This window comes from Acidiluteibacter sp., assembly GCF_055129545.1.
This window is the reverse complement of record NZ_JBSRUB010000014.1, coordinates 1-57,671: the sequence shown is the minus strand read 5'-3', so window position 1 is coordinate 57,671 and position 57,671 is coordinate 1. Positions and strand designations below refer to the sequence as shown.

The window sequence follows — 57,671 nt, the reverse complement described above, 5'->3', positions numbered from 1 at the left end:
TTATCATCAATTGCTTTTACTACTATTTTGATGTTTTTTTCTTTTGCCTTAAATTCCAATGCGTCTATGACTTCATTCAATAGATCATAGATGTCAATTGTAGAGAATTGCATGATCAATTGAGAAGTTTCTAATTTTGCAATCTCATCAAGGTCGCTTACCATGTCAATCATTCGATCAACCGATTTTTCTGCTCTTTGTAAATAGGGGATATTTATTTTAGGGTCTTCTATTCCTCCTTCTAGTAGTGTTAGGATATATCCTTGAATACTAAAAAGGGGTGTTTTTAATTCGTGAGAAACGTTACCAATAAATTCTCTTCTGAATTTCTCTTGATCTGTAAGACGTTCAATTTCTTGTCGATTCCTCAAATCCCATTCTATCACATCTTTTCTAACTTCTGTCAAAATATCTTTATCGACATCAATCACTTCAAAGACTCCTTTTTTGCGATCTACTTTTAAATTGTGAATGGTTTTGTAAATAATTTTAATCTTTCGGTCGATGAAATTAGTTATCGCCCAAAGAAAAATAAAGTAACAAGAAACAAAGGTTAGAATAAACACTAAAAATGGAAGCCACCATTGAAAGCCATTTGTAGCTGACCATAAAATGGTGACCAGTAGGCATATTATAGCTGAAAGAAGAAGCGAAATGCGTTGTGAAAGCGCTCTAGGTGTGATGTTATTCATTCAGGAAAGGTAAGGATAATCTGGTGTTTAGACATCAAACTTGTAACCAACCCCTTTCACCGTTTTAATAAATTGGTCCCCAAGTTTTTCTCTCAATTTTCGAATGTGCACGTCAATAGTTCTATCTCCTACAACTACTTCTCCACCCCAAACACTATCTAGAATTACTTCTCGAGTGAACACTTTTCCAGGTTTGGACATCAGTAGTGCAAGTAACTCGAATTCTTTCTTTGGTAAATTGAAATCAACTCCATCTTTTGTCATCAAATAGCGTTCTCTATCTATGGAAACACCGTTGGCTTCAAATTCTACCGTATCTTCTTGATTGATTCCTTTTCTTCTAAGTAGAGCACGTATTTTACTTACTAAAACTCTTGGCTTAATTGGCTTAGTAATGTAGTCATCGGCTCCAGCATCAAAGCCTGCAATTTGAGAATAGTCCTCTCCTCTTGCAGTTAAAAAGATGATAAGCGTGTCCTTAAGAGTTGGCATATTTCTCATCTGATGACAAGTTTCCATTCCATCCATCTCTGGCATCATCACATCTAAGATGATTAAGTCCGGTTTTACTTTCTTAGCGATCTCTATTGCCTCTTTGCCATTTGATGCAATATTGACATCAAATCCTTCTTTTTTAAGGTTATACCCTAAAAATTCTAAGATGTCTTGGTCATCGTCTACAAGTAAAATCTTTTCTACGCTCATTATGGTTTCATTATTAGTAGTTACACTTTTGCAAAGCTAACCCTAGCCTTGGCGGTAAATGTTAATTTAAGTTTAAATAATTTGCATATAAAAGTACACCCCATTGTAAGGTTGAATTTCTTTATACCTTAATTAAGTATTTGTGAAAATATCCTATTAACATTAAGTTAAAGTAGCGATAAGTTTTTAATAACGGCTAAAATATGCCGGGGTAACAACACGGGTTCATCTTTGCGGAGTGAAAAAAATCAAATTGAAAACTAATTATTTAAAAAAGATGAAAAATTTAAAATTAACCAAAAACGCATTAGTAGCTGTATTCTTTGCTACTGCAATGGCCGCTACTTTCTCTTCTTGTAAAGATGAAAAGAAAGATGAACCAAAACCAACTGACAATAGAGGAGTCGTGAATATTTGTAGTAATCCTTTAGTGTTTGTGGAAGGGGATATTACTTCTAGTACTACGTGGTCTGCAGCTAATATTTATGTTTTGAACAATAGAGTAATTGTTAAAAACGGTGCGACATTGACTATTGAGGCAGGAACAATTATTAAAGGTGGTGCTGGATCGGAAGCAAATGCTAAACCATTAGTTATTGCACAAGGAGCAAAAATCGAAGCAAAAGGAACTGCTTCTTCTCCAATTATTTTTACTTCTATTTATGACAACATTTGCATTGGTCAGAAAGTAGGTACTAACTTAGATAATGACGCTAAAGGTCTTTGGGCAGGTTTGATTATTTTAGGAAGTGCTCCTATCTCGCCTGCTACAGGAACTACTGCTAGAATAGAAGGTATTCCGGCAAGTGATGCAGAAGGTATTTATGGAGGATCAACTCCTGGTGACAACTCAGGTTCGTTGCAGTATGTTTCTATTCGTCATGGTGGTGTAGAGTTAGTGCCAGGTGGAGGTAATGAAATCAACGGTTTGACATTAGGTGGTGTTGGAAGCGGAACTACAATTAACAACATTGAGGTTGTTGGAAACCTTGATGATGGTATTGAATTCTTTGGTGGAAGTGTAAATGTTACAAATGCTTTAGTAGCTTATCAAGGTGATGATGCTTATGATGTTGATCAAGCATATTCTGGTACAATTACTAATGTTGTTTATATCGCAGGTGCTGATTCTGATCATGCATTAGAAATTGATGGTCCTGAAGGTACAGCTGTTAGTCCTAATAAATTTACAATCTCAGGTGGTAAATTAAAAGGTGCAGGAACTGGTGAGTATGCAGATTTTAGATCTGATGCTAGAGGTACTGTTCAAAATTTATATTTCTTTGGATTTGATGCTTCTGCTGATGTTGAATTAGACAACGATGGAGTTTCTGCAAACTATGCGAATGGTGATTTATTGATGAGCGGTTGTGTATTTAATGCGCCAAATGGAGTTTCTTTAGCTGATATCTCTGCTGATAAAGCAACAACTCCTCCTGCAGGATTTAATTTTGACAATGAGTTTGCTTTAGACCTTAATGTTTTAGGTACTGTAGCGCCATCTTTTGACAAATCTAAATTCTTAGGTTGGACAATGGCTGACAATAAAGGTTTATTGAACGACTTTTAAGACAACGTTAACTATATTAAGTTTATGTAAATAAAGCCCCCTTGCCATTGCGGTGAGGGGGCTTTGTGTTAATATTGCAGTCTCAAAATAATATATATAAGATGAGTGTAAAACATTTACTTTTAGCTGGTATTGCTACTCTTTTAATGATTAATCTAACTGCACAAAAGGGAACTATTAGAGGTACGGTTATAGATGACTTAACAGGAGAAACCTTAATTGGAGTGAACGTTATCATTGGAGGAACCATGACGGGAACTTCTACTGATTTAGATGGGCAATTTAATATACCTGTAGATGCTGGTACTTATACTTTAGAGATTAGCTATATATCATTTGCAAAATTAGTGGTGAATGAGGTGAAAGTGAAAGCCGGTGAGGTGAATGCGTTAGGGAACCTAAGGTTAAAACCTGATGCAATTCAAGCCGATGAGGTTGTTATCGTCGCGTCTAGAAGCAGAAATAATGAAAGTGCCATGGCGACTATGCAAAAAAAGTCTGCCAACGTAATGGATGGAATTTCTTCTCAAACGTTTAAAAAAGTAGGTGATGGCGATGCAGGAGCTGCAATAAAACGTGTAACTGGTGTCACTGTTGAAGGTGGAAAGTATGTGTTTGTTAGAGGATTAGGTGATCGATATACTAAAACGACGCTAAATGGAATGGAAATTCCTGGATTAGATCCCGATAGAAACTCAATTCAAATGGACATTTTTCCAACTAACCTAATTGATAATATTTCAGTTTTTAAAACATTTACTCCTGACTTATCAGGTGATTTTACAGGTGGTTCGGTTGATATAGTTACAAAGGATTTTGTAGATCAAAAGGCGTCAAGTGTTTCAGTTGCCTTAGGCTTTAGTCCGGGAGTAAATCTAAATAGTAATTTTCTTTCCTACGAATCTACCGGAGCTGATTATTTAGCTTTTGGTGCAGGATCAAGAGAAATTCCAATTGATAGAGAAATTGATTTAGCAGGTTTGCAATTTCAAGATCGTCAGAAACTTTCCGATTTAACTTCAGCATTTGACCCTGTGATGGGTACGATGCGGAAGACAAGCTTATTAAATACTAGTTTGGGTTACAGCATTGCCAATCAGATTAATAAAGAGAAGTATACCTTTGGTTATAACTTGGCGGCTAATTATAGTATATCGTATAAATTTTATGATGATTTTACTATTTCTGAATATGCTACAGATGCAAATGATTCGATTAATGCCTTGCGATTAGTGAAGAGAGATTCTGGAGAAGTAGGTCAAGAAGAAGTGTTTTGGAGTGCATTCGCGAGTGGATCTGTAAAGCGAAAGAATACCAGTTTATCTCTAGCTTTTATGCATTTGCAGAATTCAGTTAAGCAGGCTTCATTGCTAGACGCTACAGAAACAGGTTATCCAAGTAATCAACCATTAGATCTTCAGAAGCACGTATTGTATTACAACCAAAGAAGTATTACTAATGCGCTATTAACATTTAAGCAATATCTTCCTGAGAAAAGTTTAGAATTAACATTCAAAACTTCGCCGACATTAGCGTTAAATAAAGAGCCGGACTTCAGGCAAACTGTTTTTGCAATCGATGATCAAGTTGTAAATATTAGTGGGGGTAATGGTGGGTTAGTCAATAGAATTTACAGAAGTCTTACTGAGTATAGTCTTGGTAATAGATTTGATGTGAAATATACCTTTAATCAATGGTCTGGTGAGAAAGCTGTATTGAAATCTGGTCTGGCTTATACCTATAAAAATAGAGATTTTGATGTAATTAGTTACCGAATGGAAGAAGATGGGACTAAGAAAAATTACCAAAGTCTTGACCCCAATGATATCCTAGTTGATGAGAATATTTATAACCCTCAAACCGGAAAAGGAATTAGAGCGGAAGGTGTGGAACAGCCAAATAACTTGTATACTTCATCATCAAATAACCTTGCGGCCTATGCAATGTTAGAGCTACCTATTACTAATATTTTAAAAGTGATAGGTGGGGTTCGAGTAGAACAATTTAGTATAAACTATACTGGACAAAAACAAGTAGTAAATAATCCTGAAACAGATATTTTTAATGATGAGAAGGTGTTGGATGAATTAAATTTCCTTCCCTCTTTAGGTGCAGTGTATACCGTAGCTGAAGATATGAATTTGAGGGTAAATTTCTCGCAAACGGTTGCTCGACCTTCATTTAAAGAAAAGTCTGGGGCTGAGATCATTGATGCGTTGACTGGTCGTTCATTTTTTGGTAACCTAGATGTAAAACAAACTGAAATTACAAATTACGATTTTAGATGGGAGATGTTCTTTCCGAGAGGTGAATTGGTTTCAGCAAGTTTATTTTATAAGCAGTTTAAAAATCCAATTGAAATTGTTGCATACGATCAAACTGCTCCTACTAGTGTTACTCCTAGAAATTCTTCAGATGCTTCTGTTTATGGTTTTGAATTAGATGCTAGGAAAAGTTTAGAGTTTATATCAACCTCTTTAAAGGAATACAGCGTTGGTGCGAACTTCACTTATGTATACTCTCAATTAGATCGTCGTAAGATATTCGCTCCCGGTCCTGATGGCGTTATTGGAACAGATGATGACTTATCTGAATACGACGAACGAGTTTTAAATAAAAGAGAAGGGGAGAAAATTGATAAGTATAGACAGCTTCAAGGGCAGTCTCCTTATGTAGTAAATGTATATGTAGGCTATAAAAATGATAGTTTAGGCTTCGATGCCAATTTAAGCTATAATGTTCAAGGTAAAAGATTGGCGGTAGTTGGAATTGCAAGAAATCCAAACGTTTTCGAGCAACCATTTAACAGTTTAAACCTTAAATTATCTAAGTCACTGGGGAAAGAGAAGAAAGCAAGTGTTAGTTTTACTGCTGAGAATATCTTGAATGATAAACGAGAGAAATTTTATGAAGCCTATAAAACAAATGACGAGGTGTTTTCTAGCTTTACTCCGAATAGATTATTTGTATTGGGATTTGGATATAAGTTTTAACGTTCAATTATAAGAAAAATAAAAAAGGTCGACTCAAATTATTGAGTCGACCTTTTTTTGTTGATTTAGCTTCTGATTAAAAAGTCTTTTCTGAGATTAAATTCTCATTCTCATCCCACATGTACCAGGTGTCTATTTTTTCACCATTAGCATATACCATCTGATATCTCATCTTACCATTCTCATCCCAGATGAACCACTTTCCATCCTTCTGGCCTCCGTTGTAATATGCTTTAGCGGTCATTGTGCCGTTTTCATCCCAACGAATCCACTCACCATCTTTTTGATTGTTTGAATATTTTCCTTGTTCTTTTTTAGCTCCATTCTTATAAAAGTAAACCACTTTACCATCTAATTCTCCTTTGGTGATGTTGTAGATTGCTTTTGTAGCTTTATTCTCAAACTGCTCTTTATATTCTCCTGTGAATGGCTTTCCGTCTTTGGTGTATAGTTCACCTGTTTTTTTAATATTTTCTTGAGCAAATAAACTTCCTAAAGTTATTAATGCTATCCCTATCAGTGCTATCCCTTTTTTCATGATTCTAAAATTATATCCTTATTGATACAAAGATAATAAATTCTTAACATTTAGATAACATTGTAAGAAAGCTTAATATAAAAAAAGGCAATGCTGGTATCAGCATTGCCTTTAATAAAAAGTTTGATTGTATTTATTTTTCGTCTAAAACGATTGTCATTTCATTTTCAATTGAAGTTACTTCTATGCTCTTATCTTCATAAGAAACAAAAGAAACTTTAACCGATTTTCCTGATGTAGTATTGATTTCAAAATTTCCATCAAAATCAGTGTATACTTTTTCATTCATTCCTTCTACAGAAACTAATGCACCTGCAATAACTTCATTATTGGTATCCAATACTTTTCCTTTTACAGTTGTAGTAGATGTGTTTTTACCACCTGCTAATGCGGTGAAAGAAGTTGCTAAGATGATTACTGTTGTTAAAACGATGTTTTTCATAGTTTGTTTTAATTATAAATCAAAATTAGTCCCGCTATTTGTTTCTTGCGTTAATTTAGAATTATGAATCAATTAACCAAATGTTAAGTGAATGTTAAGTCGATTGTGTGGTATTTACATGGAAGATTTAGTAATTTCACTGCACTAATTTAAATACCATGATTAAACAATTAACCACCGTACTTCTTTTGTCTATTGCTTTGATTTCTTGTGATTCAAATACTAAAAATCAAAAAGAGACAACCAACAATGAAACTAAACCAATAGTAATGGAAACCAGCGATCCTCATACTTTTGCAAAACCCGATGAAGTGGTAGTAAAACACCTAGATTGGTCGGCGAATGTAGATTTTGACTCCTCTATGATTACGGCTACTGCAAAGTGGACAATCGAGAATAAAACAGGGGCATCTGAAGTTATTTTTGATACCAAAGGACTGAAAATTGATTATGTTACTATAGGTAACAATGATGAACTAGGAACCTTTATATTAGAGCCCGAAATTAAGTATATGGGGCAGAAGTTGGTGGTGAGCATTACACCAAATACTGATGTTGTTAGAATTTATTACAGAACAACAGATAAATCGGATGCATTGCAGTGGTTGACCAAAGAACAAACTGCTGATAAAACACATCCTTTTCTATTTACTCAATCTCAAGCAATTTTAGCACGAACTTGGATTCCTTGTCAGGATAGTCCGGGTATCCGATTTACGTATAATGCACGAGTAAAAGTGCCTAGTCAGATGATGGCCTTGATGAGTGCCTATAATCCTACAGATACCATGGTAAATGGGATGTATGATTTTCAAATGGAGTATGCGATTCCTTCTTATCTGATGGCATTGTCGGTTGGAAATTTAAAATACCAATCTGTTGGAAGAAATACAGGAATCTATGCTGAACCAAGTATGTTGGCCAAATCGGTTGCTGAGTTTGAAGACATGCAAGAAATGGTTGACAGTGCTGAAGCTTTATACGGCGCTTACCGTTGGGGAAAATACGACGTATTGGTATTGCCTCCTAGTTTTCCTTTTGGAGGGATGGAGAATCCACGTTTAACTTTTGCTACTCCAACTATTTTAGCCGGGGATAAATCATTGACATCCTTGATTGCGCATGAATTGGCTCATTCTTGGTCTGGCAACTTAGTAACCAATTACAATTGGAACGACTTCTGGTTGAACGAAGGTTTTACCGTGTATTTTGAAAATAGAATCATGGAACAAGTCTATGGTGCAGATTACGCCAATATGTTGGCTTTGATTTCATATCAAGATTTGCAATCAGAAATAGAAGACTTCGGAAAGGAAAGCCCACGAACTAAATTAAAGTTGGATTTAGCAGGACAAGACCCTGATGAAGGGATGACGAGTATCGCATATGATAAAGGATTCTATTTATTAAAATTGATCGAGCAAACAGTAGGAAGAGAAGAGTTCGATTCCTTCTTGAAAACATATTTCGATACGTATGCATTTAAATCGATGACCACTGAGGGTTTTGTAGAATATATCAATAAAGAGTTGTTGAGTAAAAACGCTAAATGGCAAGAAACAGTGAATTTGAACGAGTGGATTTACAATCCTGGATTACCTGCTAATTGTCCTAAAATAGTTTCTGATCGATTTGCTAAAGTAGAAGGAGAATTAACAAAATGGAAGGACGGAGCAACCCCAGCTTCATTGGCGACTGATAAATGGTCGACACATGAGTGGTTGCATTTCTTAAGAAACTTGCCAGAAACAATGAGTCAAGAGCAAATGGCGACACTAGATAAATCGTTTGGGTTTACTAAATCTGGAAATTCTGAAATTTTAGCTGCTTGGTTCGTGAAAGTTATACCTAATAATTACAAGGAAGCGAAGCCAGCTATTGAATCTTTCTTGGTAAGCGTAGGTCGTAGAAAGTTTTTAACTCCAATTTATAAGTCATTGATTACTGCTGATCCTTCAAAGGCGGCAGCAAGAGAAATATACAAGAAAGCACGACCAAATTACCATGCAGTTGCAGTACAAACCATGGATGATTTGTTAGACTGGAACCAAAATTAGAAGAGGGAATTAGATGGCAGGAAAGCAGAAGTTAGCGCACTTTGCAGAGATGAAAACGTTTCCGAATGTTTTCGAACCGGAGACAGAAGAGATTTTTAGAAAAGATTACCACACCAAAGGGAATTGGCACAAGGAAGTATTTAAAAATGACCATCCAATAGTGTTGGAATTAGGATGTGGTAAAGGAGAATACAGCGTTGGGATGGCTCGAAAGTTTCCGATGAAGAACTTTGTAGGATGCGACATTAAAGGTGCACGAATGTGGAGAGGTGCGAAGACTTCTCAAGAAGAAGGCATTAATAATGTAGCCTTTTTTAGAACTCGAATTGAGTTTATAGAAGGTGGTTTTGCAGAAAATGAAGTGGATGAGATTTGGATTACTTTTCCGGATCCGCAACCCAAAGATCGTCAAGAAAAAAAACGACTAAGTGGTCCGTTGTTTATTGAGCGCTATAAAAAGTTTTTGAAGAAAGGTGGAACCATTCATCTAAAAACAGATAGTGAGTTCTTTTTTAGATTTACTTTGGATGAAATCAAAGAAAGAGGTTATGAATTGTTGGAGCATACTTTTGACCTATATGGAGATGCAGTAAACAATTACGACCAATACACGAAAGACATATTAAGCATCAAAACGCATTACGAAAAGATTTTTTCTGATAAAGGGTTTAAGATCAATTACCTTAAATTCAAAGTGCATTAATGTCAAAAACAATCAAACTATCTGAAGAAAATAAAGACTTCTTTGAACAAGTCTATCAGGTGGTGCGATTGATTCCATCAGGCAAGGTGACATCTTATGGAGCTGTTGCCAATTATTTGGGTCGAAAAGGTGGCTCAAGAATGGTTGGTTGGGCAATGAATGCTTCTCATAGTCAAGCCAAATATGTACCTGCACATCGAGTAGTTAATCGATTGGGTTTATTGACGGGTAAAGCACATTTTAATCCGCCAGAATCCATGGAGAATGAATTAGTAAAAGAGGGAGTTGTTGTGATTGAAGATCAAATTCAGGACTTTAAGAATCGCTTTTGGGACCCATCAATTGCATTGCTTTAATACTTTGCACTCTATTTAGAATTAGTCTAAATAATTGGTAATTTTGAGGTCATAATTTACAGTAATGGAAGTGACTCTTGAAAAAATAATGCATGCTTTGTCTTTTGTGATAGAGCCTGACTTAAAGAAAGATATCGTAGAATTAAACCTTGTGTCTAAGGTTGAATATAAAAATAGTACCATCAGTTTTGATTTGCAAATTAGCAATCCTGCGATGCACAATAAAAAGCGCATAGAGGAAGCTTGTGAACACCAGATTAAAAGACATTTAGGCGATAGTATCAATGTAGAGGTGAATATTACCGCAATGCCTAAGGCACATGAACGAAAGCCAGAACATAGAACCATGTTGCCTGGTGTAAAGCACATTATTGCTGTTGCATCAGGAAAGGGCGGAGTAGGGAAGTCAACCATTTCGTCTAATCTAGCTGCGGGTTTAGCTGCAGAAGGGTATAAAGTAGGTTTGGTGGATGCTGATATTTATGGACCATCTGTTCCTGCCATGTTTAACGTAGCTGACGAAAAGCCTGCAATGATTGAGGTAGATGGTACACAGTTAATTAAACCTGTTGAAAGCTTTGGCGTTAAATTATTATCTATCGGATTTTTCTCTTCGCCTGATCAAGCAGTAGTTTGGAGAGGGCCAATGGCTACTAAAGCATTGACTCAAATGTTTAAAGATGCACATTGGGGTGAATTAGACTTTATGATTATCGACTTACCTCCAGGTACAGGTGACGTTCACTTGACTTTGGTTCAGCAAATTCCATTAAGTGGAGCAGTAGTAGTAAGTACACCACAAGAAATTGCGTTGGTGGATATGCGAAAAGCACTAGCGATGTTTAAATTGCCTGAGATCAATGTGCCCGTTTTAGGCGTAGTTGAGAATATGTCCTACTTTACGCCTGCTGAATTGCCTGATAATAAATACTATATTTTTGGAAAGAACGGAGCTAAAGACTTAGCAGAGCGCACAGGAATTAATTTCTTAGGTGAAGTGCCATTGGTGCAAAGCATCAGAGAAGCTGGAGATATTGGTCGTCCTGCAGTGCTGCAAGATGATACTCCTCAGGCCTTAGCATTGAAAGCATTCATTCAGAATGTAAAAGCACAATTAAAGGTAGAACCAGTTCTACAAACGAATTAAATCAATTGATATGAGCGAGAAAGAAGCATTATTGTCGAAGGTAGAAGCAGCAATTGATCAATTGAGACCATTCCTAGAGGCTGACGGTGGCAACATCGAATTAATGGACATTACAGAGGATAATATCGTTCAGGTGAAATTTATAGGCGCTTGTAAAAGTTGTTCTATGAGTGCTATGACGTTGAAAGGTGGTGTTGAGGAAACGATTAAAAGAGTGGCTCCACAAATTGTATCTGTGGTAGAGGTTGCAAATTAAACTAATGGTCAATTATTAATTGTGATTGGTTAATTTTTTTTGCTTTTAATTGATAAACTAGCCATGAGTTTATTGTTTTCAGCGACTGGCCAATCAATTAACCATTAATCCCTATAGCACTTTCATTCGATCAGAATCTAGCTTTAAGAACAGAAATAGAAGAATCGTAAATCCCCATAAGGAGCTACCTCCATATGAAAAGAAGGGCAATGGAATTCCAATAACGGGAGCCAAACCAATAGTCATTCCTATATTGATGGCAAAGTGGAAAAAGAGAATACAAGCTACTCCATAGCCATAAATTCTCGCGAAGTCAGACCGTTGGCGAGTAGTCAAATACATTATACGTAACAAGAGTGTTACAAAAAGAGCGATAATAACGAAAGTGCCTAAAAATCCCCACTCTTCTCCAATTGTACAAAATATAAAATCGGTGCTTTGTTCAGGAACAAAGTTGTATTTAGTTTGAGTGCCTTCTAAGAATCCTTTCCCTGCAATACCACCTGAGCCGATTGCAATTAAGGATTGATTTACATTATAACCGGCTCCTTTTGGGTCAGATTCAAGACCTAACATCACGTTGATTCGCTTAGATTGATGCGGCTCTAATACATTATTAAAGATATAATCCACACTTTTTATTAAGCCAGCACCACCAATTAATATGGCTACTGCTATATAGATAATCTGTTTTGATTTTCGATTGAGGTACCAGAGCAAAGCACTAAAGAGTGCCAAACAGACAATCAATAAAATGGTTCCGTCTACTGCAATTTCAAATGGAAAATTGAAAACTTCATTCCGCATAATCAAGGCCATTACAAAAAGAAAAGCAGCTGAAACACCAATTAGTAGAATATTTCCAGAAAGTCCTTCTCTATACATTACCAAAATGAAAGCCCCATAAACTAAAGCCGAACCGGTATCGTTTTGTGCTAAAATCAAAATGGAGGGTAAGAAAATAATGGCCAAGGCAATTACCTTAGTTTTCAAGTCACTCATCTTAATATTCAAGGTGCTGAGGTATTTTGAAACGGCTAGTGCAGTGGCAAATTTGGCAAACTCAGATGGTTGAACTTTGAACCCACCGATTTCAAACCAAGAAGTAGCCCCCTTAGTTTCAGCCCCAATTAATATGACTAGAACAAGCAGTGAAATAATTACACCATAAATGACATAGGCAAAGGTGTTGAAAAATCGTTCATCTATAAAAAGTAGCACGACAATCAATCCCACGGATGTTCCGATCCAAATCAACTGTTTTCCATATAATTGTGTGGTGTCAAAAATACTTTGAAACTCTTCGTTGTATACAGCTGCATAAATATTTAGCCATCCTGCAAATACTAGAATGAGGTAAAGCAGTATGCTAAACCAATCGATATTATTGAATATGGAAGGGCTATTTCTCAATGTGCAACAGGTTTTGTTTTTAGAAGGTTTCCTTCTATCATTCGTAATTCAATGTCTTTTTTGGTCACTTTTCCTTTTAGAAATTTTTCAATCATTAATCCTGCGATAGGAGCGGCCCACCTTGAACCCCAGACCCCATTCTCAACATAAACGGTTATGGCAATCTGTGGATTATCTTTTGGAGCAAAGGCTATAAAAGTTGAATGATCTTCTCCATGAGGGTTTTGTACTGTTCCTGTTTTACCACAAACCATTATAGAATCTACTCTTGCCGAAGTTCCCGTTCCTTTCTGAACTACATCATACATGGCGTCTACTACTTTATCATAATGGATAGACTTAATGCCAGTTTCGTGACGTTCTATTCCGTTATTAAATGAGGTAATTTTACGGTCACCAATATTTTTAACAATATGTGGCGTTACATAATGCCCTTTATTTGCAATAGTGGCTGTCATATTAGCCATTTGTAAAGGGGTAAACCCCAATTCCCCTTGTCCAATAGCTAATGAAACAATAGTTAAGGAACTCCATCCACCTTTTCTATAATATCGATCATAGTATGAAACTTCAGGAACAAATCCATTCAATTCATTGGGTAAATCTATTCCAGTTTTTTGACCTAAACCAAAACTCAACACATATGCACGCCATTTGGCATATCCTGTTTCTGTATTTTTATAGTGATCTAAAATTGTTCGAAACACATTGCTATAGTATGAGTTACATGATGTTTGTATGGAATATTGTAAATCTACAGGTGATGGATGTGGGTGGCAACCCATGTGAAATCTACCCGAGTTGTATCCTCGATTACAACTGAATCTTGTGTTGGGTGTAATGACACCTTCTTGCAGACCAATCAGTGCATTAATGCTTTTAAAAGTGGAGCCTGGAGGATATTTCGCCATGAGTGCTCTGTTGAACAAAGGTTTCAATTCATCTTGATTGAGAACAGCATAGTTAGTGGAGCGCTCACGACCCACCAATAAGTTTGGATCATAAGTAGGTGAGGAAACCAATGTCAATACTTCTCCTGTTTTTGGCTCGATAGCCACAATACTACCTTTTTTGTTTTGCATTAATAATTCCCCATAGGCTTGTAGATCAGCGTCTATTGTGAGTGTTAAGTCATTTCCTGAAACGGCGATAGAATCGTAAATTCCTTCCGCAAACTTTCCTTTTTCTCGATTGAAAACGTCTACCATTACAATTCGAAGTCCTCGTTTTCCTCGAAGTTCTTCCTCATAGGATTTTTCAATCCCACTCATACCGATATAATCACCAGGCTTATAGTATGGATTATCTTCCACCATTTTCGTGTTTACCTCGCTAATGTATCCCATTATATGTGCAGCGGTATTTTCCGGATAGTTTCTCAATGTTCGGGTTTGAACAAAGAAGCCAGGATATTTAAATAACTGTTCTTGAATTCGTGCATACTCTTCAGAAGAAAACTCTCGTTCAAAAATAGAAGGCTTATAGTAGGAGAATTTCTGAGCCTTCTCTAGCTTAATTTTGAACTGCTCTTTTGAAATGCGCAATAAATCGCAAAACTCAAGGGTATCTAATGTTTTGGAAACTTGTCTCGGCAACACCATTAAGTCATAAGCCGCCTCGTTGTAAACCATCAATTTGCCATTGCGGTCATAGATTAATCCTCTTGCTGGATATTCAGTAATGTGTCGCTTCGAGTTGTTGTCTGCATCCAGTTTGTACTTGTCGTCTAATACTTGAACAAAGAAGAGGCGAATGACAAATATGATTGCTATAATGATGAAAATCGCACCCAACACCAATGTTCTTGATTCTAGAGCTCTTTTATTCATCGTTTTGCCTGAGAATTATAGGTAAATAATTGGCTGATGAAAATCAATACAACAGTAAGAAGGGAACTTAAAATCACTTTAATAAATGTAAAGAAGAAATCACTAAAGCGAAATGCTTCTATAAAAAAGAGTACAAAATGATGGGCAAAAACCAATATGGAAACATAAATGGTAAACCAACGAAAATCGAAGTCCTGAATAGAAGGCGACTGGTTAGTATCGTACCCATCTCTCGGTGCAATTAATTTTAGAACGGCTGGTCTCAAAAATGCCATGAGTAGAATAGCAGAGGTATGCATTCCCATAGTACTACTAAACGTGTCTATGCTGATTCCCATAACAAAAGCTAAGATAAGTAATAGCCAGTTAGCCGTTTCAAAGGGTAGCATCAGAATAAAAAGAACATAGAAATAAGGGTTGATGTACCCACCCATTTGTATGTTGTTTAACACCAAAACTTGTAGTAAAACAAGAAATATAAAAAGTACAGTAAATTTTAGAATTTGTTTAATCATCGCTGTCTCCTTCTTGGGTGTTTTGTTCCAATTCCAACTGTTCTTCCTTCAATACATTTTTTACAACGTACACTTGTTCTAAATTCTTAAAGTCGTTTATAAATTTAATATCAATGTCGTAAAAATTATTTCCTGATGGCTTTTCGATTCCAGTGATAGTCGCCAAGTCAATTCCTTTGGGGAAAATTGCTGAAAAACCGCTACTTACAATGGTGTCGCCTAAAAACAATTTAACGTGTTTTGGAATATTAATCAATTTACCAAATTGATAATCTTTACCATCCCAAATCATTGATCCGTAATAATTTTGAGATTTTAGCTTGGCACTGATCTTTGATTGAGAATGCAAAACAGTTAAAACAGAACTAAAGTGTGGGGAAACCGTTTTTACAATTCCTACAATTCCTTCGGGACCAATCACTCCCATACCTTCTTGGATGCCATTGTAACTTCCTTTGTCTAAGGTGATGTAGTTGTTAGCCTTTGTGATCGAATTATTGATTACACTTGTTTCGGAGTATTCAAATTGTTGGTGATATATGGTATCGTTGATGATATAGTTGCTTCCAAATAGTTTGATTTTAGAACCTACTAATTCGGCTTTTAATCGTGCATTTTCGGTTGCTAAATCTTCGTTGACAATGTCAAGGTTTAGATATTTTGTTGCATTATTTACCGATTGATAGACCCTGCCAGTTACAAAATTTGAAGAATTTAAAAATTTAGATTGTTGAAACCGATTGTTTTGAACCAATAGTAAAATCGCAATACTTTCCAAAAAGAGGAAAAATATAAAAAATATATTACGACTTAAAAATCCAAGTAAATTTCGCATTTAACAGTTGGCTCATCTAATTTTTGTAATCACTATCGAATCAAGAAAGTCAATTTTGACGAGTTTTTCAAAGCAATTCCTGTTCCTCTTGCTACCGCTCTTAATGGATCTTCGGCAACGTGAACAGGTAATTTAGTTTTCATTGAAATACGCTTATCTAAACCTCTAAGCAATGAACCGCCACCTGCTAAATACAATCCAGTTCTGTAGATATCTGCAGAAAGTTCTGGCGGAGTCATTTCCAATGCATTTAAAATTGCCGCTTCAATTTTTGTAATTGACTTGTCTAAGGCATGGGCGATTTCACTGAAGCTAACCACAATTTCTTTTGGGGTTCCCGTCATTAAATCTCTACCTTGAACAGCGTAATCTTCTGGTGGATTTTCGAGGTCTGGCAATGCAGAACCCACTTCAATTTTAATTTTTTCAGCTGATCTTTCTCCAATTAATAAATTATGCTGACGACGCATGTAATCAACGATATCGTTAGTGAAATCATCACCTGCAACTCGAATTGATTTATCACATACAATACCGCCCAATGCAATAACTGCAATTTCTGAAGTACCACCGCCGATGTCAATAATCATGTTACCCATGGGTTCCAACACATCAATACCAATTCCGATAGCTGCTGCCATTGGTTCATGAATCATGTAGACCTCTTTTCCTCCAGCATGTTCTGCTGAATCTTTAACGGCTCTTTTTTCCACTTCTGTGATTCCTGAAGGAATACAAATAACCATTTTCAATGAAGGGCTGAAGTAACGTTTTGTTGGATGAATCATTTTGATCATTCCACGAATCATATATTCAGCAGCTTGAAAATCAGCAATAACACCATCCCTCAAAGGGCGAATAGTTTTTATGTCTTCGTGTGTTTTTCCATGCATTTGCATCGCGCGCTTTCCTACAGCAATAACTTTACCGGTGCTCCTCTCCATAGCTACAATTGAAGGTTCGTCCACAACCACTTTGTCGTTGTGAATAATCAATGTGTTCGCCGTTCCTAGGTCGATAGCAATTTCTTGCGTGAAAAAATCAAATATTCCCATCCTGTTTTATCAAAAAGTATTAATGTTTAAAATGTCTTGTGCCGGTAAATACCATTGCAAGATCATTTGCGTCGCAGTAGTCGATAGAAAGTTGATCTTTAATCGAACCTCCTGGTTGAATTACTGCGGTTATTCCAGCTCCTTTAGCAATCTCCACACAGTCTGGAAATGGGAAAAAAGCATCTGATGCCATTACAGCTCCATTCAAGTCGAAATTGAATTCCTTAGCTTTTTTAATGGCTTGGTTCAATGCGTCAACTCTTGAAGTTTGACCCGTTCCTCCTGCCAATAATTGGCCGTTTTTTGCCAAAATAATTGCATTGGATTTGGTTTGTTTTACCAGTTTAGATGCAAATTCTAAGTCTTCTTTTTCTCTCTCTGTCGGTGCCTTTGTTGTTGCCGTTTTAAAGTTACTTTTTTTATCAGTAACTAAATCTTTATCTTGAACTAAAGCGCCATTTAAAATGGAACGGTATTGCATCGTTGGCAACTTCACTTCTTTTTTAATCAAAATAATTCGATTCTTCTTAGAGGTTAAAATTTCCATCGCATCAGCATCGTATGCCGGAGCAATCACTACTTCGCAGAATAGTGGGTTGATAGCTTCTGCAGTTGCTTTATCAATTGTTTGGTTGGTAATTAAAATTCCACCAAAAGCGGAGACAGGATCGCCTGCTAATGCTGCTTCGTATGCTTCTAACACTGTTGGTCGAGTTGCAATTCCACAAGCATTGTTGTGTTTCAATATCGCGAATGTTGGCCCGTTTTCTGTAAACTCACCGATAAGATTTACTGCAGCATCAACATCCAAAAGGTTGTTGTATGACAATTCTTTTCCGTGAACTTTATCGAACATTTCATCTAAGTTTCCAAAGAATGTCCCTTTTTGATGAGGGTTTTCTCCGTATCTCAATGAGTTTGCATTTTCTTCACTTACTTTGAATGCTTCAATTTCTTCTGTTTGATTGAAGTAATTGAAAATTGCAGTATCGTAGTGTGAAGAAATTTGAAATGCTTGAGCGGCAAATCTTCTTCTATCCTCGATAGAAGTTTCCCCATTTTTTTCTTTCAAAATGTTCAACAAATCAGTGTATTGATTTCTTGAACTTACTATTGTGACGTCGTTAAAATTCTTAGCAGCAGCACGAATTAATGAGATTCCACCGATGTCTATTTTTTCAATGATGTCTTCAGCAGATGCGCCAGAATTCACTGTTTCTTCGAACGGGTATAAATCAACAATCACTAAGTCGATTTCAGGAATTTCAAATTCTGCGATTTCTTTTTGATCGCTTTCATTTGCTCTTCTAGTTAAAATTCCACCAAAAACTTTTGGATGCAATGTTTTTACTCGTCCACCTAAAATAGATGGGTATGAAGTCAGGTCTTCTACTGCTTCACAAGGCACATTTAAGTCCTCGATAAACTTTCTAGTGCCACCAGTCGACAAAAGTTGCACACCTTGTGCATGTAATTGCTCGATGATTGGCGCTAAATTTTCCTTGTAAAACACTGAAATTAAGGCGGTTTTTATTCGCTTGGGTTGATTCATGATGTGGGGTGAAATTAAGACACAATTTTACAAATATTAGCTGGGTAAAACAACGTAGAAATGCTATAAATACTAGGGTGTTGATAAGATGTCTTTTTTGTTTAAAACTACGATTTGATGAGCGGTAACTGAAAGCTTAAAAAGAAGGTTAATTTTACTTTTTCAAAACCACCTTATGCTGATTCTAAAATTATTAAAAGAAAGTTTCTCGTTTGCGATTAATGCGTTAATTGTAAATAAGTTGCGTACTTTTTTATCCTTGTTAGGAATTACGATTGGAATTTTTGCCATTATCTCGGTGTATACCATGGTAGATGCGCTTGAGAAAGGAATCAAAGATAGTATTGCTTCATTGGGAGACAACGTCGTTTATGTGCAAAAGTGGCCATGGAGTTTTGACCCCGATCAGCCGTGGTGGGAATACATCCAACGACCACAACCAAAAACAAGTGAATTTCGTGAGGTTAAGAAATTGTCCATGGGAGCCGAAGCCGTCTCCATGTATATTAGAGGTTCGCGAACTATAAAATACAAAAGTAACAGTTTAGAAAATGTTAGTTTCATGGGTGTCTCTTATGAATACAATCAAGTGGCAGAAGTCAATGTAGAAGAAGGACGATATTTTACTGAAGTGGAAACGAATAGCGGTTCGCCTGTTGTTGTCATTGGTGCAGCAGTGGGAGAAAAGTTATTCGGTGGGTTGGAGCCTTTAGGGAGGCAATTAAAGTTTATGGGTAGAAACCTAACCGTAATCGGGATGATGGAGAAGGAGGGCGAGAGTATGCTAGGTAAATCCAATGACGACCAAATTATTATTCCAATGAACTTTGCGCGAACGTTGTTCAATGAGCAAAGTGAATCGATGAATTTGACCATTAGTGTGAAGGCGAAAGAACATGTTTCCAATGCCGACTTGATGGATGAATTAACTGGGATCATGCGCTCTATTCGAAAGCTGAAACCAAAAGAGAAAGATAATTTTGCACTGAATGAATTGGATATGCTGTCCAAAGGGTTCGATGGTTTGTTCAGTATTGTGAACGTTGCTGGCAGTATTATCGGAATTTTCTCCATCATTGTTGGAGGGTTTAGTATTGCCAATATCATGTTTGTCTCAGTAAAAGAACGAACAAACATAATCGGAATTCAAAAGGCCTTAGGAGCGAAGAATTATTTCATCCTTTTTCAGTTTTTGTTTGAGTCTATTTTCTTGTGTTTAGTGGGCGGATTGGTCGGATTACTCATTATCTTTATTGGAACATTAATTTTAACTTACGGATTAGATTTTGAGGTCTTTTTGACAATGGATAATATTGTTCTTGGAATTTCTATATCAGTGATTATCGGACTAATCTCAGGATTTATTCCGGCTTGGGGTGCCTCTAGAATGGACCCAGTAGAAGCGATTCGACAGTAGAGTCTAATTCTAAAGAAATGATAGATTTTTAAAATGTCACCCCGGTGGGGCTAAAATCAAGTCGACTTTTTTTTACTAAGATTTGTCCCCTACAAGGCCATATTTTTTAGTCTAATTGATGTGATTGTTTCTATCGATAAATCAATAGATTTTCTTCAGCTCCATAGGAGTGAAATTTTAATAGAACAGAATAAGCATTGAAACATTAAGCCCCATAGGGGTGACATCATTTTATGAAAAGGCGAAGTTTAATGTAATCTCCACATTCGATTCTTGATAATCATAGCCAATTACTTAAAAAACGGTAAAGTCTTTCTATTTTGAAACCCATGAATTCCTGAATTGATAAAAATAACTAGGGCTAATCCAATGGCGATGTAAGCAATAGTTGGTTGGCCTTCCCAATTCTTGACCGCTATTGCGATCAATGCCCAAACACCCACAAGTGAAAACTCACGCATACTTCTTTTCCAAATCATTATTAAATAGATGGCTGTTGCCACTACCATTAACAAGATGGTCCAAGATTGTGGAGTCAAAGGTGCTCCATCGTATTCTAAAGATACCATCAATGCTGAAGCGTTTGCAATAGTAGCGACGGTAATCCAACCGAAATAAAAACTGATTGGCCACCAAACCAAAGCAATTGTTTTGGCAGGAGCATGCCAGCGTTCCATATTGGTTTTTAAGGTAGTTCGGATAAGACTGTATAAAATAACGATCATTATGGCCATTGACTCCCAAAGCAAATCGTTCATAAATGCAACAACCCATAAAGCATTTCCAAAGTTGGCGATGGCAAACCAAGGTCCTATTTGAGTGATTGAATCGTCGTATTTCTTAGTGGCGATTTGATAAAATTGATAAATCACAAAGGCGATTAAGAACAAATATATGAATCCCCAGATGGAGAAGGCATATGAAGCTGGGGTAAATAAATTGGCATATTTATCCGATTGATCCTTCATGGAAACACCGAATATCTGTTTGGCGGTTACCAAATAATTCACAACGAGTGCAGTGATTAAAGAAATGGCATTTAATACGGCTAACAGTTTCGGGTTTTTCATTATTTTCAGTTTTAGTTGCAACAGCTAATTTCTGAATCTTATGAAATTACTGCTGCTTTCTTATCAACTAATAATTTCTCAATAGCAGCTATAGCTGAAGGGATGCTCTTCACATTAGTGAACACTAAAGATAGGCGTTTGTTTTTTTCTCTCAAAGCAACTGTCCCTTGGTTCTTTTGCACGAAATTCAACACTCTAGTAAATGCAGCCGATTGGTAATATGGGGACTCTTCATTGGTGATAAAGTATCCGATAAACTTACCTTGTTTCAAGATCAATTTCTCAAATCCAACTTCTTGCGCCAACCACCTTAGTCGAATGGTTTCAATCAATTCTTTGGTTTGCTTCGGTACTTTTCCAAATCGATCCAAAAGCTGATTTTCGAAAGCGATTAGCGCTTCTTCTGTTTCGATGCTGTCCAATTCTTTATACAAATTGATTCGCTCCGAAATATTGGTAATGTATTGATCCGGAATTAGTAATTCAAAGTCCGTTTCAATGATGGTGTCTTTTACAAATTCGTACTCTGATTCATTCTCATCGTGGTACAAATCTTTGAATTCGTTTTCTTTTAATTCTTGAATGGCTTCGTCTAATATCTTCTTATACATTTCAAAACCAATCTCAGAAATAAATCCACTTTGCTCGGCGCCCAATAAGTTTCCTGCACCACGGATGTCTAGATCCTTCATTGCGATTTGAAATCCACTTCCCAAATCTGAGAATTGCTCTAACGCTTGCAGTCTTCTTCGTGCGTCATTGCTCAACGCCACAATCGGAGGAGCTAATAAATAGCAGAATGCCTTTTTATTACTTCGTCCTACTCGTCCACGCATTTGGTGCAAATCGCTCAATCCAAAATTATTGGCATTGTTGATAATGATGGTGTTGGCGTTTGGAATATCCAATCCAGATTCAATAATCGTAGTGGCGACCAATACGTCGTAATCCCCATCGATAAAGCTCATCATTCGGTCTTCCAGGTCGTCCCCTTTCAACTGACCGTGGGCTGTGAGTACTTTTACATCAGGACATAATCTAGTAATCATACCTGCAATTTCTTTTAGGTTCTCTACTCGATTGTTGATGAAAAATACCTGTCCATTCCGCTTTACTTCATACATAATGGCATCGCGAATCAACTCTTCATTGAAAGAATGTACTTCCGTTAAAATGGGTTGACGGTTGGGTGGTGGCGTATTAATCACTGATAAATCCCGAGCGGCCATCAACGAAAATTGAAGCGTTCTGGGAATTGGAGTTGCGGTCAATGTTAGAGTGTCTACATTGGCTTTTATGGTCTTCAATTTATCTTTTACACCCACTCCAAATTTTTGCTCTTCGTCAATAATTAATAAACCAAGATTGTGAAATTTAATGTCTTTTCCTGCTAAACGGTGAGTTCCGATTATGATATCGATTTCACCTAAAGCTAATTTTTCAAGTGTTTCTTTTTGCTGCTTAGGTGTTTTAAAACGATTGATGTAATCCACCTTACACGGAAAATCTTCCAATCTATTTTTGAATGTTTTATAATGTTGCCAAGCTAAAATAGTGGTGGGAACAAGGATTGCAGCTTGTTTGCTATCTGCAACCGCTTTGAAAGCTGCTCTAATTGCGACCTCCGTTTTTCCAAATCCTACATCTCCACAAATCAATCGATCCATCGGTTGTGGCGATTCCATGTCAGCTTTAATGTCGTTTGTCGCTTTGAGTTGATCTGGAGTATCTTCGTAAATAAAAGAAGCCTCTAATTCATCTTGTAGATAAGTATCTGGAGAAAATTGAAACCCTTCTTTTGTTCGACGTTCAGCATATAATTTAATCAAGTCAAAAGCGACTTCCTTAATTTTATTCTTTGTTTTTTGTTTTTGTTTGGCCCAAGAAGTAGCTCCTAATTTGTCCACTTTTGGTGGAGTTCCATCTTTCCCGACGAACTTTGAAATTCGGTGTAGCGAATGGATTGAAACATAGAGAATATCTCCACTTTTATATAAAATCCGAATGGCTTCTTGCTTTTTGCCATTTACATCAATTTTTTCTAATCCGGAGAACTGACCTACTCCATGGTCGATGTGCGTGATGTAGTCGCCCGTTTGTAGGCTGTTTAGCTCTTTTAGAGTGATTGCTTGATCTTTCTTTCTAAAACTTTCTTTTAGTCTAAATCGGTGGTAACGATTAAAAATCTGGTGATCGGTGTAGCAAGCAATTTTAAGGTCGTTATCCACGAAGCCTTCTTGCACACTCATCAACATCGTTTTCATGTGAATTTCCTTACCGATATCTTCGAAAATCGCATAGAGACGTTCAATCTGTTTGGAGGTAGAGGCCAAAATGATGTTTTCTATTCCTCGCTCCGTATTTCGGTTAAGGTTTTCACTCAATAAATCAAAGTTTTTATTGAACGCTGGTTGCGCATCTGCATTGACTGTTACTGTTAAATCAATGTCAAAATAGTCGGCTGTTCCAAATTCAATGGTGTTGAATTTCTTGCTTTCTACAATGAATTCTTCTTTAGAAGTATAAAGTTCAAAAGGAGGTAAGTGCTTAATTGGCGAATCAATGTTGGTGTATACATTGGACGCATTTTCAAATTCTTTATTGATCTTCTCTTTGGTCAGTAGGTAATCTTTAAACCAAAGAATGGTGTTTTTCGGTAAAAATTCTAAGAATGATTCCCGACTTTCTTCCAGTAGTTTTTCCTGTACATTCGGCAGGATAGATACAAACTCCATCGGGCTAATGGAAAGTTGTGTTCCGGGATCAAAGGTACGGATAGAGTCAACTTCGTCTCCGAAAAGTTCAATACGAATCGGATTCTCATTCGAAAAGGAATAGATGTCTACAATTCCACCTCGAATAGAAAAATCGCCAGGTTCTGCAGCAAAATCAACTCGATTGAAACTGTAACTGTTCAGTATATCAATCAAGAAATCGATGCTTAATTTGTCATTCCGACGAATCAAAAGCGTGTTCTGTTCCAAATTCTTTTTGGTCACTACCTTTTCGGTGATTGCTTCAGGGTAGGTGATTATTAAATAGGAACCGTTTTTTTTATTGATCTTATTCAATGCCTCCGCGCGCATCTGAATATTGGCATTGTCTGTTTTTTCTAAATTGTAAGCTTTGCGATAAGAACCAGGGAAAAATATTGCTTTTTCTTCGCCCACTAACTCTTCTAAATCATTCAAGAAATAAGCAGCTTCTTCTTTATCGCTTAAGATAAAAAGGTGGTTGATGGGGAAGTTTTTTGCGATTCCGTATGCATAGAAGGATGCCAGTGAACCAATTGCTTTTTTAAGGGCAATGTGTGATAGTGGATTATTTTTTAATCGTTCTACTACTTCCTGCACTTTAGGTGCTGAAACGTATAATTCTTTCAATTCTGCTTTTGTCATTCAGTTGCGCTATGTTGCGAAATTACGGATTCTATTCAGGTTGGAAGGTTAACTTTAATTGAAGAATAATGTTCAACCTTACCTACAATATTGCTCCAATGCCTGCTTCGATGCTTCGTCACCAAGGTTTGCTGCAATTTGAAAATCATCGCAACCAGCTCTGCTGTCAATCGTTTGGTATTTACTGATTCCTCTTAAATAATAAGCTTGAGCTTTCCTTGGATTCATCGCAATGGCTTGATTTAAATCAGTAATCGCCAAATCCATTTTACGGGTTTGAATATAAATCAGCGCTCGGTTAGTCAATGCATCCGCTTTTGGTTGTATGGCCAATGATGCATTTAAATCTTCCAAAGCAGTATTGTAATCACCTACTTTAATAAATTCATTTGCTCGATTGAATAGCGCATCTGCATGATTTGGTTTTAAGGCGATCGCTTGATTAAAGTCGTTCAACGCTTCTTGCGATTTTCCTTGTTTCGCATATACATTTCCACGATTAGAATAAGGATCAGCGTAACGAGGATTCAGCTGGATGGCTCTAGAATAAAAACGTTCAGCATCCGCAAAGTTTCCAATTGATTCTGCTAAGATTCCTTTGTTGTTCCATGCCTGAGCTACATTTTCGTCTTTTTCGATTACATCCGCCCAAATGGTCGCATCACTTTCCCAAACCTGCGTTCTGTTGTAAGTGTAAAATGCCAATCCCATAGCAATGACAAGTGTTCCGATTTGTATCGCTTTCTGTGATTTGATGGCTGAGAGAATTGGAATAAGAATGAGTAATAAGCCAATTCCACTGAGGTAAATGTATCTATCGGTTACTATTTGGCTTCCTACTGGAATTAACTGCAAAACAGGAGCGATGGTAATGAGGTAAAACGCAGCACCAAATAATATGAATCCGTTTTTGCGATAGCGGTAAATCAATGCAGAAAATAGCAATGTAAAAATAGGAGCGATGTAATAGATGATTGGAAAACTATCGTTGATTTTAGAAGGGAATGAATAAAATGGCGACAAGTTGAGTGGGAGAATATACTGAATCGGATAAAAAACTAACGTATAAAAGAAGATTAAGACTCTTTCTAATGCGGTATAGCTTAAACTTAAGTCGGTTAAGTGTTCAGCGCTTTCTCTGCTGATTATGGTGATGATTCCAATCACTAAAGAGATTAACAAATATGGAGAAACGGTTTTAATGCTTTTTAACCAGTTTTCTTTTTCCCAAATTAAGAGGTAGAAGAAAATTACCACCGGGAAACTTACAGCTGTGGCTTTACTCAAACAAGCAATAACGAACAGCACAAAAGTTCCTGTGGAGAAGGATTTATTTCGTCCATATTGAATGAAATTCCAAAAAGCTAATAGGTAGAAAAAGGTAAAAATGACTGTAGAAGTAGCAGAAGCCCAACTCACAGATTCTACTTGCATGGGATGTAAAACGAATAGCGCAGTCATTAAAACGGCTACAGACTCTTTTACATTAATTTGCTTGAAGATGGAAAAGAGAATCCAACCATTGATTAAATGAAGGAGAAAGCTGAATCCATGAAATACTTCCGGATTCATTCCAAAAAACCCCACCAACAATCCATAAAATAAAGTGGATGTAGGCTGATACATTCCCACATAGGTAGAACTGAAGATTGTTTTTATCTTCTGCCAGTTGAGTTGGATAATGTCAGTATTTTCAGTGATCTGAACTTGGTCATCGAAGTGGGTAAACCCATTCGAAAAAGAACTGAAATAAGCGGCAATTGCTAAAGCAGCAATCGCAATCAATAAAGCTGTCGTGGTTTTTTTAGTAGGAGAAATCATTCTCCTAAATTATGAATTCCTACAAAAAGGTCAGCATTTTCTCGACCATATTCTTAGAACCCATAATGCAAGGAACTCGCTGATGCAACTCAGTTAACTCCACGTCCATGATGCGTTGTTTTCCAGTCGTTGCGATACCTCCAGCTTGCTCCATAATAAAAGCCATTGGGTTACATTCGTATAAAATTCTCAATTTTCCATTTGGCGATTTGGTCGTTTCCGGATAGATAAAAATTCCACCTTTGATTAAGTTTCTATGAAAATCAGCCACCATAGAACCAATGTATCTAGCTGAGAATGGGCGGTTGGTGTCTTTGTCGTCTTCTTTACAATACTCTATATAGTCGCGGAAAGCTTGTGGGAAATATGGATAATTTCCCTCGTTGATAGAATAAATTTTTCCATCTTCTTTGATTTTCATCTTTGGATGAGAAAGGCAAAATTCACCGATTGATGGGTCCAAAGTAAAGCCATTTACTCCATTTCCTGTGGTATAAACCAACATAGTAGAAGAGCCATAAACAACGTAACCAGCAGCTACTTGCTCCGATCCTTTTTGCAAGAAATCTTCTAGATTTGCCTTTTCGCCAACTTTACTTTTTCTTCTAAAAATAGAGAAGATGGTACCAATCGATACATTTACATCAATATTAGAAGAGCCATCCAACGGATCGAAGGCTGCTACATAATTCCCGCCTTTTGAAAGCACGCTGTCAAAAAATACAGCATGGTCATTTTCTTCAGAAGCAATGGCACAAGCCTCACCTCCAGATCGCATTGCTGAAATCATTAGATTATCGGCAATTACATCTAGTTTTTGCTGAGTTTCTCCCTGGATGTTTTCGTTTTCGGTAGCACCAATAATATTTACCAACCCAGCTTTATTTACTTCTCGGTTGATGATTTTTGATGCAATAACGATGTCATTTAGCAACCGAGTCAATTCTCCAGTTGCATATGGAAAATCTTCTTGACGCTCTATGATAAATTCACTCAGGGTTTTAACTGTACTCATGTTTGGTGGCTTTATTTCGCGCAAATATCGCAATTTGAAAGCAATTAAAAAGGCAATACTATTTCAATAGGGATTTTAAGACCTAAAATTTACCTTTGTCAAAAATACAAGAGATGTCAGTTACCATTCGAAAAGGGAAAAAGGAAGATTGCAAAGCAGCTTTGGCGCTGATTCATGAATTGGCAGTTTATGAAAAGGCTGCCGATCAGGTGGAGGTTTCATTGGAAGAATTAGAGGCAGATGGTTTTGGAAATAATGCCATTTATGATTTGCTGGTCGCTGAAAAGGACGGAAAAATCATCGGAATCGCTTTGTATTATATGAAATATTCCACTTGGAAAGGCAAGTGTATTTATCTAGAAGATTTGATTGTAACAGAGCAAGAAAGAGGAGTAGGTGCCGGGAAAATGTTATTTGAAGAATTGATAAAAATAGCGGCTGATTTAAATGTGGGTCGAATGGAATGGCAAGTGTTGGATTGGAATGAGCCAGCTATTGGATTTTATAAAAAGTATGCGGCAGAGCTAGATGGAGAATGGTTCAATGCTAAGTTTAGAAGAGAACAATTACAAGAAATCGCAAAGAAATTAGGTTAAGATGAAGGTATTTAAGTTTGGTGGAGCTTCGGTAAAAGATGCAGCAGCAGTTAAAAATGTAGCAGCTATTTTAGAGCGTTACAAAGAAGAACAAATAATTGTAGTGGTTTCTGCAATGGGCAAAACGACAAATGCATTGGAAGATCTGTTAGATGCTTATTTCCATGGGAAGTCGAACACGTTGGAGTTATTAGCGGTCGTAAAACGCTTTCATTTTGACATTTTGAAGGAGTTATTTGATGGCACTTCTCATCCTATTTTTGAGGAATTGCACAATACTTTCGTGGAGATAGAGTGGCAGTTGGAAGAAGAGCAAATGCGGGAGTACGATTTCGAATACGATCAGATGGTGGCAGTGGGAGAGTGGTTGTCAGCGACCGTTGTTTCTGCTTATTTGAAACAAGTGGGCTTGAAAAATAAATTACAAGATGTTCGCGACATTATTCGAACAGATAATACCTACCGAAATGCGAAGGTAGATTGGGAAGTAACTGCTGAAAATGTCAATCGATATGTGAAGCCTTATTTTTCAGACTCAGCTAATAAATTAATGATTACTCAAGGGTTTGTAGGTTCTACTTCTGAGAACTTTAACTCTACTTTAGGTCGTGAAGGCTCGGATTATACCGGTGGAATTTTTGCCAATTTAGTGGATGCAGAGTCCTTAACCATTTGGAAAGATGTACCTGGTATGCTGAATGCTGATCCAAAATGGTTTGATGAAACGGAGAAGTTGAATAACATCTCCTACCACGAAGCAGTGGAGTTGGCGTATTATGGTGCAACTGTGATTCATCCGAAAACAATAAAACCGCTGCAGAATAAGAAAATTCCATTGTTGGTTAAATCTTTTGTCAATCCTGATGAGGAAGGAAGTATTATCAATGAGAATTCTGCAAAAGACTCTTTGATTCCTTCGTTTATTTTTAAGACGAATCAGATCTTGATTTCTATCTCTCCAAGGGATTATTCTTTTATTGCGGAAGATAATTTAAGTCAGATTTTTGGCTGTTTTGCTAAACACAAAGTAACGGTGAACTTGATGCAAAATTCTGCGATTAGCTTTTCCATCTGTGCAGACAATCAGAAAATGAAGATTGACAACCTGATTGAAGAATTGAAAGCAGACTATAAGGTATATTACAATGATGAGTTGCTGTTGCTAACAGTGCGTCATTACAATGAAGAAACGCTATCGAAGCTGTTGAAGGACAAGACAATTTATGTGGAGCAGAAAAGTAGACAGACGGCGAGGTTTGTGGTTAAATAATTGTTAATTAGCAATTATAGTGGTTTTAGTACCAATCCGAACCTAACGTTGCTATATTGTGCATTCGGAGGATTCCATTTTAGTCGCCATTTATTTTCCCAATACCCATAGGTGTAGTTTGTATCCATCGGTTTTGTCATTTTTACTCTAAAGCTATAGCCAACAACTTCTTTAGAATCGTTTTTATCTTTTATGACTTGTTCCGTGAGCCATTCAACTGCAACAAATACACCTCCATAAGGCATTCTAATTTTTTGGTCTGAAATGTCTATTATGTTTTTTACCCCATTTGATATTAGTAGTTTGGAGTAGATTTCTTTGCCAGGACTTCCATCTTCAGAAGCTTCATAGAGGTAAATTTTAAGTTGAGTAGTATCATTAATATTTGTAATGGGGAGTAATATTTTTTCAATCACTGCAGGTGACGATTGATAGGGGATGAAAGTGGCTATTTTTGATTTATAATTACTGTAATGGAAGCTTGGAAAAAGTGTTCTCATTTTGTAATACCCAATCGTAAATGTTCTGTTTTTCCTTTTCCGATTGACAATTACCTCATCAATATTAACGGAATTACTAGTTAAGATAATTTGCTCTTGAATGTCTTTCACACAAAGTGTTCTGCTCTCATACCCAATGCAACTAATCTTTAAAGTGTCTGTTGGTTGTATACTTTCGAAGTGAAAAATTCCTTTTTCATTGGTATACGTTCCATTGGCAGTTTTATTAATGGAGATACTGGCAAATTGAATAGGGTTGTTTTGGGAATCGACGATAGTTCCTTTAAGACTGATTTGACTATAAACGATGAGCGGAGAAAAGAGGATGATTAGAAGTAGGTTTTTCATTTCACTAAAATATGAAATGGATTTAATAATTTGTCACACTGAGTTCTGAAGTATACACAGAGCTCTGCCGAAGTGAAGTGAACCATTGATAATTTTCTTCTCAATATCTAACAGTTGCTCGAATCATTGGAACCCAATTACCATACTCTGAAATCCACTCATCTGGCCAAGTAAACCATCCAATGCCATCTCGACCTGATCTATTTCTAGAATTCGCTTTATCTTTAATCTTAGCATAACCTATCGTGGCAGCATCATATTCATTCATGTTAACGATGGGAACCACTTTTACATCTTTAAAGTATTTAGGGTTTGGTACTGTTTCATAAGCGATAAAAATGGAATCTTTAACTTTTATAAATTGCTTTGAGAGGTCAATTTTAACCCACCCTTTTTCATTTGTAGGAATACTAATTCTTTGACTGAGAATTGGTGTTTGTAGATTATTTGAATCCAACTTATAAAGGTGTAAAAAGAATAAGTTAGGCGCTAAATCCTTGGACTTTCTGATGTAAAATTCAATCTTTTCCAGATATGAAGCGGGGATATTGTTAATTTGAATTCCGTTTATAAAGCCATTTAGTCCACCATCACTTCCTCGGTCTTTATTTCTTAAACAACCAATGAGTTCTCTACTATACTCACTTTTGATTACCACCTCTTCAATTTCAATTGTGATGTCTTTGAGAAAAATAGTATCTGATAAGTTTTTAACTGCAATTGATCTACTTTCATACCCAATACAACTAATCTTTAATGTGTCTGTTGGCTTTATACTGTCGAAGTGAAAAATTCCTTTTTCATTGGTATACGTTCCATTGGCAGTTTGATTAATTGAGATGCTTGCAAACTGAATCGGATTTTTCTGAGAATCGACGATAGTTCCTTTAAAGCTATTTTGACTAAAAGTGATGAGTGGAGAAAAGAGGATGAGTAGAAGTAGATTTTTCATTCCACTAAAATAAGAAATGGAATTAACAATTTATTCTGGATAGTTTGTCACACTGAGCTCGAAAGTTTACACAGAGCTCCGCCGAAGTGAAGTGAACCATTCACCATTAATAATTAGCCAAGATTTTCTCCGCCAAAAAACTAGACAATTTCTCATAAGATTCAACTGTCCAGCCAGCCACATGAGGAGAAAGAATGACTTTATCGGAAGCAATTAAATCCTGAAAAGCTTGAGGAAGCTCGTCTTTGTTGAGGTTTTCAAAGGAAATGCTCTCAAATTCAGAGACATCTAAACAAGCTCCTAAAATTTTTTGAGCATTGATTCCTTTCACCAACGCTGAGGTGTCCAAGCATTTTCCTCTAGCAGTATTGATGATGTAAAATGGTTTCTTACAATCAGCAATAAATTGTTCATCTATGTAATACTGTGTTTCTTCGGTGTATGGTAAATGAATACTGATGACATCCGATTTTTCCTGAAGTTCAGCCAACGTTGCTTCTTTTACTAAATCACTTCCAAACCCTGTTTTGTATTTATCGTGAGCGAGTATGGTGACTCCAAAACCTTGCAGTCGTTGAGCAAGTGCTTGCCCCATAAAACCGAAACCAATCAATCCAACGGTTTTTCCTTTGAGCTCAATTCCGCGGTTTTTTTCTCTCAACCACAGTCCTTGTCGCACTTCCTGATCTCCTCTTGATAGGTGATTGAAGAGACTCAACAACATGCCAATGCAATGTTCAGCCACGGCGTCTCTATTTCCTTCAGGAGAATTAAAACATTGAATATTTAGAGATTTGGCAGTGGCTAAATCAATGTTTTCCATCCCTGCACCTGAGCGAGCAATCCATTTGAGTCGGCTGCTTTTGTGAAGCATTTCAGAATCAAATTTGAATTTACTTCTAATGACTGCTCCTTCGTATTGGTCGATAATTTGTTCAATCTCCAGACGATTTAAATCCACTTTCCAATCACATTGGTAGCCCATTTCTTCCAACCGTTCTTTTAAAATGGGATGTACCGAATCAATGAAAATTACCTTTCGTGACATAATTCTAGAAATAATTATACAACAAACGGCCGACTCCAAAGTAGATGAACAAACCGATAATGTCATTTAATGTGGTGATAAAAGGCCCTGTAGCGAGTGCAGGATCTACTTTGTATTTATCTAAAACCAATGGGACTGCAGTACCCAATAAGGTTGCAAAAACCACTGCTGTGATCAATGAAATACTCACTGTCAGGCTTAATGCCCAGGAGTCGGAGAACAATAAATTATAGATAAATATCAGTGCAGAAACCAAGACTCCATTTAAGAGTCCCACTGAGAATTCTTTAAATAACCGAGAGAAAATGGAATCAAATCCCATCGTTTTGTTGGCCAATCCTTGCACTACAATCGCTGATGATTGAACTCCTGCATTTCCGCCCATAGCGGCAATTAGAGGAATAAAAATGGCCATTTCTGGATGAATTTGAATTTGACCTTCGTAGTTTTCAATAACTAGCGAACCCAAAACTCCTCCCATCAATCCAATAACCAACCAAGGAATCCGAGCTTTTGAAAGGGACCAAACTCGATCGCTTGATTCGGCAGTTTGTGTCAAACCAGAAGCCATTTGGTAATCTTTGTCGGCTTCTTCACGGATAACATCTACTACATCATCAATTGTAATTCGACCAATCAATCGATACAATTCATCGACTACAGGAAGTACAACCAAGTCATACTTTTCCATGATGTTAGCCGCTTCTTCCGACTTTTCGTAAGCCTTTACTGCCAATACATCTTTGAAATAAACATCTTCAACTTTTGCTGCTGTTGGCGCTAAGAGTAACTTCTTTAGAGAGAGCGTTCCAATTAATCGTTGTTGGTTGTCAACTACATAAATGGAATAAACATTTTCAATATCCTCGGCTTGCTTGCGCATTTCTTTCACACACTTCAGCATGCTCCAATTCACATTCACCTGAATCAATTCTTTCGCCATTAATCCCCCGGCAGAATCTTCAGGATAACTCAGCAAATCAACGATATCGCTGGCTTGTTCCTCATCTTGAATGTGAGAAATTACTTCTTGCTTTACTTTATCCGATAATTCAGCCATTATATCGGCCGCATCATCAGAATCCATATTTTCAATGAAGGTCTCTGCTATTTCTTTAGAACCTAAGGAGTCAAGATAGCGCTCACGAACATCCTCATCGAGCTCAATTAAAATGTCCGCCGACTTCTCTTTTCCGATGTATTTGTATAGAAGTGAGGCTTGTTCAATGGTTAGCTCATCTAAAATTTCCGCAATATCCGCCGGGTGAAGCTCGCTGATTTCTTTTAAAATCGGAGTTTCTAATCCAGTGTCTAAGCTTTCTCTTAGTGCGTTTAAATATTCTTTTGTTAATTCAAATTGCATGAGCGAATCAATTTGCTGAGGACGAATTTACAACTTTAGGCCTGAATTAGCAGTCGGAGGGATGTATTTTAATGTCAACTTAAAATAAGTATTAGATAAAGTACATCTATTTTGTGCAGTACACTACGCAAAATGCACATAAAAATGATCAGTGCGCTACGCAATTTTGAAGCTATTAGTCCAACATCTTGATAATCTCTATAAACTGTGCGACAGAAAGCTGTTCTGGTCGTTCATTAAAAATTGGGTTGTCTTTCACCTCGGGTTTCTCATTGATGAATTGTTTCAATGAATTTCTTAATGTTTTCCGGCGTTGGCCAAAAGCAATCTTTACAATGGATTTGAATCTTTTTTCATCTACATCCAATGATTTTACATCATTCCGTTGCAATCGAATAACTGCCGATTTAACTTTCGGTGGAGGATCAAATACGTCTTCATTTACAGTGAATAAATAGTCGATGGTATAATAAGCTTGCAAAAGCACACTAAGAATTCCATAGGTTTTAGAACCAGGAGGAGCTGCTATTCGTTCTGCTACTTCCTTCTGAAACATTCCGACAACTTCAATTACTTTATCGCGATTGTCGTATGCCTTAAAAAGGATTTGAGAAGAGATATTATAGGGGAAGTTCCCTACAATGGCGAATTTGTCTTCCCCAAAAATTTGACTCAAGTCATACTTTAAGAAATCACCTTCGATTATTCTAGAGTCTTCTAATTCTCCAAAATGTTTCAATAAAAATTGGATAGATTCCCCGTCAATATCAATGATGTAGGTTTCTAAATCTTTTCGTTTAACCAAGTATTTAGTGAGCACACCCATTCCAGGACCTACTTCAATTACTTTGCTGTATTGATCAGTCATTGTCAAGGCATCAACAGTTTTTTCTGCAATGCTTTCGTCGGTTAAAAAATGCTGACCGAGGTGCTTTTTGGCTCTTACTAATTTCAAATTATACTTTTTCTAGTAGACTTCTAAAAGCCACAAATTTATTTTGGTAACGCTCAGTATGGTCCTTCTGTAATGCAGGAGCATGATTTTTCTGGTATTCATCTAAATCAATCATACTTGGGCAATGATATTGAATGTTGTAGGTGATTCCCTCTTCGTCTTCTGCGGTTGTTAGTACTCGGGTAATTAAATGCTCTGTAAAGTAACCCGTTTTCATCACATCAGGAATGTGGGTTTCTTTCATCCAACTCAACCAATCTTCGTGAATTCCTTTTTCTAAACTTACTGTTACACTGTATATGATCATATTTTTCTAATTAATGGCATCGCCCCGAAGAGCTCTAAATCTTTTTCTAGCTTCCACCACATGAATGCTGCTGCTAAAATCGGTTAATATCGATTTATACAGCTCCATTGCCTTTTCGGGATTATTTAATTGTTCTTCGTTCAATTTTGCCAGATAGAAGTAGGCATCATCGCCTAAAATATCTAGTGCATATGTGGAAATTAATTTGCTTAAAAAGTCGGCAGCAGCTGTGTATTCTTTTCTTTTATAAGCGATTTTATATTTTAAATACAAAATTTCATCGTTCAGAGAAGCAGCCGGAAATCGTTCTGGAATTGAATCTAAAGTAACTAATGCTTCCGCTGATTTATTTTGAAACAACAACAATTCAGCTCGAGCATAAATTTGTAATGGCTCAATGATAGAATCTACTCCTACATTATCTGTTATCAAAAGTGATAAGTCGATGGCATCGTTTGAAATTAACTTAGAAGTTGACCCTTTCAAGGCATTTAATTGCGCCTGCGACCAAAAGAAATCTCCGGTGTAGTAGGCTATTTTTGCATTCTTAAACTTGGCTCGCTCTCCGATTTCATCGTACTTAAATTCTTTTTCTACTTGGGAGTAAAGCAAAGAGGCTTCCCATATTTCACCTTGAGTAACATACACATCAGCTAATTCTATTTTGCATTCGGCTACATCTGGTCGTGCTGCTCCAGGTATATTGATTGCTGTATTAAGTAACTCTATCGCAGCGTCTGAACTATCTAAATAAAATGCCAGAAAGTGAGCGTAATCGCCCATCAGCTCAACTGTTTTTCTGTTTTTTCCTAGTTCTTTTAAAGACTCTCTGTAGCTAACATCTACCTTTAAAAGTTCTTCTAGTGTATAGTTGTTGGTGGATAATATTTTCTCTTTCAACACATCAACTAACCTTATTCTTGATGGACTGTAGTAGATGGCAGAAGGGCCTTTTTCTAATATATAATTGTAGCATTGTATAGCTACATCATAATCTTGGTTGGACGCAGCCAATTGAGCCAATGAGAAAATTCGTGTACCATTTTCATTCTGTCTTCTGTCAATTGCTCTCGCTTGGATAAAAGCGCCACTAAAATTCTTGTCTTGGATAAATTGCCAAATCAACAATTCAGTATAAATCGTTTTGTCAGGACTTTTCTGAATCCGTCCCAATAAGTTGTCTTTTAACTTCTCTTTTATCTCTCCGTTTGGGTCAGGATTTAAAAGAGTTTGCAATACATTTTGAATACTTTGTAGATAGGATTCATTAACCGCCAATACATCGAGGTATTGGTCTATCATGGCCTCTGTATTGCCTTTTCTGCCGTAAATATTGGCTAACTGAAAGTTGTATTGAATATCATCACCAGTCGACTTTTTTGCTTTTTCATAAACCTCAATGGCAAAGTCATATTCTGCAATGGCTGCAAAATCATTTGCTAGAGAAATATAATTGGATTGACCGTCTGGCACCTCTTTTATGGCAGACTCAAAACTTTGGTTCGCTTTTTTGTCATTGCCTTGTTTACGATAAAGATTCCCTAAATCGACTTCATATCGATAAGAATCATTTCGACCCCTCATGCGTTTTTTAACTAGACTTTCAGCAGCCTTATAGTCTTCTTTTTTGACATAGATGTCAACCAATGCTTTGTATACATTTTGAAAAGAAGTTCTTTCATAAACTGATTCATAAAGCTCTAGTGCCTTGTCGATTTCCCCTTCTTCATAAAACTGCTCAGCCAAGCTGATGTCAGTTTCAATACTATTTTGAGCAAATCCTATAAACGGCAAAAGCATCAAAAGAAAAACGAGTCTTCTTTTGATGCTTTTATTTATGATATGTGTTTTAAAAATCACTCTTGATTTCTCATTTGTTCAAATTTCTTTCTAGTAGCAATATTCAAAGAATCAACAGTAGGTGCTAATCTGTTAAAAATTTCTTCTGAGATTTTAATTCGAACAGTTAGCTTTTCTGCACTCTCTTTGAGAACCTTCACATTTCCAACTTCCAATTCAAAATATTTTTCAAACTTCTCTTCGTCTACAATATCGTTTTCAATATCTTGCTTCAACTTTAGCAATTGCTCTTTTTCATTTCGAGCCTCTTTTAAAGTACGTGAAAAATCATTTTTGTAGGCGCTGTATGCTTTCCTGATGTCTCTGTAATCTGAAAGCTTTTTCAACATATCTCGTTCGATGGTATCCACTAAATGAATTTGTAAATAATTCAAGTTTGAGAATAATGTATCATGATGCACATAAATCGTGGTGCTGTCAGTTGCTTCCAATGCAGCAATTGACGAGTCAGTCATCTCAATCAACTCATCTACTTTTGCTAAGTTTTCTTCATCTTGTTTAGACAAGCATGCTGTAAATAGGGATGCGAATCCAACGATTAAAGTAATTTTTAAGAATTTATTCATTCTCCAATAGTTTTAAATTTAGTGTAAGGAACCAATACTTCAGGGATAGTAATTCCATTTTCTGTTTGATAGTTTTCTAAAATAGAGGCCAATATACGAGGTAAAGCCAAAGCACTACCGTTTAATGTATGTGCCAGTTCTGTTTTTCCATCTTTATTTTTAAATCGCAACTTTAGTCGATTGGCTTGAAAAGTTTCGAAGTTAGAAATTGAACTCACTTCTAACCACTTTTCCTGTGCTGCTGAAAAGACTTCCATATCGTATGTCAAAACAGAAGTAAAACCTAAATCTCCACCACACAATAAAGCCACACGATAAGGCAATCCTAACTTTTCTAGTAACCCTTTTACATGATCTACCATTTGATCCAACGCTTCGTATGATTTGTCTGGATGTTGAATTTGTACAATTTCTACCTTATCAAATTGATGCAATCTGTTTAATCCACGAACATCTTTTCCATAAGATCCTGCTTCTCTCCGGAAACAAGGAGTATAGGCAGTATTTTTTATCGGAAAATCACTTTCTTTTAAGATGACATCTCTGTACATGTTAGTGACTGGAACTTCTGCAGTTGGAATTAAGTATAAATCGTCAATACCCACATGATACATTTGTCCTTCTTTGTCAGGTAGTTGTCCGGTTCCATATCCAGAAGCTTCGTTTACCAAATGAGGAGGAATGACTTCTTCATATCCGGCCTCTCTTGCCTCATCTAAGAAAAAGTTGATTAATGCACGTTGCAGAATAGCTCCCTTCCCTTTGTAAATTGGAAATCCAGCACCAGTAATTTTTACACCCAATTCAAAATCGATAAGGTCATATTTTTTGGCCAAATCCCAGTGAGGAAGAGCCTCAAAAGTGTAAGTTGGTATTTTACCTGACTCAGCTATTATTTTATTGTCTGCATCACTTTTGCCTTGCGGTACAATTTCATTCGGAACATTCGGCAATAAATATAGCAATTGCTTCAATTCCTCTTCAATGCGGGAAAGATTTTCTTTTAGTTCAGAGCTGCTAGCTTTCAACGCTGTTGTTTTTTCTTTCAACCCATTCGCTTCAGCCGCATTGCCCGATTTAAACAAATCCCCAATTTGTTTAGCTAAAGTATTGGCTTCAGCCAATTGATTGTCTAATTCTTGCTGTGTCTGCACTCTTAAGCCATCTGCATGGATAATTTTGTCAATCGTCTCTTCTGCATCTAAATTCCGTTTTTTATAACGTTCTAAGATAAGAGCTTTGTTTTCTTTTATAAATTGTACTTGTAGCATGATTTTTCTCTAGTAAAGTGTGCAAATATACTATTCTAACGATTGTATTTAACAAAAAAAACTCCTCTTGGCAATGCCGAGAGGAGTTTTAACTATTTTTATAGTAAGCTTATTCGAAACCTTCGGTATCAACAGAAACAAAAGATTTTTTGTTCGACTTAGTTTTAAAAACAACTAATCCATTTTTCAATGCGAATAAAGTATGGTCTTTACCAATACCTACATTTTCACCTGGATTGTGTTTTGTTCCTCTTTGTCTTACGATGATGTTACCCGCTTGAGCAAATTGCCCACCGTGAACTTTTACACCTAATCGTTTGCTTTCTGAATCTCTTCCGTTTTTCGAACTACCTACACCTTTCTTATGTGCCATGACGTTTTGATTTTAATATCGTTCGTACTATTACTTTTCTGAATCATCTGCTTTTTTAGCAGTTGTCTTCTTTGGTGCTGCTTTTGGTGCCGCTTTTTTAGCTTCGGTTGCTGGCTTTTCAGCTGCCACTTCTTCTTTTTTAGCTTCTTTTTTCGGTGCTGCTTTTTTAGCAGTTCCAGCTCCAATAGCTTCAATTTGAATTTTAGTTAAGTACTCGCGGTGGCCAGTCTTTTTTCTAAAACCTTTTCTTCTTTTCTTTTTAAAGGCGATAACTTTATCACCTTTCAGGTGCTCAAGAATCTTTGCAGACACTAAAACTCCTTCTACAGCTGGGGCGCCAACAGAAACATTTTTGCCATCATCAGTTAAAAGAACATTTGAAAACTCAACTTTTGAGCCTTCTTCGCCTTCCAATCGATGAACAAAAATCTGCTGATCTTTCTCTACTTTGTATTGTTGCCCTGCTATCTCTACGATTGCGTACATCTTATACAGCTTTATTTGTTAATAAAAATTTGGAGCACAAAAATACAAATAAAAAGTAAGGAAACAACTACTTGTTTAAATTCTGTAGTTTAAGTTCTTTTTTTGCTTTTCTACTCAGCTTCAGGTTTTCTCTATTTACTATATATATGCCTGATAAAATAATAGTTATCCAAAAAAGATGCATCCCTTTTATCACTTCTCCATCTATAAATCCCCACATTAATGCAAAGACCGGAATGATGTAAGTAACCGAGGAGGCATAGACAGCAGATACTTTTTTAATCAGAATATTAAAGAGAATGACAGCTAAGGCAGTTCCAAAAATAGACAGCAATGCGATGTAGAATAAGTTTGTGGTGGCTTCAGGGTCTGTTTGAATAATTTGATAGAAATCACTCATGAACAAATAGACTATTACCGGAGGGCCTAAAAAGAAAAATCCAAATGCGGTTATATCCACTGAATTAATTGGCCCTAAGTATGTTTTTATGAAGTTAATATTCGTGGCGTAGCAAATTGTAGCAAGCACAACCAATAGTGCATAAGCTAAATTACTGTCTCCAAAATTTAATCCTTGCACTGAGAGTAATCCAATCGCGCCAACCAATCCTAGTAAAACGCCGGCAAACCGCTTGATACGCAACTGCAATCCAAATGCAATTAAGCCAATTAATACAGTAAAAAGAGGAACTAAACTATTTAACATTCCAGTTAAGGAACTACTGATTTGAGTCTGAGCTGTGGTGAACAGAAACGCAGGAATTCCATTTCCTAATAACCCTGCAATAATTAAGTATCCCCAATATTTACCTTTGATTTTACGGATGTTTCTGAGTGCTATTGGCAAGAGGAAAAAATAGGCGATTGCTATTCTTAGGGATGCCACTTGTAAATTATTAAAACTTTCAAGTCCTCTTTTCATTAAGATAAAAGAACTGCCCCAAACAAAAGCTAGTAGTAGCAGTAAAATCCATTGTGTGATGGGCTTGTCTAAATCAAAAAATTTCATAAGTGTGCAAATGTAAGCCCTTCAAATCAACTTAAACTGAATTTATTCGCAATTATAATTATTCGAATCAATTATTTGTATAATTTTGAGGGAAGTGATTTTAGGAGATTCATTATGAGACGAATTAATCAGGTTTATTTTGTGATTTTTTTAGGAGTTCTAACACTCTTATTGAACCTTAATGCAGCTGATTTTTCTATAGATACTCCAAATGCTAAAAGTATAGCGAACTTTAAAGATACTGTCCAAACTGATGCCTCTAAACTCGATTATACTGCGGTTAATAAAGTGATTAAAACGGCAAATGTGGAACCTCAAAAAACAAAAACAGAACGATTGAACATTTCTCTCCCTGATATTATCACTTACTTTATGTCGTCGTTTTAGTTCTAAAACCGAAAACTTTCCTGCTTTAAACTTGTTTCTTTCTTAATTTTGGCAAAAAATTAGATCGATGCAAGAACTATCTAAAAGACCCATTATCATCTGGCTGTTTACCGGTTGTTTTTTCATTTTCGGAATGGTGGTAATTGGTGGAGTCACTCGTTTGACCAACTCTGGTTTGTCTATGGTGGAATGGAATTTATTGATGGGCTCGCTTCCTCCGATGAACGATGTACAATGGTCAGTAGTCTTTGAAAAGTACAAACAGTTCCCCGAATATCAATTGATTAATTCTCATTTCACTTTGGAGGAATTCAAAGAGATCTTCTTTTGGGAATACTTACATCGCCTGTTAGGTAGAGTAGTTGGCTTGGTGTTCATCATTCCATTTATATATTTTCTAGCTAGAAAAATGGTGAATAGGAAGTTGCTTTATCAACTTTTAATCATTTTGTTTATGGGTGGTTTTCAAGGCTTTTTGGGATGGTATATGGTGAAAAGTGGATTAAATAAGAATCCAGATGTGAGCCATTACCGATTAGCCATGCATTTGATAACTGCCTTCATCACTTTTGCTTATACTTTTTGGGTGGCATTGGGATTAATTTATCCGAATCGACAGAATAGAATCAGCCATCCATTGAAATCTGCGGCTTTCTTTTTATTGGGTATTACTATTATTCAGATTGTTTGGGGAGCTTTTGTAGCGGGGTTAAATGCAGGAAAGGTTTACAATACGTGGCCCAAAATGGGAGATCAGTGGATAGCAGATTCTGTAACTGCAATGCAGCCGTTTTGGCACAACTTTGTTGAAGGTCTTGGCGGAGTTCAATTTATACACCGATATTTGGCATACATCGTAGTGGGAACTGTGATTTTTATCTTTCTTAAAGCTAAGAAGCTGGAGTTGGATTCAACTCAAAAGGTTGGTATCAATGTATTGTTGGCTACTGTTTCATTTCAATTCTTGTTAGGAATCATAACATTATTAATGGCTGTGCCTGTTTGGTTAGGGGTTGCTCATCAACTAGGAGCTTTTTTCTTATTAGGTACCACAGTTTTTGTGGTTCATCGATTTAATTTCGCAACAGCCAGAAATTAATTTTTCCACTTAAAAGTTTCAATTAAGTGTATGATGTCCTTTTTGATAAAGTCATGAACCGGGCCAATTGAATCTGGATTAGGTGCAACACTAAAATACAGTGCGCCTCTTAAAAAATGGTTGGCATTATCAGTCATAAAGAATTGATCGGATGATGCAGTATTTCCTTTGATGGAATAGTAAGTTCCATAAACGTTAAAAGGTTCGTTTTGGATTAATTCTTCGTTAATTTCTTGTGCTTTCACCGTATGTTCATATGCTAATCTTCTACTTTCTTCTAACAAGCGATTTGCATTACTATCTACTGCGATATAGCTAAAGTGTATCCTAGCTCCATATCTTGTAAAATCCAAGTCAAAAAAGTTTGGGCTTTCTTTCGTTCGTTGCAGGTTGATTACTGCGTATTGTGGCAATTCAAATTGAAATGGAAAAGGAATGCTATCATTGGTTGGCCGGTATTCTTTCTCGGGTAAATCAATTCTAAAATAACCTGTAGGCTTGGGCATTGTATCGTCTCCACAACTCGTGAAAATAATCGATAAAAAAACCAAAGTACACCAACTGATATGCTTAGTTCTGTTGTGCATCTTCTGAACGATTTTCTATGGTTAACTTGATTTGTTTTACACGCCTTTTGTCAGCTGCTTCTATGGTAAATAGATAATTGCTAAATTTTACCTTCTCTCCTTTTTTAGGAATTTTACCTTTTAATTCAATAAGGAAGCCTGCCAAGGTTTCGGCCTCTCCTTTGTTTTCTTCAAATTCTTCGGCATCAATTTCTAAAATTCGGTAAACGTCGTTTAGTGGCGTCTTTCCTTCAAAAGTATAATTGAAGTCATCTATTTTGGAATATACCAAATCATCATCATCAAATTCATCGCTAATTTCACCAACAATTTCTTCTAGAACATCCTCTAAGCTTACAATTCCTGATGTGCCACCATATTCATCAACAACTATGGCCAAGTGAATTTTCATGCTTTGGAACTCACGCAATAAATCATCAATTTTTTTATTCTCAGGAACAAAGAATGGATTTCTGATCATGCTTGACCAATCGAAATCCTCTTTCTCTAAGTGAGGCAATAAATCCTTGATGTAAAGTACCCCTTCAATGTGATCAAAATCTTCTTTAAACACAGGGATTCTTGAGTATCCGGAGTCTAAAATAATTTCAATAACCTCCTTAAAAGTGGCAGTAATGTCAATTGGAACTACGTCTATACGAGAGGTCATGATTTGTTTAACTTCAGTATTTCCAAACTTTACAATTCCTTCTAAGATTTTTTGCTCGTCGTTGTTGTCATTTTCGTCTGAAGATAGCTCTAATGCATGAGAGAGCTCGCCCACAGAAATGTTATGGCTCTTCTTTTTAATTCGCTTGTCTATAAAGTTAGTTGATTGTACTAATATAGAGCTGATTGGGCGAACCAATAACTGGATGTAGAAAATTGGAATTGCCATGAATGCTGCCAATTTCTCTGATTTTCGAGTAGCGTATACTTTGGGAATTACCTCACCGATAAGCAGCAAAACAAAAGTGACAGCTACAACTTGTATGAAAAATTTTAGCTTGTAATTGGTAAAGGTGAACAGACCATCTACGATGAAGGTAGATAATATTACAATTCCAACATTGATGAAGTTATTGGCAATAAGAATGGTGGCAAGTAGTCTTTTGGGTCGTTCTAATAATTCTATAATGCGTATTTCAGTTCGATCTTTTGACGATTTTAATCGATCAATTTCAGTGGTAGATAAAGAGAAATAGGCAACTTCCGATCCTGAGATTAAAGCTGAACATATTAAAAGTACAGCCATAACAATCAATGAGACAATGACCTCAAATGATATAGGGTGACTGATAATGCTTTGAGATAGGGAAAGTAAAATCTGTTCCGGTGGTTCTTCCAATTGGAGAATAATTCGTTAATACTACCTTAAGCCACAAATTTTAAAATGAGGCTATAGGATAAAATTTAGAACGGCAAATCATCAGATTCGTCCGCCTCTTCAATTTCAGTTTCTTCTTTATTACTATGAGAACTATTATCTGATTTTTGATCAGATGAGGAGTTTCCTCCACTTGTATTGTTATCGCTTTTAGAACCCAACATAGTCATGTTGTCTCCAACTACTTCAGTAGTATATCTGGTTACACCATCTTTATCATCCCAAGATCGTGTTCTCAACTTTCCTTCAATGTAAACTTGGTTACCTTTTTTTAAATATTTTTCTGCGATTTCAGCCAGTCCTCTCCACAAAACTACGTTGTGCCACTCAGTTTGAGTTTGCCTTTCGCCATTTTTGTCTTTGTAAGATTCGGACGTAGCCACAGAGAAGTTTGCTACAACTGCCCCATTTTCAAGGTGTCTTACTTCTGGGTCTTTGCCTAAATTTCCAACTAAGATTACTTTGTTTACTCCTGCCATCTGACTATAAATTATCTAATTATCGTTTAACAAAGATAGTAAATCATCTCTATCAGAAAGGTAGTTTACCAACAATTTAGGAAGCGCATATTGATTTAATTCGGATTTGTTGATTATTAGATTCTCCTTGTCGGTGAGGAGCGGCATTTCGGATAGTTTTATTTCGAAAAAAACTGCTGAAATTATTTGATGACTAAGAATGTGTTTGTAAGTATTACTTTTAAATTGAACAATCCCATTGGTTTGATTGACCAAGGTTTTCCATCCATCAGTTTGCTGAATTGCAAGCTGCTCTTTTTCGTTTGCAGATTCAATGACAGGAAATTCAAACAAATTGGCCCAGATTCCTTTTTCTGATCTTTTATTAAGCATAAGATGTTTCCCATCACTAACCACCAAATAAGTAAAGAACCGTTTTGTCTGTTTTGTCTTTTTTGATTTTACCGGCAATTCAGCAATTAAATCATGTTTGAATGCAAAACAATTCTCATTGAAAGGACAACTTCCGCATTCAGGGTTCTTAGGAGTGCATTGTAGCGCTCCAAACTCCATCATAGCTTGATTGTGAATGGATGGTTTCTCACCTTTAATGAGTTCATCGGCTAATGCTTGAAACTCTTTTTTGCCTGCTGTGCTATCAATTGGGGTGCTAATGCCAAAAATTCTACTCAAGGTGCGATAGACATTTCCATCCACCACCGCTCTTTCTTCTTCAAAAGCAAATGAGCTAATTGCTGCAGCAGCATAAGGGCCAATTCCTTTTAGTTTTATTATTTCATTGTAGGAGTTTGGGAACTTTCCTTCTAATTTTTCACAGATAAAATTAGCAGTAAAGAGTAAGTTTCTTGCTCTAGAGTAATATCCCAATCCTTCCCAATCTTTTAAAACTATATTTTCTGAGGTAGCTGCAAGGGCCTGAATTGTGGGATATTTTGTAGTAAATTTTTCGTAATAATTTAGCCCTTGTTCCACTCTAGTTTGCTGCAAAATAACTTCTGAAAGCCATATTTTATAAGGGTTCTTGGTGTTTCTCCAAGGTAAGTCTCTGTGGTGCTTCTCGTACCATTTTTTTAAGTTTTTTTCTATCATTAGCTTGTTGTATCTCAATGGGGTATAAAAATTAATTTCGTTAATAATCCTAAAATCAGTTTTTTTCAAATAAATAATGTTATATATTTGCGCACGAAAACAGACTTGCAAAGTTCGAGTTTAACCAATTATTTATTTATAAAATTATATTAAAATGACAAAAGCTGATATCGTAGCGACAATTTCAGAAAACACTGGAATCGAAAAAGTAGCTGTTCAATCTACAGTTGAAGAGTTTATGAAAGCAATTAGAAATTCTCTAGAAGCAGGTGAAAATGTTTACTTGAGAGGATTTGGTTCTTTTATTACTAAGAAGAGAGCTGAGAAAACAGGAAGAAACATCTCAAAAAACACTACAATGATTATTCCTGAGCACTTTATTCCTGCATTTAAGCCTTCTAAGAGCTTTGTAGAAAGAGTAAAAACTAATGTGAAGCCATAAGGAGACTCATTTTTTTGAAATGAAAAAGCTTAATAAAGCACAGATAGCCACCATATTGTTTGGTGGCTTCTTTATTTTAATACTTTTCGTACTTCCAAAAATTCAAAGCGGTGCAAAAGAGGAAGTAGATGTCGTGCTGTCTGAAAATCACGAAGAGTCCCATAATCATGATATAAGAGAGGGCGTTGAATTGGATGAATCAGCTAAGAAAAAGGTGGCAGATTTAGAAAATCAATTGTCAAACTCGAAAAGCTTAGAAGAAAAGTTAATTATCTTAGATAGTTTGATTAATTTTGCCAGCTCCGAAAAACAACCCGTCTTGATGGCGGAGTTTTTTAAGGAAAAAGCAGTTCTTACAAATACCGAAGAAGATTGGACGCAAGCTGGAGATGTTTTTTTTAAGACATTTCGATTTGCTAAAAGCAATCAACGTGTAATGATTGAAGAAGCCATTCAAGCTTTTGAGAAAGTGTTGGAAATGAATCCTTCTAATTTACAGGCGAAAACAGCTCTTGGAGTTTGTTACGTTGAAGGTGCTGGTCAGTTAGGAGAAATGCCAATGAAAGGAATTGGTATTCTAATGGAAGTGTTGGAAGCAGATTCTAACAATATAGACGCGCTGATCAACTTAGGTTATTTCTCAATTCAATCAACACAATATGATAAAGCTATTCAGCGATTCAATAAAGTGTTAGAAATTGACCCTGAAAATGCTGAGGCTTATTTATATTTAACTGATTTGTATGTGCAAATGGGAGAAATAGAAAAAGGGCTTAGTTATTTAGAAAAGTACAAATCTTTTCAAAAAGATCCGTTGGTGATCCAACAAGTGGATACTTATATTGAAGAGTTGAAGATAAAAAAGTAGAATAATAACATAAATTAAAAGATATGCCAAGCGGTAAGAAAAGAAAAAGACATAAGATGGCTACCCACAAACGTAAAAAGCGTTTAAGAAAGAATAGACACAAGAAGAAGAAGTAATAAGCTTCCGGCTACAGATTCTGTAGCCGGAATTTTTTAACATCTAACTTATTGAGAACAAGTGTAAAGCCCTGCATAAAAATGCCTTGGGTTTCTTGTGTTTTGTGATTATTCGTAAATATGGTTTTGGATTTAGTTATTCACTCATCTCCTACTGAAGTTACAATTGCTTTATTGAAAGACAAAGCTTTAGTGGAACTTCATAAGGAGAAAAGCAATAATAGTTTTTCTGTTGGTGACATTTATTTGGGCCGCATCAAAAAAGTGATGCCCGGATTGAATGCTGCTTTTGTTGATGTTGGTTATGAGAAAGATGCCTTTCTTCATTATTTGGATTTAGGCCCTAGATTTTCCTCATTGAATAAATATGTAACAGGAGTTGCTACTAAAAAAATATCAGCTGCTGCACTTAAAGACTTTAAGTTCGAAGCTGAGATTGAAAAAACTGGGAAGATTAGTGATCTATTAGTGGCCAATCAAAATGTCTTGGTGCAGATTGCAAAAGAACCTATATCTACGAAAGGTCCTAGATTGAGTGCTGAACTATCTATTGCAGGAAGGTATTTAGTATTAGTCCCTTTTTCTGATAGAATTTCTGTTTCACAAAAAATTAAAAGTAGCGACGAACGAACTCGTTTGAAGCGTTTAATTCAAAGCATCCGACCACAAGGTTTTGGAGTAATTATCCGAACGGTAGCTGAGAATAAAAAGGTAGCTGACCTTCACGGAGACCTCAATAACCTTTACGAAAAGTGGGAAGAGGCCTTTCAGAAACTGAAGTCTTCAAAACCCCCAATGCGAGTGCTAGGGGAGCTAAGTAGGACTTCTGCTATGTTGCGTGATTTAATGAATGCGCAGTTTAGTAACATCTACGTGGATGATAAAAATATCCAACAAGAATTAAAAGAATACATTGCCAGTATCGCACCCGGAAGAGAAAGCATTGTAAAAGGGTATCGCAAAACCACTCCAATATTTGATCACTTTGGACTAGAAAAGCAGATTAAGTCGCTTTTTGGGAAAAATGTGACGATGAAATCAGGCGCTTATTTGATTATTGAGCATACCGAAGCCTTACATGTTGTGGATGTCAATAGTGGTCAACGCAGCCGAAAAATGGAGAACCAAGAGCAAAATGCCTTGGAAGTAAACATTGAATCGGCTCATGAAATAGCTCGACAGTTGCGCTTGAGAGATATGGGTGGAATCATCGTAATTGATTTCATTGATATGAAAGACGGCGCGAATCGCGAGAAACTATTTGAAGTGATGCGTGAAGCAATGGCAGATGATAGAGCAAAACACACTGTGTTGCCTCCTTCTAAGTTTGGTTTGATCCAAATTACCCGCCAGCGTGTTCGACCAGAAATGGAGATTCGTACTGCTGAAACTTGTCCATGTTGCAATGGAACAGGCGAAGCTCAAGCAACTATTTTATTAATTGATGAGATTGAAAATAACTTGCGTTATATTTTAACTCAATTGAATCAAAAACGAATCAGTTTGCATGTACATCCGTTTATAGAAGCATACCTTACAAAAGGTTTCTACTCTGTGCAGCGTCAATGGTTCATGAAGTATAAGAAGTGGGTGAAAATCCACGCCTCAGATTCTTATGAATTCCTAGAGTATCATTTTCATGATGCTTTAAATGAGGAGATTAGTCTGAAGTAGACTTCCAATCAACCAACTTCTTATAGAATACCACTAGTGGCAGTATAGACAGCACGACTGCAATTGCTGCAATTCCAAATGCCCAAATAATATTGGAGCCATCGCTAAAAAATGCGAGAGAGAACAGTCCGATGAAGACCGATCTTAAGAAAATATTGATACTTTGAAAGACGCTGTTCGACCTGCCAATAATGTGATTGGGAATATGATTAAAGAGATACGTAACTCTCAGAATTCGAACACCTGCATTTGTGATTCCAAAGAAGATCCCCAAGAAAAGAAGTACGCCCACTGACTGAGAAATACTTAGAATAAAGAATGCAATTGCGGAAATACTCATTAATAAAATCACCGATGAAATCGTATTCCACCTTCTTAATGCTTTCGTTATAAATACGCCTGATAAAACTGCTCCGAGAGCATAAAGTACTTTTGTTGAAGCATAAATGTCGCCGGATACTTGTAGATGCTGATCAATATACATTGGCCACAAAAGGTGAGTGGAAACCAACACAAAAATGAAAACAGTGTAGGACGCATTTCCGAAGACAAATATTAATGGATTAGCTTTTAGAAACTGCACACCTTCTTTTAATCTTACCCATGCATTTTCTTTAGACACTTTTAATTTTTCAACGGTAGGAATGTATTTTATGCCTTTAATTAGTATCATCGCAACTAAATAGGTACTTGCGTCAAGCGCAAATATTTTTTGAATACTCCAAGCCTCAATCTGAATGGGATAATCTAAAATAGAAAAGTTCAGCCCTTCTATCAACACAATTGCCATCGCACCTGAAAGTACATTGGTTGTTTGTCCGATTACTTCAAGTAGTGAGTTTGTTTTAGCATAATGTTCCTTCTCAGTTATTTCTTGTCCGAAAGCATACAAAGTAGGATAATGGATGTTGTAATTGAAAATAGTAAAACAAAACACCAATGCAACCAAGGTCATAGGAACTGCTCCGCTATAAAATCCATAACCTGAAACAAAGGTGAGTACTGTAAAACTAACTAAGCATAGTCCGATGAAAATATTTTTTCTTGGGAATTTATCAATTAAAGTCCCAGCATATAATCCCCAAAATAAGGTTGCAAAAGTAGCAATCGCATAGAATGTAGCAAAAAACGATGCTTCTCCTAATTGCTTGGCAAAATACCATGGAATGGCCAACATACTAATCCCTTGAGCAAATTGAGAAATAGCGTTTGCGGTGAGAAGGGCATACAATGCTTTTTTGTTTTTCATGGTGATTTATGCCGTTTTTTCTAGTCGATTTCTGTTAATTTGAACAAAGTTACCATTACCCAACTGATGAATCATTTTCAAAACCCTTTAACTCCTGAAAAAGTTCTAGACAAAGCACAAAAGTTTTGTTTGTATCGAGAGCGCAGTGAAGTGGAAATGGAGCGAAAAATGAGAGAATGGGGAGCTGATCAAAAAATAATTGATAGTGTATTGGATGATTTGATTGAGTCAAGGTTTGTATCGAATAAACGATTTTCTATGGCTTATGCTAGGGGAAAGTTTAATGTAAAGTCTTGGGGAAAAATTAAGATTCGTCAAGGTTTGAAATTTCATAAGATTAGTGATTCGATGATTCAAGAGGCTTTCGAACAAATTAAAATGGATGATTACAAGAGAGCCTTAGAAAAGATTATTGACAAGAAAATGCCGGAGTCGATAAAAGATTTGGCGAGTAATGAGCGCTACGAGCTCAAAGGAAAGCTATATAGAACTGCTGCACAAAAAGGATATGAAAGTTCTTTTATTATCGATGTGTTAGACGAACTTTTTAAGGAATAGCTCGTTTGTCAAGTAATATTTTTAATCCCAATCCGCCCTCTTCTAATTCATACCTCATTTTACTTCTACCCTTGTAAAAGGCAGAATCTCGGTTGTCGAAACTGGTGAGTAGGACATATTCGCTTAAGGTATCGTTTTTTAAATGTATATCAGAATAGAATTTGCCGCGCTCTAAGGATTGAATCGAGTAAGTTTCTATATGAAAATTAGTCCGATTGAAGTAATTAATACTGAAAAACAGTCCAGTAATGAATGGCGCATATCCCAACAAACTCAACAAAAAAAACTCATAAACATTCATTGTAAGTCTTTTACGATACCACTTGATTGGAATCAGCAATGATATAGCCAAAACAAATGCAAAGATTTTTGTGATTCCCCAAACTGTAATTACCGTAATGGAACCAATACTTACAATCATTCCTAGACCGACGAATAATGCCAGAACCATTAAAACATGCACTCCGCCCATATTGTCCTTTCTAATTTTAGGCTTTATTGGAGGATTTATACGGTATTGTTCCTGAACAAGAATTCGTTTAATTCTTCTTAACGCACGTCTTTCTTCCGGGGTTGGCATTTGTAAAATGGATGAAATTATATTGCTAAAATAACAACTATTTAGCCATTTAAATTCATCGATAAGGCTTAATTTTGCACACTCATTTTACTAACTAACCGATATGGTAACTCAAGATAACATCAAAGAGCTTGTTGGGCGTGTGGAAGCGCTAAGGGGGTATCTTTGACGTCGATGATAAATTAATACAAATTGCTGAAGACGAACAGCGGACGCAATTACCTGAATTTTGGGACGACCCAAAAGCTGCTGAAAAATTTCTGAAACAAATTCGTGATCAAAAAGTCTGGACGGATGGCTACAAAGCTTCAAAAGCTGCTGTGGACGATGCACAGGTGATCTATGAATTCTATAAAGAAGAAGAGGCTACTGAAGACGAACTTCAACAATCTTTTGATAAAGCCACTGAGGTAGTCGAAGAGTTAGAGTTTAAGAAAATGCTGAGTGAAGAAGAGGATGTGTTGAGTGCAGTGATTCAAATTACTGCAGGAGCAGGTGGAACGGAAAGCTGTGATTGGGCAGCAATGCTTACTCGAATGTATCTGCAATGGGCCGATAAGCACAATTGCAAAATCAAAGAACTCGATTACCAAGAAGGAGATGTGGCGGGTGTAAAAACGGTTACATTAGAGATAGATGGTGAGTTTGCTTATGGGTATTTAAAAGGAGAAAATGGAGTTCATCGTTTGGTGAGAATCTCTCCTTTCGACAGTAATGCGAAGCGTCATACTTCTTTCGTTTCTGTTTATGTGTATCCATTGGTAGATGATACTATTGAAATTCATATTAATCCTGCTGACGTTTATTTTGATACTTTCCGCTCGGGTGGTGCTGGAGGGCAGAATGTGAATAAGGTAGAAACCGGAGTTCGATTGCACCACAAACCGACTGGAATTATAATTGACAACACAGAAACACGGTCTCAATTGGGGAATAAAGAGAAAGCATTACAGTTGCTAAAATCTCAATTGTACGAATTGGAGATGCGTAAGAAACTAGAGAAGCGCGCTGAAGTTGAATCTGAAAAGAAGAAAATTGAGTGGGGTTCTCAAATTAGAAACTATGTCATGCATCCTTATAAGTTAGTTAAAGATGTACGAACAGGTCACGAAACTTCTAATGTAGACAATGTAATGGATGGAGATTTAGATCCATTTATTAAGGCTTACTTAATGGAGTACGGTGGCGGAAAATAAATATAAACTATGAAAATTTACCACAACCCACGTTGTACGAAAAGTAGAGAAACCTTAGCATTGATAAAAGATGCTGGTGTAGATGTTGAGATCGTGGAGTATTTAAAAGAAATTCCAACTCGAGAAGAATTGAAATTGATCTTATCAAAATTGCATATTCAACCGTCTCAACTGTTGAGAAAAGGAGAAGCAGTGTATAAAGAAAAGTTTAAGAATTCGAACTTTACGGAAGACGAATGGATTACCATTATGTTGGAAAATCCAAAGCTAATTGAACGGCCGATTGTGGTAAAAGGAAACAAGGCGGTCTTAGGAAGGCCACCTGAAAATGTATTGGAATTGCTGTAAAATAAGCTTATTCAGCTTTTTTGCCTTTCATCTTTTCAATCACATACATAGTGATAGCATAAGGTAAAGCAAATGCAGATAAGAATATTAATACCCAAAACGCAAGGCCGAAAATGGCTAAGAAAAGTAAAAATCCTCCTGTAAACATAATTTGATTTCTTTTGTGACTGCAATTTTAATCAATTTTTAAGAATAGTATCCTTTAAATCATAAAAAATACAATAAAAATGGATTACCGAATAGAGAAAGACACCATGGGTGAAGTGAAAGTTCCTGCTGATAAATACTGGGGAGCTCAAACAGAAAGATCTCGTAATAATTTTAAAATTGGCGATTCGAAGCAATTGATGCCAATCGAAATCGTGAGGGGTTTTGCTTATTTGAAAAAAGCAGCAGCACACACTAACTGCGAGTTAGGAGTGTTAGATACTGAGAAAAGAGATTTAATTTCTAAAGTGTGTGATGAGATTTTAGAAGGTAAGTTAGACGACCAATTTCCATTGGTGGTTTGGCAAACTGGTTCAGGTACGCAGTCAAATATGAACACCAATGAAGTGATTGCCAATAGAGCACACGTTATTGCTGGAAATAAGTTGGGCGAAGGAAAAACAATGATTCACCCAAATGATGACGTGAATAAATCACAGTCATCTAACGATACTTTTCCAACAGGAATGCACATCGCTTCTTATAAAATGGTAGTAGAAACTACGATTCCAGGAGTAGAGCAGTTGAGAAATACATTGGATCGAATTGCAAAAGAATTTATGGACGTTGTGAAAATTGGTCGTACTCACTTAATGGATGCCACTCCTTTAACTGTCGGTCAAGAATTTTCAGGATTCGTATCTCAGTTGGATCACGGATTAAAAGCATTGAGAAATACATTGCCTCACTTGGCTGAATTAGCTTTGGGTGGAACGGCTGTTGGAACAGGAATTAATACGCCTAAAGGATATGCAGAGTTAGTCGCAAAAAAGATCGCTGAGTTCAGTGAATTGCCTTTCATTACTGCTGAAAATAAATTTGAAGCATTAGCTGCACACGATGCATTGGTAGAAACGCACGGAGCGTTAAAGCAAATGGCGGTTAGTTTGATGAAGATCTCAAATGATGTTCGTTTATTGGCTTCCGGACCTAGATGTGGAATTGGTGAAATTAATATTCCTGCGAATGAGCCAGGTTCTTCTATCATGCCAGGTAAAGTAAATCCAACTCAGTGTGAAGCATTGACAATGGTTTGTGCTCAAGTAGTAGGAAACGATGTAGCGGTAACCACTGGTGGAATGAACGGACATTTCCAATTAAATGTGTTCAAACCAATGATGGCGAAAAATTTATTAGAGTCTGCTCGTTTGATTGGTGATGCTTGTGTTTCTTTTGATGTGAATTGTGCAGTAGGTATCGAACCAAACTATGCGAACATCAAGAAAAACTTGAACAACTCATTGATGTTGGTGACTGCTTTGAATACCCATATTGGTTACGACAAAGCGTCTAAAATTGCAAAAACGGCTCATGAAAATGGAACGACTTTGAAAGAAGAAGCAATCAATTTGGGTTACCTAACAGCTGATCAATTTGACCAGTGGGTGAAGCCAGAAGATATGATTGGCTCTTTGAGCTAATCAACATGGATACTTTTAAAAGAGCCTCCAAGAATTTTATGTTCTTGGAGGCTTTTTGGTTTTTACTCCACGTTCTTACTAACCCCCGGAAGTTGCAAATTCTCTCGAAAACGTTTTAGAGTTAAGAACAGAATCACCAACGAAATAATGACATACATTTCACTTCCATTTTGATTCATAGCTTCTAGCTGAATGTCTGTCTCCGGAGTGCCCATGTAATAACTAATCATCACAGCAGAAGCATTGTTGATGAAATGCGCAATGATTGGAACCCATAAATTGTTGCTCCACAAATAAAAGTAACCGAACAAGGCTCCTAATATTAATCGTGGTAAGAAGCCATAAAATTGCAAATGGATGGCGCTAAAAACAAATGCTGCTATCCAAACGGCTAGGTGTCCATTTTTACTCCAGATGTTGATTTGCCGTTGTAAAACTCCACGGAACAACAACTCTTCCCCAATGGCTGGAATTATGGCAATGATGATTAAGTTGATGATTAAGTCACCAATCCCATTCATTACTAAAAATGCTTTGGTCACTTCTGCAGCGCGTTCCTCGGTTGCTTTCATCCATTGTTCTAGCTGAATTAAACTGTCTGGTAAATCTAGTTTGCTATTGAATGTAATCAACCATTCCATAGCAGGAATACTAATCACGTATATTAGTGCAAGAAAAATAATGGTTCGAATGTGCACCGATTTCTTCAAATTCAAGAAGTCCAAAGGTTTTTCCTTAATGTACAACACATACAAAAATGGTGGAATGACGAATAATCCAATAGAATTGAAAAACTGAATAAATTTCAGCGCACCAACATACATTGGATTAGAGGCGTGATTGAATATTTCTTGGGCACTATCAGATGGAATATCGAAAATATACGGCACTAAAAAAATACTCAATAACGAAATGACACTTCCGGCTATTAAACAAATTCCCAAAAGGATTAACAGCTTGGATACGATATCTTGGAATGTTTTCAAATGGATGTGTTTGATTTAGTAATTTTGTAAAAAATAGTCAGTGGCAAAGATAGGAAATATAGAACTCGGGGACTTCCCTTTATTACTTGCTCCAATGGAGGATGTGAGTGATCCACCTTTTCGTGCATTGTGCAAGGAACAAGGTGCAGACTTGATGTATACTGAGTTTATCTCTTCTGAGGGCTTAATTAGAGACGCTGTAAAAAGTGTGCAAAAGTTGGATATTTTTGAATATGAGCGACCGATTGGGATTCAAATTTTCGGAAATGATATAGAATCCATGAAGCAAGCCACTGAGGTAACGGCTGCAGCCAATCCTGATATTATAGACATCAATTACGGTTGTCCAGTAAAGAAAGTCGCTTGTAAAGGTGCTGGTGCAGGAATTTTGCAAGATATTCCTAAAATGGTTCGCATGACTGCCGAAATCGTAAAGTCTACCAATTTGCCAGTGACTGTAAAAACTCGATTGGGTTGGGATGAAGATACCAAATACATTGTTGAAGTTGCCGAGCGATTGCAAGATGTAGGAATTCAAGGTATTTCTATTCACGGGCGAACTCGTAAGCAAATGTATAAAGGAGAAGCCGATTGGAGTTTGATTGCGGAAGTAAAGAACAACCCACGAATGCACATTCCAGTTTTCGGAAATGGGGATATAAATACTCCTGAAAAAGCAAAGTTGTACAAAGAGCGCTATGGAGTAGATGGCGTGATGATTGGACGCGCCAGTATAGGCTATCCATGGATTTTTAGAGAAATAAAGCACTTTTTAGCGACTGGCGAGCAAATGGATGCCCCAACATTTAATGAGCGCTTAGAAGCGGCTCGACGTCATTTAGAAATGTCGATCAAGTGGAAAGGTGAACGCAATGGAATTATGGAAATGAGACGCCACTACACGAATTATTTCAAAGGAATCGCCAATTTCAAAGAATTTAGAATGCAATTGGTGACTCTTGATGAGGAACGAGAATTGTTCGAGGTTTTTGAAATGATAAAGGCACATTATGCTGCCGAAGGAGTTTTACAGTAGTTTTTTAGTCAATACCTTCACTGGTAGGTAAGAAGAAAATCCACCGATAAGTATTACCGTAAATAGGATTAGAATAAAATCTAATCCCTGTAATTCTACTGGGTAATATTCTACAATTCCACCGGATAGTTTCAAGATTCCAAAGTGTTGTTGAACCAAGCAAACAACCGTTCCTAAAAGCAATCCGCCACCGGCTCCAATCATGTTGATTAAAATTCCTTCTGTGAAAAATATCTTCTGGATGAGCTTTTTGCTGGCTCCCATACTTCTCAATACCTTGATGTCTTCTTTTTTGTCCATTATTAAAATGGTTAGAGAAGACAAGATGTTAAAAGCAGCAATCAATAAAATGAATGCAAGTATCATGAACGTGATCCACTTTTCGGCTTGATTGGTTTTGTAAAGCAACGCATTCATTTCATAGCGGTTCTCCACTTTGTAGTCGGTGCCTAATTTTTGTTGAAGTTTTTCTTGTATTGCTTCTAGCTGATTTTTGTCGGAGATGTTCAGCTCCAAAGAAGTAATCTTATTCTCATAATCCAACGAAGATTGAATAAATTCCAAAGGAACCACAATGTATTTATCGTCAATGTCTGGATTGATAAAAAAGATAGAAGAGGGCGTAATTTGCTTGAAGGTAAAAGCGGATGTTAAGTTGAGAGAGCTTACTTTTCCGCGCTTGGGAATGTAAATACTCAGATTTTCTCCATCTTGCAGGTACATGGATAGTCTGACAGCAATTCCATATCCAACGATGGCGAAATTAACTCCATTGCTTTCTAAAACAGCTGTTCCATCCAATAGTACACTGTCCAAATGAGACATTTCAATGAAAGATTGTTCCACTCCTTTTATGGTAGCGATGCATTGCTTTTCGCCATTTTTTACGCCAACTACTTCTTCAATAACTTTTGAATAGTGAATCACTCCTTCCATTTGTTCAATTTCCTCCAACGGAAATAACGAAAGATCAATGGTTTTTCCTTTTGAAGCCGAGATTTTGATGTCGGGCTCAAAAGATTCATACATGGATTCCACCAACGTTTGCAAGCCATTGAAAACAGAAAGAACCACAATCAGCGCCAAACTTCCAACACCAATACTGAGCATCGAGATCCAAGAAATGATGTTGATGATGTTTTTCGTTTTCTTCGAAAAAAGGTATTTACGAGCGATATGTAATGGTAAATTCAATGGGCTTGATAAACGTGTTTTATACCTTAACGGCCTTAATGATGATGCCTTCTCCTCTTGTTTTCTTGATCAACATGTCAAATACATTGAGCAAAAGAGAAATGGGTAGAAAGATAACCAAATAAAAGGGTAAAAGGATTGCAAATATTTTTGCAAGCTGTAATGCTTTTAGTGGAAACAGAATGGATAGATTATAAGCTAATTTACCTGCTTTCCCATAAGTGAAAGAGGAGTACTCGACTTTGAAGCCGGCGTCTTTCACTTTTTTCAATAATTTCAACTTTTTGTATCCTCTTCGCACCGGGGTCATTGTGGACTTCTGGGATCGTATCGGAAATAAGTCAAACTCAGAATAGCAAGTAGGAACAGAAAGTAAAATGGTTCCATTTGGTTTTAATGAGAGATATATATTATCAAGAAGTGCGGTATCTTCTTCAATGTATTGCAAAACTTCAATGGACAAAACGAGGATATACGAGTCTTCTTGCACGAATTCTTGAAAGTCT

The 57,671-nt window shown here is 36.6% G+C and carries 56 protein-coding genes (1 of these 56 running past the window's edge); 20 read left to right on the top strand and 36 right to left on the bottom strand.

Features of this window, described 5'->3' with window-relative positions; genetic code table 11:
* A protein-coding gene (locus tag ACTB0X_RS09150; RefSeq protein WP_463024707.1) for an ATP-binding protein crosses the window boundary here: on the bottom strand, positions 1 to 692 show its 5' portion. Its footprint begins 364 nt before the window's first position; the window shows 692 of its 1,056 coding nt (coding positions 1-692); the start codon lies at positions 690 to 692; its stop codon lies off the left edge, out of view.
* Between the two features lie 27 nt (positions 693 to 719).
* Complete coding sequence (locus tag ACTB0X_RS09145; protein ID WP_463024706.1) at positions 720 to 1,397, bottom strand: response regulator transcription factor; 678 nt, start codon at positions 1,395 to 1,397, stop codon at positions 720 to 722.
* 277 nt (positions 1,398 to 1,674) lie between these two features.
* On the opposite strand from ACTB0X_RS09145, the gene ACTB0X_RS09140 reads away from it, so the two are divergent.
* On the top strand, positions 1,675 to 2,967 hold the full coding sequence (locus ACTB0X_RS09140; RefSeq protein ID WP_463024705.1) for a hypothetical protein: 1,293 nt from the start codon (positions 1,675 to 1,677) through the stop codon (positions 2,965 to 2,967).
* A 101-nt stretch (positions 2,968 to 3,068) separates the two neighbouring features.
* Positions 3,069 to 5,960 carry a TonB-dependent receptor gene (locus tag ACTB0X_RS09135; protein WP_463024704.1) on the top strand — a complete coding sequence of 964 codons (2,892 nt, stop codon included), beginning with the start codon at positions 3,069 to 3,071 and terminating at the stop codon, positions 5,958 to 5,960.
* 76 nt (positions 5,961 to 6,036) lie between these two features.
* On the opposite strand, the gene ACTB0X_RS09130 is transcribed toward ACTB0X_RS09135, so the two are convergent.
* A complete protein-coding gene (locus ACTB0X_RS09130; protein WP_463024703.1) occupies positions 6,037 to 6,498 on the bottom strand; it encodes a toxin-antitoxin system YwqK family antitoxin in 462 nt (153 codons plus the stop codon).
* 133 nt (positions 6,499 to 6,631) lie between these two features.
* Positions 6,632 to 6,940 (bottom strand): carboxypeptidase-like regulatory domain-containing protein, encoded by a 309-nt coding sequence (locus tag ACTB0X_RS09125; RefSeq protein WP_463024702.1) that lies wholly within the window; start codon positions 6,938 to 6,940, stop codon positions 6,632 to 6,634.
* Positions 6,941 to 7,098: 158 nt separating this feature from the next.
* Here ACTB0X_RS09125 and ACTB0X_RS09120 point away from each other — a divergent pair, with 158 nt between their 5' ends.
* From ACTB0X_RS09120 to ACTB0X_RS09100, 5 genes are all read left to right on the top strand, one after another.
* On the top strand, positions 7,099 to 8,997 hold the full coding sequence (locus ACTB0X_RS09120) for a M1 family metallopeptidase (protein WP_463024701.1): 1,899 nt from the start codon (positions 7,099 to 7,101) through the stop codon (positions 8,995 to 8,997).
* 13 nt (positions 8,998 to 9,010) lie between these two features.
* Positions 9,011 to 9,700 (top strand): tRNA (guanosine(46)-N7)-methyltransferase TrmB, encoded by a 690-nt coding sequence (trmB, locus tag ACTB0X_RS09115; RefSeq protein WP_463024700.1) that lies wholly within the window; start codon positions 9,011 to 9,013, stop codon positions 9,698 to 9,700.
* Positions 9,700 to 10,056 (top strand): MGMT family protein, encoded by a 357-nt coding sequence (locus ACTB0X_RS09110; RefSeq protein ID WP_463024699.1) that lies wholly within the window; start codon positions 9,700 to 9,702, stop codon positions 10,054 to 10,056. Before trmB ends, ACTB0X_RS09110 begins: the two co-directional genes overlap by 1 nt.
* Before the next feature lie 64 nt (positions 10,057 to 10,120).
* The gene (locus tag ACTB0X_RS09105; RefSeq protein ID WP_463024698.1) at positions 10,121 to 11,203 is read left to right on the top strand and encodes an Mrp/NBP35 family ATP-binding protein; all 1,083 of its coding nucleotides are present in this window, start codon (positions 10,121 to 10,123) and stop codon (positions 11,201 to 11,203) included.
* Positions 11,204 to 11,213: 10 nt separating this feature from the next.
* Complete coding sequence (locus tag ACTB0X_RS09100) at positions 11,214 to 11,459, top strand: NifU family protein (protein ID WP_463024697.1); 246 nt, start codon at positions 11,214 to 11,216, stop codon at positions 11,457 to 11,459.
* 111 nt (positions 11,460 to 11,570) lie between these two features.
* On the opposite strand, the gene rodA is transcribed toward ACTB0X_RS09100, so the two are convergent.
* From rodA to purH, 6 genes are all read right to left on the bottom strand, one after another.
* Positions 11,571 to 12,872, bottom strand: a complete 1,302-nt coding sequence (gene rodA, locus ACTB0X_RS09095) for a rod shape-determining protein RodA (protein WP_463024696.1) — start codon at positions 12,870 to 12,872, stop codon at positions 11,571 to 11,573.
* Entirely contained in the window at positions 12,869 to 14,701 is a 1,833-nt protein-coding gene (gene mrdA / locus ACTB0X_RS09090) for a penicillin-binding protein 2 (protein ID WP_463024695.1), read from the bottom strand. The genes rodA and mrdA overlap by 4 nt, the downstream gene beginning before the upstream one ends.
* Positions 14,698 to 15,135, bottom strand: a complete 438-nt coding sequence (locus ACTB0X_RS09085) for a rod shape-determining protein MreD (protein WP_463024694.1) — start codon at positions 15,133 to 15,135, stop codon at positions 14,698 to 14,700. Before ACTB0X_RS09085 ends, mrdA begins: the two co-directional genes overlap by 4 nt.
* A gap of 73 nt (positions 15,136 to 15,208) precedes the next feature.
* Positions 15,209 to 16,051, bottom strand: coding sequence for a rod shape-determining protein MreC (mreC, locus tag ACTB0X_RS09080; RefSeq protein ID WP_463024693.1), 843 nt, complete (start codon positions 16,049 to 16,051; stop codon positions 15,209 to 15,211).
* Positions 16,052 to 16,083: 32 nt separating this feature from the next.
* A complete protein-coding gene (locus ACTB0X_RS09075; RefSeq protein WP_463024692.1) occupies positions 16,084 to 17,106 on the bottom strand; it encodes a rod shape-determining protein in 1,023 nt (340 codons plus the stop codon).
* A gap of 19 nt (positions 17,107 to 17,125) precedes the next feature.
* Positions 17,126 to 18,658, bottom strand: coding sequence for a bifunctional phosphoribosylaminoimidazolecarboxamide formyltransferase/IMP cyclohydrolase (gene purH / locus ACTB0X_RS09070; protein ID WP_463024691.1), 1,533 nt, complete (start codon positions 18,656 to 18,658; stop codon positions 17,126 to 17,128).
* 175 nt (positions 18,659 to 18,833) lie between these two features.
* On the opposite strand from purH, the gene ACTB0X_RS09065 reads away from it, so the two are divergent.
* Complete coding sequence (locus ACTB0X_RS09065; RefSeq protein ID WP_463024690.1) at positions 18,834 to 20,075, top strand: ABC transporter permease; 1,242 nt, start codon at positions 18,834 to 18,836, stop codon at positions 20,073 to 20,075.
* Positions 20,076 to 20,365: 290 nt separating this feature from the next.
* On the opposite strand, the gene ACTB0X_RS09060 is transcribed toward ACTB0X_RS09065, so the two are convergent.
* From ACTB0X_RS09060 to fbp, 4 genes are all read right to left on the bottom strand, one after another.
* Complete coding sequence (locus ACTB0X_RS09060; RefSeq protein WP_463024689.1) at positions 20,366 to 21,145, bottom strand: tryptophan-rich sensory protein; 780 nt, start codon at positions 21,143 to 21,145, stop codon at positions 20,366 to 20,368.
* Between the two features lie 38 nt (positions 21,146 to 21,183).
* On the bottom strand, positions 21,184 to 24,543 hold the full coding sequence (gene mfd, locus ACTB0X_RS09055) for a transcription-repair coupling factor (protein ID WP_463024688.1): 3,360 nt from the start codon (positions 24,541 to 24,543) through the stop codon (positions 21,184 to 21,186).
* Between the two features lie 78 nt (positions 24,544 to 24,621).
* The gene (locus ACTB0X_RS09050) at positions 24,622 to 26,364 is read right to left on the bottom strand and encodes a tetratricopeptide repeat protein (protein WP_463024687.1); all 1,743 of its coding nucleotides are present in this window, start codon (positions 26,362 to 26,364) and stop codon (positions 24,622 to 24,624) included.
* 19 nt (positions 26,365 to 26,383) lie between these two features.
* Positions 26,384 to 27,379, bottom strand: coding sequence for a class 1 fructose-bisphosphatase (gene fbp, locus ACTB0X_RS09045; protein ID WP_463024686.1), 996 nt, complete (start codon positions 27,377 to 27,379; stop codon positions 26,384 to 26,386).
* Between the two features lie 113 nt (positions 27,380 to 27,492).
* Here fbp and ACTB0X_RS09040 point away from each other — a divergent pair, with 113 nt between their 5' ends.
* Positions 27,493 to 27,975, top strand: a complete 483-nt coding sequence (locus ACTB0X_RS09040) for an N-acetyltransferase family protein (RefSeq protein ID WP_463024685.1) — start codon at positions 27,493 to 27,495, stop codon at positions 27,973 to 27,975.
* A gap of 1 nt (position 27,976) precedes the next feature.
* Positions 27,977 to 29,245, top strand: coding sequence for an aspartate kinase (locus ACTB0X_RS09035; RefSeq protein ID WP_463024684.1), 1,269 nt, complete (start codon positions 27,977 to 27,979; stop codon positions 29,243 to 29,245).
* A gap of 14 nt (positions 29,246 to 29,259) precedes the next feature.
* On the opposite strand, the gene ACTB0X_RS09030 is transcribed toward ACTB0X_RS09035, so the two are convergent.
* The 12 genes from ACTB0X_RS09030 to ACTB0X_RS08975 form a co-directional block, all read right to left on the bottom strand.
* On the bottom strand, positions 29,260 to 30,093 hold the full coding sequence (locus ACTB0X_RS09030; RefSeq protein ID WP_463024683.1) for a carboxypeptidase-like regulatory domain-containing protein: 834 nt from the start codon (positions 30,091 to 30,093) through the stop codon (positions 29,260 to 29,262).
* A gap of 100 nt (positions 30,094 to 30,193) precedes the next feature.
* A complete protein-coding gene (locus ACTB0X_RS09025; RefSeq protein ID WP_463024682.1) occupies positions 30,194 to 31,045 on the bottom strand; it encodes a carboxypeptidase-like regulatory domain-containing protein in 852 nt (283 codons plus the stop codon).
* Between the two features lie 106 nt (positions 31,046 to 31,151).
* Positions 31,152 to 32,093, bottom strand: coding sequence for an NAD(P)-dependent oxidoreductase (locus tag ACTB0X_RS09020; protein WP_463024681.1), 942 nt, complete (start codon positions 32,091 to 32,093; stop codon positions 31,152 to 31,154).
* Positions 32,094 to 32,097: 4 nt separating this feature from the next.
* Entirely contained in the window at positions 32,098 to 33,456 is a 1,359-nt protein-coding gene (gene mgtE / locus ACTB0X_RS09015) for a magnesium transporter (RefSeq protein ID WP_463024680.1), read from the bottom strand.
* A gap of 175 nt (positions 33,457 to 33,631) precedes the next feature.
* The gene (rsmA, locus tag ACTB0X_RS09010; RefSeq protein WP_463024679.1) at positions 33,632 to 34,411 is read right to left on the bottom strand and encodes a 16S rRNA (adenine(1518)-N(6)/adenine(1519)-N(6))-dimethyltransferase RsmA; all 780 of its coding nucleotides are present in this window, start codon (positions 34,409 to 34,411) and stop codon (positions 33,632 to 33,634) included.
* Between the two features lies 1 nt (position 34,412).
* Complete coding sequence (locus ACTB0X_RS09005) at positions 34,413 to 34,718, bottom strand: DUF4286 family protein (protein ID WP_463024678.1); 306 nt, start codon at positions 34,716 to 34,718, stop codon at positions 34,413 to 34,415.
* 6 nt (positions 34,719 to 34,724) lie between these two features.
* The gene (locus ACTB0X_RS09000; RefSeq protein ID WP_463024677.1) at positions 34,725 to 36,578 is read right to left on the bottom strand and encodes a tetratricopeptide repeat protein; all 1,854 of its coding nucleotides are present in this window, start codon (positions 36,576 to 36,578) and stop codon (positions 34,725 to 34,727) included.
* On the bottom strand, positions 36,575 to 37,144 hold the full coding sequence (locus ACTB0X_RS08995) for a hypothetical protein (protein ID WP_463024676.1): 570 nt from the start codon (positions 37,142 to 37,144) through the stop codon (positions 36,575 to 36,577). The genes ACTB0X_RS09000 and ACTB0X_RS08995 overlap by 4 nt, the downstream gene beginning before the upstream one ends.
* On the bottom strand, positions 37,141 to 38,415 hold the full coding sequence (serS, locus tag ACTB0X_RS08990) for a serine--tRNA ligase (RefSeq protein ID WP_463024675.1): 1,275 nt from the start codon (positions 38,413 to 38,415) through the stop codon (positions 37,141 to 37,143). The genes ACTB0X_RS08995 and serS overlap by 4 nt, the downstream gene beginning before the upstream one ends.
* A gap of 109 nt (positions 38,416 to 38,524) precedes the next feature.
* On the bottom strand, positions 38,525 to 38,788 hold the full coding sequence (rpmA, locus tag ACTB0X_RS08985; RefSeq protein WP_463024674.1) for a 50S ribosomal protein L27: 264 nt from the start codon (positions 38,786 to 38,788) through the stop codon (positions 38,525 to 38,527).
* Between the two features lie 30 nt (positions 38,789 to 38,818).
* Entirely contained in the window at positions 38,819 to 39,274 is a 456-nt protein-coding gene (rplU, locus tag ACTB0X_RS08980; protein WP_463024673.1) for a 50S ribosomal protein L21, read from the bottom strand.
* 67 nt (positions 39,275 to 39,341) lie between these two features.
* Complete coding sequence (locus ACTB0X_RS08975) at positions 39,342 to 40,283, bottom strand: DMT family transporter (RefSeq protein ID WP_463024672.1); 942 nt, start codon at positions 40,281 to 40,283, stop codon at positions 39,342 to 39,344.
* A 114-nt stretch (positions 40,284 to 40,397) separates the two neighbouring features.
* Between ACTB0X_RS08975 and ACTB0X_RS08970 the strand changes: the two genes are divergently transcribed.
* Together ACTB0X_RS08970 and ACTB0X_RS08965 are read left to right on the top strand one after the other, a co-directional pair.
* Positions 40,398 to 40,670 (top strand): hypothetical protein, encoded by a 273-nt coding sequence (locus ACTB0X_RS08970; RefSeq protein WP_463024671.1) that lies wholly within the window; start codon positions 40,398 to 40,400, stop codon positions 40,668 to 40,670.
* Between the two features lie 67 nt (positions 40,671 to 40,737).
* A complete protein-coding gene (locus ACTB0X_RS08965; protein WP_463024670.1) occupies positions 40,738 to 41,769 on the top strand; it encodes a COX15/CtaA family protein in 1,032 nt (343 codons plus the stop codon).
* On the opposite strand, the gene gldD is transcribed toward ACTB0X_RS08965, so the two are convergent.
* From gldD to mutY, 4 genes are all read right to left on the bottom strand, one after another.
* The gene (gene gldD, locus ACTB0X_RS08960) at positions 41,766 to 42,356 is read right to left on the bottom strand and encodes a gliding motility lipoprotein GldD (protein WP_463024669.1); all 591 of its coding nucleotides are present in this window, start codon (positions 42,354 to 42,356) and stop codon (positions 41,766 to 41,768) included. The two genes, ACTB0X_RS08965 and gldD, sit on opposite strands and share 4 nt — an antisense overlap.
* The gene (gene gldE, locus ACTB0X_RS08955) at positions 42,340 to 43,590 is read right to left on the bottom strand and encodes a gliding motility-associated protein GldE (protein ID WP_463024668.1); all 1,251 of its coding nucleotides are present in this window, start codon (positions 43,588 to 43,590) and stop codon (positions 42,340 to 42,342) included. The genes gldD and gldE overlap by 17 nt, the downstream gene beginning before the upstream one ends.
* A gap of 158 nt (positions 43,591 to 43,748) precedes the next feature.
* Complete coding sequence (locus ACTB0X_RS08950; protein ID WP_463024667.1) at positions 43,749 to 44,201, bottom strand: single-stranded DNA-binding protein; 453 nt, start codon at positions 44,199 to 44,201, stop codon at positions 43,749 to 43,751.
* A gap of 15 nt (positions 44,202 to 44,216) precedes the next feature.
* On the bottom strand, positions 44,217 to 45,290 hold the full coding sequence (gene mutY, locus ACTB0X_RS08945) for an A/G-specific adenine glycosylase (RefSeq protein ID WP_463024666.1): 1,074 nt from the start codon (positions 45,288 to 45,290) through the stop codon (positions 44,217 to 44,219).
* Positions 45,291 to 45,444: 154 nt separating this feature from the next.
* Between mutY and ACTB0X_RS08940 the strand changes: the two genes are divergently transcribed.
* The 3 genes from ACTB0X_RS08940 to ACTB0X_RS08930 all read left to right on the top strand — a co-directional run bounded on the left by ACTB0X_RS08940 (position 45,445) and on the right by ACTB0X_RS08930 (position 48,390).
* On the top strand, positions 45,445 to 45,732 hold the full coding sequence (locus tag ACTB0X_RS08940) for an HU family DNA-binding protein (RefSeq protein WP_160631118.1): 288 nt from the start codon (positions 45,445 to 45,447) through the stop codon (positions 45,730 to 45,732).
* Between the two features lie 19 nt (positions 45,733 to 45,751).
* Positions 45,752 to 46,600, top strand: coding sequence for a tetratricopeptide repeat protein (locus tag ACTB0X_RS08935; RefSeq protein ID WP_463024665.1), 849 nt, complete (start codon positions 45,752 to 45,754; stop codon positions 46,598 to 46,600).
* Positions 46,601 to 46,836: 236 nt separating this feature from the next.
* Positions 46,837 to 48,390: an Rne/Rng family ribonuclease gene (locus tag ACTB0X_RS08930; protein WP_463024664.1), complete on the top strand. Its 1,554-nt coding sequence runs from the start codon at positions 46,837 to 46,839 to the stop codon at positions 48,388 to 48,390.
* On the opposite strand, the gene ACTB0X_RS08925 is transcribed toward ACTB0X_RS08930, so the two are convergent.
* Positions 48,377 to 49,639 carry an MFS transporter gene (locus ACTB0X_RS08925; protein WP_463024663.1) on the bottom strand — a complete coding sequence of 421 codons (1,263 nt, stop codon included), beginning with the start codon at positions 49,637 to 49,639 and terminating at the stop codon, positions 48,377 to 48,379. The genes ACTB0X_RS08930 and ACTB0X_RS08925 overlap by 14 nt on opposite strands.
* A 66-nt stretch (positions 49,640 to 49,705) precedes the next feature.
* Here ACTB0X_RS08925 and ACTB0X_RS08920 point away from each other — a divergent pair, with 66 nt between their 5' ends.
* Positions 49,706 to 50,197, top strand: a complete 492-nt coding sequence (locus ACTB0X_RS08920; RefSeq protein ID WP_463024662.1) for a regulatory protein RecX — start codon at positions 49,706 to 49,708, stop codon at positions 50,195 to 50,197.
* Here the strand turns inward: ACTB0X_RS08920 and ACTB0X_RS08915 are convergent.
* A complete protein-coding gene (locus ACTB0X_RS08915; RefSeq protein ID WP_463024661.1) occupies positions 50,187 to 50,777 on the bottom strand; it encodes a hypothetical protein in 591 nt (196 codons plus the stop codon). The genes ACTB0X_RS08920 and ACTB0X_RS08915 overlap by 11 nt on opposite strands.
* A gap of 103 nt (positions 50,778 to 50,880) precedes the next feature.
* Here ACTB0X_RS08915 and prfB point away from each other — a divergent pair.
* Positions 50,881 to 51,973 (top strand): peptide chain release factor 2 gene (gene prfB / locus ACTB0X_RS08910; RefSeq protein WP_463024660.1). Its coding sequence is split into 2 segments (ribosomal slippage): positions 50,881 to 50,943 and positions 50,945 to 51,973, totalling 1,092 coding nucleotides; the frame shifts between segments, so codons are not numbered across the junction.
* A 9-nt stretch (positions 51,974 to 51,982) separates the two neighbouring features.
* On the top strand, positions 51,983 to 52,321 hold the full coding sequence (gene arsC, locus ACTB0X_RS08905; protein WP_463024659.1) for an arsenate reductase (glutaredoxin): 339 nt from the start codon (positions 51,983 to 51,985) through the stop codon (positions 52,319 to 52,321).
* Positions 52,322 to 52,328: 7 nt separating this feature from the next.
* Here the strand turns inward: arsC and ACTB0X_RS08900 are convergent, their stop codons facing one another.
* The gene (locus ACTB0X_RS08900; protein WP_463024658.1) at positions 52,329 to 52,469 is read right to left on the bottom strand and encodes a hypothetical protein; all 141 of its coding nucleotides are present in this window, start codon (positions 52,467 to 52,469) and stop codon (positions 52,329 to 52,331) included.
* Between the two features lie 79 nt (positions 52,470 to 52,548).
* Here ACTB0X_RS08900 and fumC point away from each other — a divergent pair, with 79 nt between their 5' ends.
* On the top strand, positions 52,549 to 53,949 hold the full coding sequence (gene fumC, locus ACTB0X_RS08895) for a class II fumarate hydratase (RefSeq protein ID WP_463024657.1): 1,401 nt from the start codon (positions 52,549 to 52,551) through the stop codon (positions 53,947 to 53,949).
* A 62-nt stretch (positions 53,950 to 54,011) separates the two neighbouring features.
* On the opposite strand, the gene ACTB0X_RS08890 is transcribed toward fumC, so the two are convergent.
* Positions 54,012 to 54,935, bottom strand: a complete 924-nt coding sequence (locus tag ACTB0X_RS08890; RefSeq protein WP_463024656.1) for a lysostaphin resistance A-like protein — start codon at positions 54,933 to 54,935, stop codon at positions 54,012 to 54,014.
* Between the two features lie 40 nt (positions 54,936 to 54,975).
* Between ACTB0X_RS08890 and dusB the strand changes: the two genes are divergently transcribed.
* The gene (dusB, locus tag ACTB0X_RS08885; RefSeq protein ID WP_463024655.1) at positions 54,976 to 55,971 is read left to right on the top strand and encodes a tRNA dihydrouridine synthase DusB; all 996 of its coding nucleotides are present in this window, start codon (positions 54,976 to 54,978) and stop codon (positions 55,969 to 55,971) included.
* Here dusB and ACTB0X_RS08880 read toward each other — a convergent pair.
* On the bottom strand, positions 55,963 to 57,165 hold the full coding sequence (locus tag ACTB0X_RS08880; RefSeq protein WP_463024654.1) for an ABC transporter permease: 1,203 nt from the start codon (positions 57,163 to 57,165) through the stop codon (positions 55,963 to 55,965). The two genes, dusB and ACTB0X_RS08880, sit on opposite strands and share 9 nt — an antisense overlap.
* Positions 57,166 to 57,184: 19 nt before the next feature.
* Positions 57,185 to 57,671, bottom strand: a 487-nt coding sequence (locus tag ACTB0X_RS08875; protein WP_463024653.1) for a methyltransferase domain-containing protein, incomplete at its 5' end; no start/stop codon positions are given.

Bases quoted from the DNA above. Each gene is read 5' to 3' on its own strand.
- ACTB0X_RS09145 (WP_463024706.1), bottom strand. From the start codon at position 1,397: ATGAGCGTAGAAAAGATTTTACTTGTAGACGATGACCAAGACATCTTA.
- ACTB0X_RS09140 (WP_463024705.1), top strand. From the start codon at position 1,675: ATGAAAAATTTAAAATTAACCAAAAACGCATTAGTAGCTGTATTCTTT.
- ACTB0X_RS09135 (WP_463024704.1), top strand. From the start codon at position 3,069: ATGAGTGTAAAACATTTACTTTTAGCTGGTATTGCTACTCTTTTAATG.
- ACTB0X_RS09130 (WP_463024703.1), bottom strand. From the start codon at position 6,498: ATGAAAAAAGGGATAGCACTGATAGGGATAGCATTAATAACTTTAGGA.
- ACTB0X_RS09125 (WP_463024702.1), bottom strand. From the start codon at position 6,940: ATGAAAAACATCGTTTTAACAACAGTAATCATCTTAGCAACTTCTTTC.
- ACTB0X_RS09120 (WP_463024701.1), top strand. From the start codon at position 7,099: ATGATTAAACAATTAACCACCGTACTTCTTTTGTCTATTGCTTTGATT.
- trmB (WP_463024700.1), top strand. From the start codon at position 9,011: ATGGCAGGAAAGCAGAAGTTAGCGCACTTTGCAGAGATGAAAACGTTT.
- ACTB0X_RS09110 (WP_463024699.1), top strand. From the start codon at position 9,700: ATGTCAAAAACAATCAAACTATCTGAAGAAAATAAAGACTTCTTTGAA.
- ACTB0X_RS09105 (WP_463024698.1), top strand. From the start codon at position 10,121: ATGGAAGTGACTCTTGAAAAAATAATGCATGCTTTGTCTTTTGTGATA.
- ACTB0X_RS09100 (WP_463024697.1), top strand. From the start codon at position 11,214: ATGAGCGAGAAAGAAGCATTATTGTCGAAGGTAGAAGCAGCAATTGAT.
- mrdA (WP_463024695.1), bottom strand. From the start codon at position 14,701: ATGAATAAAAGAGCTCTAGAATCAAGAACATTGGTGTTGGGTGCGATT.
- ACTB0X_RS09085 (WP_463024694.1), bottom strand. From the start codon at position 15,135: ATGGGTGGGTACATCAACCCTTATTTCTATGTTCTTTTTATTCTGATG.
- mreC (WP_463024693.1), bottom strand. From the start codon at position 16,051: ATGCGAAATTTACTTGGATTTTTAAGTCGTAATATATTTTTTATATTT.
- ACTB0X_RS09075 (WP_463024692.1), bottom strand. From the start codon at position 17,106: ATGGGAATATTTGATTTTTTCACGCAAGAAATTGCTATCGACCTAGGA.
- purH (WP_463024691.1), bottom strand. From the start codon at position 18,658: ATGAATCAACCCAAGCGAATAAAAACCGCCTTAATTTCAGTGTTTTAC.
- ACTB0X_RS09065 (WP_463024690.1), top strand. From the start codon at position 18,834: ATGCTGATTCTAAAATTATTAAAAGAAAGTTTCTCGTTTGCGATTAAT.
- ACTB0X_RS09060 (WP_463024689.1), bottom strand. From the start codon at position 21,145: ATGAAAAACCCGAAACTGTTAGCCGTATTAAATGCCATTTCTTTAATC.
- mfd (WP_463024688.1), bottom strand. From the start codon at position 24,543: ATGACAAAAGCAGAATTGAAAGAATTATACGTTTCAGCACCTAAAGTG.
- ACTB0X_RS09050 (WP_463024687.1), bottom strand. From the start codon at position 26,364: ATGATTTCTCCTACTAAAAAAACCACGACAGCTTTATTGATTGCGATT.
- fbp (WP_463024686.1), bottom strand. From the start codon at position 27,379: ATGAGTACAGTTAAAACCCTGAGTGAATTTATCATAGAGCGTCAAGAA.
- ACTB0X_RS09040 (WP_463024685.1), top strand. From the start codon at position 27,493: ATGTCAGTTACCATTCGAAAAGGGAAAAAGGAAGATTGCAAAGCAGCT.
- ACTB0X_RS09035 (WP_463024684.1), top strand. From the start codon at position 27,977: ATGAAGGTATTTAAGTTTGGTGGAGCTTCGGTAAAAGATGCAGCAGCA.
- ACTB0X_RS09030 (WP_463024683.1), bottom strand. From the start codon at position 30,093: ATGAAAAACCTACTTCTAATCATCCTCTTTTCTCCGCTCATCGTTTAT.
- ACTB0X_RS09025 (WP_463024682.1), bottom strand. From the start codon at position 31,045: ATGAAAAATCTACTTCTACTCATCCTCTTTTCTCCACTCATCACTTTT.
- ACTB0X_RS09020 (WP_463024681.1), bottom strand. From the start codon at position 32,093: ATGTCACGAAAGGTAATTTTCATTGATTCGGTACATCCCATTTTAAAA.
- mgtE (WP_463024680.1), bottom strand. From the start codon at position 33,456: ATGCAATTTGAATTAACAAAAGAATATTTAAACGCACTAAGAGAAAGC.
- ACTB0X_RS09005 (WP_463024678.1), bottom strand. From the start codon at position 34,718: ATGATCATATACAGTGTAACAGTAAGTTTAGAAAAAGGAATTCACGAA.
- ACTB0X_RS08995 (WP_463024676.1), bottom strand. From the start codon at position 37,144: ATGAATAAATTCTTAAAAATTACTTTAATCGTTGGATTCGCATCCCTA.
- serS (WP_463024675.1), bottom strand. From the start codon at position 38,415: ATGCTACAAGTACAATTTATAAAAGAAAACAAAGCTCTTATCTTAGAA.
- rpmA (WP_463024674.1), bottom strand. From the start codon at position 38,788: ATGGCACATAAGAAAGGTGTAGGTAGTTCGAAAAACGGAAGAGATTCA.
- rplU (WP_463024673.1), bottom strand. From the start codon at position 39,274: ATGTACGCAATCGTAGAGATAGCAGGGCAACAATACAAAGTAGAGAAA.
- ACTB0X_RS08975 (WP_463024672.1), bottom strand. From the start codon at position 40,283: ATGAAATTTTTTGATTTAGACAAGCCCATCACACAATGGATTTTACTG.
- ACTB0X_RS08970 (WP_463024671.1), top strand. From the start codon at position 40,398: ATGAGACGAATTAATCAGGTTTATTTTGTGATTTTTTTAGGAGTTCTA.
- ACTB0X_RS08965 (WP_463024670.1), top strand. From the start codon at position 40,738: ATGCAAGAACTATCTAAAAGACCCATTATCATCTGGCTGTTTACCGGT.
- gldD (WP_463024669.1), bottom strand. From the start codon at position 42,356: ATGCACAACAGAACTAAGCATATCAGTTGGTGTACTTTGGTTTTTTTA.
- gldE (WP_463024668.1), bottom strand. From the start codon at position 43,590: ATGGCTGTACTTTTAATATGTTCAGCTTTAATCTCAGGATCGGAAGTT.
- ACTB0X_RS08950 (WP_463024667.1), bottom strand. From the start codon at position 44,201: ATGGCAGGAGTAAACAAAGTAATCTTAGTTGGAAATTTAGGCAAAGAC.
- mutY (WP_463024666.1), bottom strand. From the start codon at position 45,290: ATGATAGAAAAAAACTTAAAAAAATGGTACGAGAAGCACCACAGAGAC.
- ACTB0X_RS08940 (WP_160631118.1), top strand. From the start codon at position 45,445: ATGACAAAAGCTGATATCGTAGCGACAATTTCAGAAAACACTGGAATC.
- ACTB0X_RS08935 (WP_463024665.1), top strand. From the start codon at position 45,752: ATGAAAAAGCTTAATAAAGCACAGATAGCCACCATATTGTTTGGTGGC.
- ACTB0X_RS08930 (WP_463024664.1), top strand. From the start codon at position 46,837: ATGGTTTTGGATTTAGTTATTCACTCATCTCCTACTGAAGTTACAATT.
- ACTB0X_RS08925 (WP_463024663.1), bottom strand. From the start codon at position 49,639: ATGAAAAACAAAAAAGCATTGTATGCCCTTCTCACCGCAAACGCTATT.
- ACTB0X_RS08920 (WP_463024662.1), top strand. From the start codon at position 49,706: ATGAATCATTTTCAAAACCCTTTAACTCCTGAAAAAGTTCTAGACAAA.
- ACTB0X_RS08915 (WP_463024661.1), bottom strand. From the start codon at position 50,777: ATGCCAACCCCGGAAGAAAGACGTGCGTTAAGAAGAATTAAACGAATT.
- arsC (WP_463024659.1), top strand. From the start codon at position 51,983: ATGAAAATTTACCACAACCCACGTTGTACGAAAAGTAGAGAAACCTTA.
- ACTB0X_RS08900 (WP_463024658.1), bottom strand. From the start codon at position 52,469: ATGTTTACAGGAGGATTTTTACTTTTCTTAGCCATTTTCGGCCTTGCG.
- fumC (WP_463024657.1), top strand. From the start codon at position 52,549: ATGGATTACCGAATAGAGAAAGACACCATGGGTGAAGTGAAAGTTCCT.